The sequence below is a fragment of the Oryzibacillus soli genome (assembly GCF_051594765.1).
Classification (GTDB): domain Bacteria; phylum Bacillota; class Bacilli; order Paenibacillales; family NBRC-103111; genus Paenibacillus_AR.
Window position 1 is genome coordinate 57,672 of record NZ_JBPPGJ010000017.1, and the last position, 56,577, is coordinate 114,248.

At 57.4% G+C, this 56,577-nt stretch carries 59 protein-coding genes (1 of these 59 cut by a window edge); 50 read left to right on the forward strand and 9 right to left on the reverse strand.

Translation table 11 applies throughout. The annotated features are described in order from the left end of the window. Positions 1-115 precede the first annotated feature (115 nt). The 7 genes from ACSEXW_RS21205 (at position 116) to ACSEXW_RS21235 (ending at position 9,374) form a co-directional block, all read left to right on the forward strand. Positions 116-280: a cytochrome c oxidase subunit 2A gene (locus ACSEXW_RS21205; RefSeq protein ID WP_438448172.1), complete on the forward strand. Its 165-nt coding sequence runs from the start codon at positions 116-118 to the stop codon at positions 278-280. A gap of 42 nt (positions 281-322) precedes the next feature. After that, positions 323-796: a cytochrome c oxidase subunit II gene (locus tag ACSEXW_RS21210; protein ID WP_438448173.1), complete on the forward strand. Its 474-nt coding sequence runs from the start codon at positions 323-325 to the stop codon at positions 794-796. 27 nt (positions 797-823) lie between these two features. Continuing rightward, positions 824-2,479 carry a b(o/a)3-type cytochrome-c oxidase subunit 1 gene (locus ACSEXW_RS21215; RefSeq protein WP_438448174.1) on the forward strand — a complete coding sequence of 552 codons (1,656 nt, stop codon included), beginning with the start codon at positions 824-826 and terminating at the stop codon, positions 2,477-2,479. Positions 2,480-3,244: 765 nt separating this feature from the next. Beyond that, entirely contained in the window at positions 3,245-5,851 is a 2,607-nt protein-coding gene (gene adhE, locus ACSEXW_RS21220; protein WP_438448175.1) for a bifunctional acetaldehyde-CoA/alcohol dehydrogenase, read from the forward strand. 148 nt (positions 5,852-5,999) lie between these two features. Then, positions 6,000-8,270: a formate C-acetyltransferase gene (gene pflB / locus ACSEXW_RS21225; RefSeq protein WP_438448176.1), complete on the forward strand. Its 2,271-nt coding sequence runs from the start codon at positions 6,000-6,002 to the stop codon at positions 8,268-8,270. A 28-nt stretch (positions 8,271-8,298) separates the two neighbouring features. After that, entirely contained in the window at positions 8,299-9,129 is an 831-nt protein-coding gene (pflA, locus tag ACSEXW_RS21230; RefSeq protein ID WP_438448177.1) for a pyruvate formate-lyase-activating protein, read from the forward strand. Between the two features lie 53 nt (positions 9,130-9,182). Further along, on the forward strand, positions 9,183-9,374 hold the full coding sequence (locus ACSEXW_RS21235; RefSeq protein WP_438448178.1) for a hypothetical protein: 192 nt from the start codon (positions 9,183-9,185) through the stop codon (positions 9,372-9,374). Between the two features lie 50 nt (positions 9,375-9,424). Here the strand turns inward: ACSEXW_RS21235 and ACSEXW_RS21240 are convergent, their stop codons facing one another. The 5 genes from ACSEXW_RS21240 to ACSEXW_RS21260 form a co-directional block, all read right to left on the reverse strand. Further along, positions 9,425-10,288, reverse strand: a complete 864-nt coding sequence (locus tag ACSEXW_RS21240; RefSeq protein WP_438448179.1) for a serine/threonine protein kinase — start codon at positions 10,286-10,288, stop codon at positions 9,425-9,427. Positions 10,289-10,375: 87 nt separating this feature from the next. Further along, positions 10,376-11,107, reverse strand: a complete 732-nt coding sequence (locus ACSEXW_RS21245; protein ID WP_438448180.1) for a Crp/Fnr family transcriptional regulator — start codon at positions 11,105-11,107, stop codon at positions 10,376-10,378. Positions 11,108-11,326: 219 nt separating this feature from the next. Further along, positions 11,327-12,820 carry a recombinase family protein gene (locus ACSEXW_RS21250; RefSeq protein ID WP_438448181.1) on the reverse strand — a complete coding sequence of 498 codons (1,494 nt, stop codon included), beginning with the start codon at positions 12,818-12,820 and terminating at the stop codon, positions 11,327-11,329. Positions 12,821-12,984: 164 nt separating this feature from the next. Then, on the reverse strand, positions 12,985-13,662 hold the full coding sequence (locus ACSEXW_RS21255) for an ImmA/IrrE family metallo-endopeptidase (protein ID WP_438448182.1): 678 nt from the start codon (positions 13,660-13,662) through the stop codon (positions 12,985-12,987). Positions 13,663-13,676: 14 nt separating this feature from the next. After that, entirely contained in the window at positions 13,677-14,066 is a 390-nt protein-coding gene (locus tag ACSEXW_RS21260) for a helix-turn-helix domain-containing protein (RefSeq protein ID WP_438448183.1), read from the reverse strand. Between the two features lie 202 nt (positions 14,067-14,268). On the opposite strand from ACSEXW_RS21260, the gene ACSEXW_RS21265 reads away from it, so the two are divergent. The 20 genes from ACSEXW_RS21265 to ACSEXW_RS21360 all read left to right on the forward strand — a co-directional run bounded on the left by ACSEXW_RS21265 (position 14,269) and on the right by ACSEXW_RS21360 (position 29,869). After that, complete coding sequence (locus ACSEXW_RS21265) at positions 14,269-14,460, forward strand: hypothetical protein (RefSeq protein ID WP_438448184.1); 192 nt, start codon at positions 14,269-14,271, stop codon at positions 14,458-14,460. Between the two features lie 85 nt (positions 14,461-14,545). Next, the gene (locus ACSEXW_RS21270; protein ID WP_438448185.1) at positions 14,546-14,917 is read left to right on the forward strand and encodes a hypothetical protein; all 372 of its coding nucleotides are present in this window, start codon (positions 14,546-14,548) and stop codon (positions 14,915-14,917) included. A gap of 407 nt (positions 14,918-15,324) precedes the next feature. Continuing rightward, a complete protein-coding gene (locus ACSEXW_RS21275; protein WP_438448186.1) occupies positions 15,325-15,708 on the forward strand; it encodes an HK97 gp10 family phage protein in 384 nt (127 codons plus the stop codon). A 2-nt stretch (positions 15,709-15,710) separates the two neighbouring features. Beyond that, a complete protein-coding gene (locus ACSEXW_RS21280) occupies positions 15,711-16,136 on the forward strand; it encodes a phage tail terminator family protein (RefSeq protein ID WP_438448187.1) in 426 nt (141 codons plus the stop codon). Further along, a complete protein-coding gene (locus tag ACSEXW_RS21285; protein ID WP_438448188.1) occupies positions 16,126-16,299 on the forward strand; it encodes a hypothetical protein in 174 nt (57 codons plus the stop codon). Before ACSEXW_RS21280 ends, ACSEXW_RS21285 begins: the two co-directional genes overlap by 11 nt. Before the next feature lie 18 nt (positions 16,300-16,317). After that, a complete protein-coding gene (locus tag ACSEXW_RS21290; protein WP_438448189.1) occupies positions 16,318-17,616 on the forward strand; it encodes a phage tail sheath family protein in 1,299 nt (432 codons plus the stop codon). 24 nt (positions 17,617-17,640) lie between these two features. Next, positions 17,641-18,105, forward strand: a complete 465-nt coding sequence (locus tag ACSEXW_RS21295; protein WP_438448259.1) for a phage tail tube protein — start codon at positions 17,641-17,643, stop codon at positions 18,103-18,105. Between the two features lie 20 nt (positions 18,106-18,125). After that, the gene (locus ACSEXW_RS21300; protein ID WP_438448190.1) at positions 18,126-18,560 is read left to right on the forward strand and encodes a phage tail assembly chaperone; all 435 of its coding nucleotides are present in this window, start codon (positions 18,126-18,128) and stop codon (positions 18,558-18,560) included. Then, positions 18,560-18,724, forward strand: a complete 165-nt coding sequence (locus ACSEXW_RS21305) for a hypothetical protein (protein WP_438448191.1) — start codon at positions 18,560-18,562, stop codon at positions 18,722-18,724. Before ACSEXW_RS21300 ends, ACSEXW_RS21305 begins: the two co-directional genes overlap by 1 nt. Before the next feature lie 18 nt (positions 18,725-18,742). After that, positions 18,743-20,836 (forward strand): hypothetical protein, encoded by a 2,094-nt coding sequence (locus ACSEXW_RS21310; RefSeq protein ID WP_438448192.1) that lies wholly within the window; start codon positions 18,743-18,745, stop codon positions 20,834-20,836. Next, positions 20,836-21,519 (forward strand): LysM peptidoglycan-binding domain-containing protein, encoded by a 684-nt coding sequence (locus ACSEXW_RS21315; RefSeq protein WP_438448193.1) that lies wholly within the window; start codon positions 20,836-20,838, stop codon positions 21,517-21,519. Before ACSEXW_RS21310 ends, ACSEXW_RS21315 begins: the two co-directional genes overlap by 1 nt. Then, positions 21,519-22,490, forward strand: coding sequence for an XkdQ/YqbQ family protein (locus ACSEXW_RS21320; RefSeq protein WP_438448194.1), 972 nt, complete (start codon positions 21,519-21,521; stop codon positions 22,488-22,490). The genes ACSEXW_RS21315 and ACSEXW_RS21320 overlap by 1 nt, the downstream gene beginning before the upstream one ends. Then, on the forward strand, positions 22,487-22,762 hold the full coding sequence (locus ACSEXW_RS21325; RefSeq protein WP_438448195.1) for a DUF2577 domain-containing protein: 276 nt from the start codon (positions 22,487-22,489) through the stop codon (positions 22,760-22,762). Before ACSEXW_RS21320 ends, ACSEXW_RS21325 begins: the two co-directional genes overlap by 4 nt. Further along, positions 22,759-23,163, forward strand: coding sequence for a DUF2634 domain-containing protein (locus ACSEXW_RS21330; RefSeq protein ID WP_438448196.1), 405 nt, complete (start codon positions 22,759-22,761; stop codon positions 23,161-23,163). Before ACSEXW_RS21325 ends, ACSEXW_RS21330 begins: the two co-directional genes overlap by 4 nt. Continuing rightward, positions 23,156-24,163, forward strand: coding sequence for a baseplate J/gp47 family protein (locus tag ACSEXW_RS21335; RefSeq protein ID WP_438448197.1), 1,008 nt, complete (start codon positions 23,156-23,158; stop codon positions 24,161-24,163). Before ACSEXW_RS21330 ends, ACSEXW_RS21335 begins: the two co-directional genes overlap by 8 nt. Further along, positions 24,160-24,702: a YmfQ family protein gene (locus ACSEXW_RS21340; RefSeq protein ID WP_438448198.1), complete on the forward strand. Its 543-nt coding sequence runs from the start codon at positions 24,160-24,162 to the stop codon at positions 24,700-24,702. Before ACSEXW_RS21335 ends, ACSEXW_RS21340 begins: the two co-directional genes overlap by 4 nt. 24 nt (positions 24,703-24,726) lie before the next feature. Beyond that, entirely contained in the window at positions 24,727-27,975 is a 3,249-nt protein-coding gene (locus tag ACSEXW_RS21345) for a hypothetical protein (RefSeq protein WP_438448199.1), read from the forward strand. A 16-nt stretch (positions 27,976-27,991) separates the two neighbouring features. Beyond that, positions 27,992-28,552: an XkdW family protein gene (locus ACSEXW_RS21350; protein WP_438448200.1), complete on the forward strand. Its 561-nt coding sequence runs from the start codon at positions 27,992-27,994 to the stop codon at positions 28,550-28,552. A 71-nt stretch (positions 28,553-28,623) separates the two neighbouring features. Then, positions 28,624-29,106 carry a phage holin family protein gene (locus ACSEXW_RS21355; RefSeq protein ID WP_438448201.1) on the forward strand — a complete coding sequence of 161 codons (483 nt, stop codon included), beginning with the start codon at positions 28,624-28,626 and terminating at the stop codon, positions 29,104-29,106. Then, a complete protein-coding gene (locus ACSEXW_RS21360) occupies positions 29,087-29,869 on the forward strand; it encodes a DUF1906 domain-containing protein (protein WP_438448202.1) in 783 nt (260 codons plus the stop codon). Before ACSEXW_RS21355 ends, ACSEXW_RS21360 begins: the two co-directional genes overlap by 20 nt. Positions 29,870-29,891: 22 nt before the next feature. Here the strand turns inward: ACSEXW_RS21360 and ACSEXW_RS21365 are convergent, their stop codons facing one another. After that, complete coding sequence (locus ACSEXW_RS21365) at positions 29,892-30,359, reverse strand: hypothetical protein (RefSeq protein ID WP_438448203.1); 468 nt, start codon at positions 30,357-30,359, stop codon at positions 29,892-29,894. 190 nt (positions 30,360-30,549) lie between these two features. Between ACSEXW_RS21365 and ACSEXW_RS21370 the strand changes: the two genes are divergently transcribed. The 5 genes from ACSEXW_RS21370 to ACSEXW_RS21390 all read left to right on the forward strand — a co-directional run bounded on the left by ACSEXW_RS21370 (position 30,550) and on the right by ACSEXW_RS21390 (position 34,302). Further along, positions 30,550-30,984, forward strand: coding sequence for a NucA/NucB deoxyribonuclease domain-containing protein (locus ACSEXW_RS21370; protein WP_438448204.1), 435 nt, complete (start codon positions 30,550-30,552; stop codon positions 30,982-30,984). A gap of 229 nt (positions 30,985-31,213) precedes the next feature. Further along, positions 31,214-32,785 (forward strand): copper resistance CopC/CopD family protein, encoded by a 1,572-nt coding sequence (locus ACSEXW_RS21375; protein ID WP_438448205.1) that lies wholly within the window; start codon positions 31,214-31,216, stop codon positions 32,783-32,785. Between the two features lie 28 nt (positions 32,786-32,813). Continuing rightward, entirely contained in the window at positions 32,814-33,431 is a 618-nt protein-coding gene (locus ACSEXW_RS21380; protein ID WP_438448206.1) for a YcnI family copper-binding membrane protein, read from the forward strand. 131 nt (positions 33,432-33,562) lie between these two features. Then, on the forward strand, positions 33,563-34,012 hold the full coding sequence (locus ACSEXW_RS21385) for a hypothetical protein (protein WP_438448207.1): 450 nt from the start codon (positions 33,563-33,565) through the stop codon (positions 34,010-34,012). Further along, complete coding sequence (locus tag ACSEXW_RS21390) at positions 34,009-34,302, forward strand: hypothetical protein (protein WP_438448208.1); 294 nt, start codon at positions 34,009-34,011, stop codon at positions 34,300-34,302. The genes ACSEXW_RS21385 and ACSEXW_RS21390 overlap by 4 nt, the downstream gene beginning before the upstream one ends. Here ACSEXW_RS21390 and ACSEXW_RS21395 read toward each other — a convergent pair. Next, positions 34,280-35,335: a YheC/YheD family endospore coat-associated protein gene (locus ACSEXW_RS21395; protein WP_438448209.1), complete on the reverse strand. Its 1,056-nt coding sequence runs from the start codon at positions 35,333-35,335 to the stop codon at positions 34,280-34,282. The two genes, ACSEXW_RS21390 and ACSEXW_RS21395, sit on opposite strands and share 23 nt — an antisense overlap. Before the next feature lie 160 nt (positions 35,336-35,495). On the opposite strand from ACSEXW_RS21395, the gene ACSEXW_RS21400 reads away from it, so the two are divergent. The 18 genes from ACSEXW_RS21400 to ACSEXW_RS21485 all read left to right on the forward strand — a co-directional run bounded on the left by ACSEXW_RS21400 (position 35,496) and on the right by ACSEXW_RS21485 (position 55,533). After that, on the forward strand, positions 35,496-36,647 hold the full coding sequence (locus ACSEXW_RS21400; RefSeq protein WP_438448210.1) for a glycosyltransferase family 4 protein: 1,152 nt from the start codon (positions 35,496-35,498) through the stop codon (positions 36,645-36,647). Positions 36,648-36,754: 107 nt separating this feature from the next. Then, positions 36,755-41,563 (forward strand): WIAG-tail domain, encoded by a 4,809-nt coding sequence (locus tag ACSEXW_RS21405; protein ID WP_438448211.1) that lies wholly within the window; start codon positions 36,755-36,757, stop codon positions 41,561-41,563. 179 nt (positions 41,564-41,742) lie between these two features. Beyond that, a complete protein-coding gene (locus ACSEXW_RS21410; protein ID WP_438448212.1) occupies positions 41,743-42,612 on the forward strand; it encodes a glycosyltransferase family 2 protein in 870 nt (289 codons plus the stop codon). After that, positions 42,588-43,493 carry a glycosyltransferase family 2 protein gene (locus tag ACSEXW_RS21415; protein WP_438448213.1) on the forward strand — a complete coding sequence of 302 codons (906 nt, stop codon included), beginning with the start codon at positions 42,588-42,590 and terminating at the stop codon, positions 43,491-43,493. Before ACSEXW_RS21410 ends, ACSEXW_RS21415 begins: the two co-directional genes overlap by 25 nt. After that, entirely contained in the window at positions 43,490-44,233 is a 744-nt protein-coding gene (locus ACSEXW_RS21420; protein WP_438448214.1) for a glycosyltransferase family 2 protein, read from the forward strand. Before ACSEXW_RS21415 ends, ACSEXW_RS21420 begins: the two co-directional genes overlap by 4 nt. Positions 44,234-44,248: 15 nt before the next feature. After that, positions 44,249-44,971, forward strand: a complete 723-nt coding sequence (locus tag ACSEXW_RS21425) for a sugar phosphate nucleotidyltransferase (RefSeq protein WP_438448215.1) — start codon at positions 44,249-44,251, stop codon at positions 44,969-44,971. Positions 44,972-44,983: 12 nt separating this feature from the next. Then, positions 44,984-46,069 carry a CgeB family protein gene (locus tag ACSEXW_RS21430; protein ID WP_438448216.1) on the forward strand — a complete coding sequence of 362 codons (1,086 nt, stop codon included), beginning with the start codon at positions 44,984-44,986 and terminating at the stop codon, positions 46,067-46,069. A gap of 29 nt (positions 46,070-46,098) precedes the next feature. Beyond that, positions 46,099-47,229 (forward strand): CgeB family protein, encoded by a 1,131-nt coding sequence (locus ACSEXW_RS21435; protein WP_438448217.1) that lies wholly within the window; start codon positions 46,099-46,101, stop codon positions 47,227-47,229. Between the two features lie 17 nt (positions 47,230-47,246). Beyond that, positions 47,247-47,555 carry a hypothetical protein gene (locus ACSEXW_RS21440; RefSeq protein WP_438448218.1) on the forward strand — a complete coding sequence of 103 codons (309 nt, stop codon included), beginning with the start codon at positions 47,247-47,249 and terminating at the stop codon, positions 47,553-47,555. A 34-nt stretch (positions 47,556-47,589) separates the two neighbouring features. Continuing rightward, complete coding sequence (locus ACSEXW_RS21445) at positions 47,590-48,993, forward strand: glycosyltransferase family 4 protein (RefSeq protein ID WP_438448219.1); 1,404 nt, start codon at positions 47,590-47,592, stop codon at positions 48,991-48,993. A gap of 30 nt (positions 48,994-49,023) precedes the next feature. Continuing rightward, positions 49,024-50,115 (forward strand): non-hydrolyzing UDP-N-acetylglucosamine 2-epimerase, encoded by a 1,092-nt coding sequence (wecB, locus tag ACSEXW_RS21450; RefSeq protein ID WP_438448220.1) that lies wholly within the window; start codon positions 49,024-49,026, stop codon positions 50,113-50,115. Positions 50,116-50,149: 34 nt separating this feature from the next. Next, on the forward strand, positions 50,150-51,136 hold the full coding sequence (locus ACSEXW_RS21455; RefSeq protein ID WP_438448221.1) for a polysaccharide biosynthesis protein: 987 nt from the start codon (positions 50,150-50,152) through the stop codon (positions 51,134-51,136). After that, positions 51,133-51,960 (forward strand): dTDP-4-dehydrorhamnose reductase family protein, encoded by an 828-nt coding sequence (locus ACSEXW_RS21460; RefSeq protein ID WP_438448222.1) that lies wholly within the window; start codon positions 51,133-51,135, stop codon positions 51,958-51,960. Before ACSEXW_RS21455 ends, ACSEXW_RS21460 begins: the two co-directional genes overlap by 4 nt. Beyond that, on the forward strand, positions 51,942-52,943 hold the full coding sequence (locus ACSEXW_RS21465) for an NAD-dependent epimerase/dehydratase family protein (protein WP_438448223.1): 1,002 nt from the start codon (positions 51,942-51,944) through the stop codon (positions 52,941-52,943). Before ACSEXW_RS21460 ends, ACSEXW_RS21465 begins: the two co-directional genes overlap by 19 nt. Next, complete coding sequence (locus ACSEXW_RS21470) at positions 52,940-53,662, forward strand: glycosyltransferase (RefSeq protein ID WP_438448224.1); 723 nt, start codon at positions 52,940-52,942, stop codon at positions 53,660-53,662. The genes ACSEXW_RS21465 and ACSEXW_RS21470 overlap by 4 nt, the downstream gene beginning before the upstream one ends. A 3-nt stretch (positions 53,663-53,665) precedes the next feature. After that, on the forward strand, positions 53,666-54,250 hold the full coding sequence (locus ACSEXW_RS21475; protein ID WP_438448225.1) for a hypothetical protein: 585 nt from the start codon (positions 53,666-53,668) through the stop codon (positions 54,248-54,250). A 28-nt stretch (positions 54,251-54,278) separates the two neighbouring features. Further along, positions 54,279-55,364, forward strand: a complete 1,086-nt coding sequence (locus ACSEXW_RS21480) for a glycosyltransferase family 4 protein (protein WP_438448226.1) — start codon at positions 54,279-54,281, stop codon at positions 55,362-55,364. A gap of 22 nt (positions 55,365-55,386) precedes the next feature. Continuing rightward, complete coding sequence (locus ACSEXW_RS21485) at positions 55,387-55,533, forward strand: hypothetical protein (protein WP_438448227.1); 147 nt, start codon at positions 55,387-55,389, stop codon at positions 55,531-55,533. Positions 55,534-55,749: 216 nt separating this feature from the next. Here ACSEXW_RS21485 and ACSEXW_RS21490 read toward each other — a convergent pair whose 3' ends face one another. Continuing rightward, the gene (locus ACSEXW_RS21490) at positions 55,750-56,421 is read right to left on the reverse strand and encodes a helix-turn-helix domain-containing protein (RefSeq protein WP_438448228.1); all 672 of its coding nucleotides are present in this window, start codon (positions 56,419-56,421) and stop codon (positions 55,750-55,752) included. Between the two features lie 121 nt (positions 56,422-56,542). Then, positions 56,543-56,577, reverse strand: the final stretch of a protein-coding gene (locus ACSEXW_RS21495) for a glycosyltransferase family 4 protein (RefSeq protein WP_438448229.1). It continues 1,003 nt past the right edge of the window; only the last 35 of its 1,038 coding nucleotides appear in the window; its start codon lies beyond the right edge, outside the window; it ends in the stop codon at positions 56,543-56,545.

Sequence of the window (56,577 nt, forward strand, 5' to 3'; positions counted from 1 at the left end):
CCTATGTATAGAATGTAGCCATAACGTGTCTTTTGAGAAAGATTCTTATTTGCGAGTCTTTTTTCTCTTGAAACACCTATCTGACCAACCAGATCCGAGAGGAGGCTTTTGTAAAATGGCTGATTCCATACGGAAAGCAGAACCGAAAGAACTGAAAAACGGGAACGATAAGCATGAAGAAGAATCCCTGAAGGGCACTTTCGTGGCCGTGCTGCTGCTGGGCGGGTTCCTGGCTCTGACGTGGCTTGCCGTGTTTGTCCTGTTCATCGCCCGCAGTTAACCTCGACCTTCCGGTCCTGAAGAAAAGAAAGGGGATCCATCCATGCATATCCATCGCTTAGAGAAAATCTGGCTGACCATCGGCATCAGCATGCTGATCGTCTTCCTGGCCGTATTGGGTGTCGGCGCATTCGCCATGGGCTTCTCTACTCCGGACAGCCACGGCTACGGCGCCGTCGACCCGACGACGGTCGCCCAGCAGGAGCCGTTCAACAAGCCCGGTCTGCTCAAGATCGGGGACAATGAATACAACGCCTATATGCTGTCCTTCGCCTTCGGCTATTCCCCGGCTAACATGGAGATTCCGAAGGGTGCGACGGTTCATTTTTATGTGACCAGCACCGACGTGGTACACGGCTTCAACATCATCGGCACCACCGTGAACATCATGGCCGTTCCGGGTGAAGTCAACCACATTACCCATACCTTCGACAAGACGGGGGAATTCCTCCTTCTATGCAACGAATATTGCGGTCTGGCCCATGAGCAGATGGCCACCAAGATCATCGTCAAGTAAATATCAGAGAGAGGGTGCAACACAACCATGGTATCGACCGCCCAAAAAGGCTCCATCGACCGCAGGGATGCGGCGATCGTCATAGCCCACTTGATCGTCGCCTTTACCGCCCTTCTGATCGGCGGCGTTGCAGGCTTGCTGCAAGGCTTGGTCCGCGGGGGGAACTTCAAGCTGCCGTTCGGCATCGGCTATTACCAGCTGTTGACGGCGCACGGTGTCCTGATGGCGATCATCTTCACCACCTATTTCATCATCGGGTTCATCATCGGGGGCTCCTCCAAAACCATGGGAGGCAAGCTGCTTCCGATCACCCGTTCCTTAACCTGGGCGGGCTTCCTCCTCATGACTGTCGGCACCGCCGTCGGCACCGTGCTGATCCTCCTGAACAAAGCAACTGTCCTGTACACCTTCTATGCACCGATGGCGGCCAGCCCTTGGTTCTATGTGGCCCTGACCCTGATTGTGGTCGGCAGCTGGCTCTCCGGCTTCGGGCTCTTCTATAATCTCCGGTATTGGAAGAAGAAGCATCCGGGGCAGATGTCCCCGCTGTTCACCTTTATGGGCGTCATCACCATGCTGCTGTGGCTGGTGGCGACGCTGGGCGTGGCAGCAGAGGTGCTTGTTCAGCTGATTCCGTGGTCCTTCGGCTGGGTGGACCGCATTAACGTCCTCTTGAGCCGGACATTGTTCTGGTACTTCGGACACCCGCTGGTTTACTTCTGGCTGCTGCCGGCTTACATCTGCTGGTATGTGGTCATTCCGAAGGTCATCGGCGGCAAGTACTTCAGCGATGCGCTGGCCCGCTTGTCCTTCCTCTTGTTCCTGCTGTTCTCCATTCCGGTCGGCTTCCACCATCAGTTGATGGAGCCGGGGATCACGCCGTTCTGGAAGTACCTGCAGGTTGTCCTGACCTTCATGGTCGTCATCCCTTCCCTGATGACCGCCTTCTCCATGTTCGCCACCTTCGAGATTCGCGGCAGAGAGCTGGGTGCCAAGGGCTTGTTCGGCTGGGTGAAGAAAATGCCTTGGGGCGACGTTCGTTTCTTCGCTCCCTTCATGGGCATGCTGATCTTCATTCCGGCGGGTGCAGGCGGCATTATCAACGCCTCCAACCAGATGAACGCCGTCGTACACAACACGCTGTGGGTAACCGGACACTTCCATCTGACCGTCGCATCCACCGTTGCACTGACCTTCTTCGGCGTCACCTACTGGCTGATTCCTTCCGTATTGGGACGCCAGCTGACTCCCCGCATGCATAAGCTCGGGATCACCCAGACCATCCTGTGGATGGTCGGCATGTTCTTCATGTCAGGCTCCATGCACACCGTAGGCTTGTTCGGTTCGCCGCGCCGTACCGCGTACACCACATACCAAGACCATCCGGACGCCGTGCTGTGGATGCCGTACCACGTGGTGATGGCCATCGGCGGCACCATCCTGTTCGTCGCTGTACTCCTGATGATCTTCAATGTCATCGCCCTCTTGACCGCACCGAAGGGCGAGACCGAATTCCCCATCGCCGAAGCCATCGATGCGGCCGCACCTACACCGCGTCTGTTCGAGCGCTGGGGCGTATGGATCGGCATCCTGGTGGTCCTGATCCTGATCGCGTACACCATCCCGACGATGGATATGATCAACAATCCGGTCCCCGGCTCCCCGCCGATCGTTACGTACTAAGATAAGAAGCTTCCGCCTACTCCGGCGGGAGCTTTTTTTTCGTCATAACAGGCTCTTCATCTGCGGCAACAGCCGGATAAGACAACCGGCCAGGGGAAGATGAAACGGGATGGCCTACATCGGAAAATGGGAAGCTGAAAGATGTAGCAGGACAGCAATTTACAGTAGTACAGAAAGGAATATGGAACGGACAGTCAGACAAAGAACACGGCATCTTGACGTAATTTTCGGCTTGTTGTAGAACATGGTAACAGAGGTGTGTATTTCTATGATACAGATTGGGGCGATTGGTCTTGTCAGAGGAGAAACTATGAAAATGGAACAGCATAGTTCCCTTTGAAAAACAACTGGAAAAGTTGTTCACCATTTAGACAACGTTCGCTTTTTCACGCTTGATTTGAGGATTGGCATGGAATAAACTAGAAGAAACCGGCATTGATGGTAGACCATATGCGGCATATCCTGCGAATGTTCGTAGTTGCAATCACACTTTCGTCATATTTTATTTAACCAGGATTATGTAAACGCAATCAATTGTCTAAATAGAGTCTTTTTAATGTAAGCGTTTGTAAGCTCTTTACGAATGATACAGAATTAGCTATAATCAGAATCAATAAGGCGGTTGTGAAATAATTCACGTAAAAACGAGAAATACTTCACAGTCCGCGGGGAGAAAATAAGCTAGTTGGTGTGATCTAAGTCATAGGTGTTGGGATTTGGCAAGCATTACTATTATTTTAGAAAAGTTCCTAGGAGGCGGAAATCATGGCGGTTAAAGAAACCAAACTGAAAGAGCAAATGACGGCCCAAGAGCAAGTGGATCTTCTGGTACAGCGCGCGAAGCAAGCTTACCAAGAATATATGAAGCTTGATCAGGAGCAGATCGACAAGATTGTTCAGGAGATGGCACTGGCCGGCCTGGATCAGCACATGGTACTGGCTAAGATGGCCGTAGAAGAAACCGGCCGCGGCGTTTATGAAGACAAGATCACCAAGAATATTTTCGCTACCGAATATATTTACCACAGCATCAAGTATGAGAAAACCGTCGGCGTCATCGAGGAAAACCCTTATGAAAACTTCAAGAAGGTAGCGGAGCCGGTAGGCGTCATCGCAGGTGTAACTCCGGTAACCAACCCGACCTCCACCGCTATGTTCAAATCCTTGATCGCTGCCAAGACCCGTAACCCGATCATCTTCGCCTTCCACCCATCGGCACAGAAGTGCTCCTCGGCAGCCGTGAAGGTTCTGCTGGAAGCAGCCAAGGCTAACGGTGCTCCTGAGTTCGCCATCCAATGGATCGAGACTCCTTCCATCGAAGCGACCAACATCCTTATGAATCACCCGGGCATCTCCTTGATCCTTGCAACAGGCGGCCCCGGCATGGTTAAGGCAGCATACAGCAGCGGCAAGCCTGCACTGGGTGTCGGCGCCGGTAACGTGCCTGCATTCATCGACAAAACTGCCAACATCAAGCAAGCCGTTAACGATATCATCCTGTCCAAGTCCTTCGACAACGGCATGATCTGTGCTTCCGAGCAGGCGGTTATCATCGAAGAGGCCATCTACGAGGAAACCAAGAAAGTATTCGCCGACCAAGGCTGTTACTTCCTGAATGCTCAAGAGATCGAGCAGCTGACCAAGATGGCCATCAACCTGGAGAAATGTGCCGTCAACCCTGTAATCGTAGGCCAACCGGCTACCAAGATTGCAGAGATGGCCGGATTGACCGTACCTGCCAACACCAAGATCCTGATCGCAGAGATCAATGGCGTAGGTACGAAGTTCCCGCTGTCCGCTGAGAAGCTGTCCCCGATCCTGGCCTGCTACAAAGTGAAGAACGCAGAGCAAGGCATCGAGCGCGCGGCAGAGATCGTAGCCTTCGGCGGCATGGGCCACAGCTCGGCGATCCACTCCAACGATCAAGACACCATCACCGCCTTCGCCAACCGTCTGCAAACCGGCCGCGTCATTGTTAACTCGCCTTCGACGCACGGCGCAATCGGCGATATCTATAACACAAACCTGCCTTCCTTGACCTTGGGCTGTGGTTCCTACGGCGGCAACTCCACCGCTTCGAACGTTACTGCAGTGAACCTGATCAACGTGAAAAGGGTGGCATACCGTACCGTGAATATGCAATGGTTCAAAATTCCGCCGAAGATCTACTTCGAAAAAGGTGCTACTCAGTACCTGGCCAAAATGCCGGACATCAGCCGGATTGCAATCGTAACGGACCCGATGATGGTTAAATTCGGGTATGTGGAGAAGGTCGAATACTACCTCCGCAAGCGTCAGAACCCGGTTTACATTGAAGTATTCTCCGAAGTCGAGCCGGATCCGTCCGTTGAGACCGTTGAACGCGGCCGCACCATGATGGAACGCTTCCAGCCGGACTGCGTCATCGCCCTCGGCGGCGGCTCGGCCATGGACGCTGCAAAAGCCATGTGGTTGTTCTACGAATATCCGGATACCGACTTCACCGCCATCAAGCAGAAGTTCATGGACATCCGGAAGCGGATCTACAAGTATCCTCGTCTGGGCAAGAAGGCGAAATTCGTCGCCATCCCGACTACCTCGGGTACCGGCTCGGAGGTTACCAGCTTCGCGGTTATCACCGATAAGAACCAAGGCAACACCAAATATCCGTTGGCTGACTATGAGCTGACTCCGGACGTTGCGATCATCGACCCGGAATACGTGCTGACCCTGCCGAAGGGCCTGGTTGCCGACACCGGTATGGACGTCCTGACTCACGCCATCGAGGCTTATGTATCGATCATGGCTAACGATTATACCGACGGTCTGGCAATGAAAGCCATTCAGCTGGTATTCGAAAACATCGAGAAATCCTACAACGGTGACCCGATTGCCCGCGAGAAGATGCATAATGCTTCGACCATCGCCGGTATGGCCTTCTCGAACGCCTTCCTGGGCATCAACCACAGCTTGGCTCACAAGTGGGGCGCGGAATTCCATACGCCGCACGGCCGCACCAACGCCATCCTGATGCCGCACGTTATTCGTTACAACGCTCAGAAGCCGACCAAGTTCGCTTCGTTCCCGAAATACGATCACTTCATCGCCGATCAACGCTATGCCGAGATCGCTCGTGTCCTTGGACTGCCGGCCCGCACCACCGAAGAAGCCGTGAACAGCCTGATCAAGGCCATCCAAGAGCTGAACAAGAAGCTGAACCTGCCGAGCACATTCCTGGAAGCCGGCATCAACGCCAAAGAGTTCGAAGCTAAGGTTGACTACCTGGCCGACCGCGCTTTCGAGGACCAATGTACCACCGCGAACCCGCGGATGCCGCTGGTCACCGAGCTTGCTGAAATTTACCGCAAAGCCTTCTACGGTAAATCGGAATAAGAGAAGGGCCGCATTACGCATCATGATAATGCAGCACCAATAAGACAATGGGGATTGGTTGATGCCATCCCCATTGTTTTGATATATAAACGAGAATTAGTGTTAATAGAGAATTATAGCTAATTATCCAGTGTTGGAGGTGCTGAAGATGTCCGTGAAAGAGCCCATTGCAGCAAATGAACAAGGAGATCTTAGCCCGTGGAGATCCTTCCGCAGCGGCAAGTGGATGAAGCAGGTGGATGTGCCCAACTTCCTCGAGACGAATCTGACCCCCTATACGGGGAATGAGGATTTTCTGGCCGGACCTACGGAGAACACCCAGTCGCTCTGGGCAACAATCCAAGACCTGTCCAAGCGGGAGCGGGAAAACGGAGGCGTTCTCGATGTGGACGTGAACACCATCTCGACCATCATCTCTCATGGTCCCGGGTATCTGGATAAGGGGCGGGAGAAAATCGTCGGACTTCAGACGGATGAACCGTTCAAGCGGAGCGTACAGCCCTTCGGCGGGATCCGTATGGTCATCGACTCCTGCGAGGCATACGGCTTCAAGCTTCCGGAGGAGACCGTGAAGATGTTCACCGAGGTGCGCAAGACCCATAACCAAGGGGTCTTCGACGCGTATACCAGCGATATGCGCGCGGCTCGTAAAGCGGGCATTATCACCGGTTTGCCGGATGCGTACGGCCGCGGACGGATCATCGGCGATTACCGCCGCGTGGCGCTGTACGGCATCGATGCACTGGTGGCTTACAAGCAGAAGGACCTCATGAATCTGGAAGTCGATGAGATGAACGACGACGTCATCCGCGCCCGGGAGGAGCTCTCTGAGCAGCTCCGTGCCTTGGGCGAGCTGAAGAAGATGGCCAAAGCCTACGGCTATGACATCTCCAAGCCGGCCGGTACGGCGGCGGAAGCCATCCAGTGGACCTACTTCGGCTATCTGGCGGCCATCAAGGAGCAGAACGGCGCTGCCATGAGCATCGGCCGCGTATCCAGCTTCCTGGACATCTACATCGAGCGGGATATGCAGGAAGGAACGCTGACGGAGGAAGAGGCGCAGGAGCTGGTGGATCACTTCATCATGAAGCTCCGGATCGTCAAGTTCCTGCGTACCCCGGAATACAACGAGCTGTTCAGCGGGGACCCGACCTGGGTGACGGAGGCTATCGGTGGCATGTCCATGAACGGGCAGACCCGAGTGACCAAGAATTCCTTCCGCTTCCTGCATACGCTGTACAACCTGGGACCGGCTCCGGAGCCGAACCTGACCGTACTCTGGTCTACCCAGCTGCCCCAAGCGTTCAAGAATTACTGTGCCAAGGTCTCCATCGAGACCAGCTCCATCCAGTATGAGAACGACGATCTGATGCGGCCCCATTATGGGGATGATTATGGGATCGCCTGCTGCGTATCTGCCATGCGGATCGGCAAGCAGATGCAGTTCTTCGGCGCGCGGGCCAATCTGGCCAAAGCTCTCCTGTACGCTATCAATGGCGGTGTGGATGAGAAGCTGGGTATGCAAATTGCTCCGCATTTCGCTCCGATTACAGCGGAGACGCTGGATTATGCCGAGGTGATGCAGCGGTATGACCAGGTGCTGGAATGGCTGGCCCGTCTGTACATGAACACCCTGAATGTCATACACTATATGCATGACCGCTACAGCTATGAGCGGATCGAGATGGCTCTTCACGATAAGGATATTCTTCGCACCATGGCCTGCGGCATGGCCGGATTGTCCGTCGTGGCCGACTCCCTCTCCGCCATCAAGTACGCCAAGGTCAAGCCTGTCCGCAACGAGAAGGGCATTGCAATCGACTTCGTGATCGACGGTGAGTATCCGCAGTACGGCAACAACGACGAGCGGGTGGACAGCTTGGCGGTGGAGATCGTGGAGCTATTCATGAGCAAGATCCGCAAGCATAAGGCATACCGCGGCGCGCTGCCGACCATGTCTGTTCTGACCATTACCTCCAACGTCGTCTACGGCAAAAAAACCGGCGCGACCCCAGACGGCCGCAAGGCCGGAGAACCCTTCGCCCCGGGCGCCAACCCGATGCACGGCCGCGATCGGAAGGGCGCGCTGGCGTCGCTTAATAGCGTCTCGAAGCTGCCGTACGAGCATGCGCTGGACGGCATCTCCAACACGTTCTCCATCGTGCCGAAGGCGCTGGGCCGGGAGCCGGAGGACCGGACCCGCAACCTGGTGGCGCTGATGGACGGCTATTTCGGCAAATCCGGCCACCACTTAAATGTCAACGTCTTCGACCGGGAGCAGCTCCTGGACGCTATGGAGCATCCGGAGAACTATCCGCAGCTGACGATCCGCGTGTCCGGCTATGCGGTCAACTTCATCAAGCTGACCCGTGAACAACAGCTGGATGTTATCAACCGGACTTTCCACGCCAAAGTATAAGTCACACTAATAAATAAGGGGGAGAGCTATGCACAGCGTCCAAACGTCAGACCCCCGGACGGTAACAGGCCGAATTCATTCGTTAGAAACCTTCGGTACGGTGGATGGACCGGGCATCCGGTTCGTCCTCTTCATGCAGGGGTGTGCCCTGCAGTGTATGTACTGCCACAATCCGGACTCCTGGGATCCCTCTGCGGGGAAACCGATGACCGTCGAACAGGTCCTGGAGGAAATCGAGCCGTATCTTACGTATTATGAAGGCTCGGGAGGCGGGTTGACCGTGACGGGAGGGGAGCCTTCCCTCCAGCCGCATTTTGTGGCCAAGCTGTTCCAGGAGGTTCATAAGCGGTGGAAGCTGCATACCGCCCTGGACTCCTCCGGCTTCAACGATCCCGATCACATCCAGGAGCTGCTGTATGAGGCTGACCTGGTGCTGCTGGATCTGAAGCAGATCAACCGGGAGAAGCACATGATCCTGACCGGGCAGCCCAATGACCGTATCCTGAAGTTCGCCCAATGGCTGTCGTCCCATGGCCGCAAGATGTGGATCCGGCACGTGCTGGTGCCGGAGGTGAATGATGTGTACGAGGATCTGGTGGGGCTGGGCCGGTTCATCGGTACCCTGGAGGGTGTGGAGAAGGTAGAGGTGCTCCCGTACCACCGGATGGGCGTCTATAAGTGGGAGCAGTTGGGGAAAGTATATCCGTTGGAGGGTATCCGTACCCCAAGCGACAAGGAAGTGGAGCGCGCCTACCGGTTGATTGAGCAGGGACGGTCGGAATCCGCCGCTTCCGGGTCGAAGGCTCAGATTGCTTCCGCCGAGGAAGAGGGGGAAGCGGGACGCCCGCAGGAAGATTGACGAAACCAACGGCAGCACGACCTCGTAGTAAGGAATAGGAGGTGGTGCATGCCATGTCGATCATCCGCAAGCTGCTCAGCAGACTGCTGCATGAGAAAACAAGCCGCCATGTCGGAAGCCCCCCTTATCATCCCCATGCAAGCAGCAATGATTATCCTAAACGGCCCATGGGGCACGGATCGCACAATCAATACGGCCACAGCTATTATAAGAAGAAAAAAAGCTCCAGCTATTACAGCAGCTGACTCACACGAAATAAGCACCGTCCCTTCGGTTATCGAAGGACGGTGCTTTTCTATTGGTGCCGCGGCCGGCGGAGGCGCTCCAGATCCGCTTGAAGCTCCGGCACGCCGGAATAGGCTTCCTCCGTCAGCAGCAGACGGCGAAGGAGCTGCCGGGTGCCCTCGGTAAGCGTCAGCTCCTCTTCCCAGCCGGAAGGCGCACGGTACTTGTCGGAGGGGCCATCGGCTTCGTCCCCGGGGTTGTAAGTGCTGTACAGGAGGAAAAGCAGCAGGTGCCCGAGCGCATAGAGGTCCGCGGCGGGATGGAGTTGACGCTTCAACCGGGTGAAGCTGGGCCAATCCGGCTCCAGGTCGTCGGGAGTCTGGCCGAAGGTAGTGTCCGTTGGGAATGGCCGGGCCAGGCCGAAATCGATGAGCCGGACCTGATCCCCAACCAGCATAACATTGGCGATGCTGATGTCCCGATGGACCCACCCGGTGGCATGTACGGTCCCGATGATGGGGAGCAGTCTTCCCGCCAAATCGAGTGTCTCCTCTTCCGTGAACCGCCGGCCCTCCCGGAAGAGCAGCGCGTCTAGACTGTCGCCTTCTACAAGCTCCATAGTGAAGCAGGGCGTGCCTCCGCAGTCGAAGAGATCGTACAGCTTCGGTATGCCGGGGTGGTCGAGCTGGCTTAAGGCTTCCGTCTCCCAACGCCGGACGGATACGGCCTTTGCCCGGCCGCCGCGGGTTGGGGCGGAGGCCTTCAGAACGGCCCGCCGGCCCTCCTGCAGATCCTCGCAGAGGTAGGCGAACCCGTAGGTGCCGGCCCCCAGCGGGCCTAGTATCCGGTACCGGTTGTGAAGGGTTCGTCCGGTACGAAATCGCCGGCTGAACAGAAGCCGCTGCCCCCATCTGTGGATCGAATGCTGTCCCATGATTTCGATGCGCCCCCTTCCATCGTGACGGGTTCAATAAAAAACCGGACCTGGCAGGGGTCCGGATGAATGTTGTATGAGAGAGAATCAAATACGGCAAATCTCCGGCGGGCAATTGGGACAGTTGACGATCCCCTTCAGATAATCCAGATCGTGAATGATGATCTGCCCCTGCTCGTAGCTGATGACGCCCTCGTCCTTGTAGGTGGAGAGCAGCCGGTTCACGCTCTCGCGGGTCGTGCCGATCATGTTGGCCAGGTCGGTATTGGTGAGCTTGATTCCAAGCTTGATGCTGCCGTCTTCCAAGGGTTCACCGCAGGTATTGGTCAACCGGATGAGTGTGGAGGCCAATGCACCGGTCTTACCGAAGAGCATCAGATCGCGGAACTTGGACTGGGTGGTGCGCTGCATCAATCCCATCCACTTGATGAATTCGACGGCGAAATCACCGTGCTGGTAGATCAGAATCTCCAGGTCCTTCTGCTGAACGACCCCGATGACGCTGTCCTTGATCGCTTCCCCGTTATAGCCGTAATGCATGTCGCCGTATCCTCCGAATTCTCCGAAGAAATCGCCCTTCTGAAGAATATAGAGGATCAGTTCTTTGCCGTCTTCCGTAGATTTGGTTATCTTCACTTGGCCTTTGCGTACAAAAAACAGCTTCTCGGCCTTGTCACCCTCCCAGAAAACATGAGATCCCTCCGGAGCGTTCTGGGGATACATGATGTTCTCAAGGCGGGAGAAGTTATCTTTGGAAAGAAAGTGTGCAATTTGGTAGCTATTGAAGCCTTTTTCCAAAGGCACTCCGTTTGGATTCATCGGACCCTAGCCCTCCTTTTGGGATGTTGGGAAACGGTTTTTTCTGGGCGATAGTGACTTTTTTCATATCTTCATTGTACACTAAATCATTTCCATTAGAAATGAATTTATTATGGCGATTTCCCCCCGTTCGACAAGAAATGCGCATACGCCATCGGATTCCGGTAGGTCGCCATCCATTCCTCCTGCATGCCTGCCTCGCGGAAGCTGTACCGTTGGTCACGTCCGTTGGCTTCCCTTAATGTCCGGGTGGGATAGCCTTTTGAAGACCAGACTGACCTCGCTGCCGTTCTCGATATGGATCTTGTGGAGGATCGTGGCGAGCGCCTGTTTGGCCTTCACCCGGTCCATGGAGAGGATGTCGTCCAGCCGGTCCTTGATGACCGAATGGGTGCCGATCTGCTCCGCGGCCTCGTGGAGCTCGTTCAGGGCTTGGAGGGATTGATGGAGCTCCATACGCTCCTTGTCGATCCGCTCCCGAGCCTTCTTCAGATCCTCGATGGAGATGGCGTCCCGTTCGTAGGCCTCGATCTGCTTTTGCATCCGTGTATCCAATTTGGCCAATTTGCTCATAATAAGATCCTTCTCGGATAACTGCTGCACCGGCTCGGTCAGGACCAGCTGGAGCTTCTCCGGCTTCTGCCGCGCGATCTCCTGCAAGGAGGAGAGGACGAAGTTCTCTAAGTCATCGCGGTTGATGAAGTGGAAATGGCAGACGCCCCGCTTGCTGTAGCCGGAGCAGGAATAGATCATCTCGAACCGGGTGTCCATGGTCTTGCGGGGCCGCGTCCGCTGGCGGCCGTGCATTTTGTGGCCGCAGTGGCCGCAGTACACTAGCCCGCTGAGCAAATACCGGTCGTGGCCATGGAAGCCGTGCCTATCCCGCCTGCGGGACTGCACGATCTCCTGGACCCGGTCATAGGTCTCCTGGTCGATAATGGCAGGGTGATGATCCTCCGTGACGATCCATTCCTCCTGCGGGCGCCTGGATACCTTAGCTGTGGAGCTGTCCCTGCCCGTCCGGTTATAGACGAAGTGGCCGATGTACGTCTCCGAGGTGAGCATCCGCCGGATCTGCTTCTCCTCCCACTGGGCTCCCTGCTTGGTGGCCACGCCCAATTGGTTCAGCTTCTTGGCAATGGAGAGGGGCCCCATCCCATCCAGCGTCCACTGGAAGATCTGCTTGACGATGAGACTCTCCTCGATGTTGATCTCATAGTCGCCGTCCACATTGTCGTACCCGTAGGCCGGCTTGCCGATCATCTTGCCCTGACGGGCGAGGGAGAGATGGTTCTCCCGCACACGCTCCCGGATCCGCTGCCGTTCGAACTCCGCCACCGACCCCAGAATCTGCAGGGTCATCATGCCGACCGGGGTGGAGGTATCGAAAGATTCCGTGGCCGAATTATAGTGGCAATCGTACTTTTTCATGTAATCGATTACGTTCAACAGGTCCAGAAGCCGCCGCGACAAGCGGTCGATCTTGGTCGTCAGGACCATATCGTACTTCCGCAGCTTCACGTCCTCCAGAAGCCTCGTAATCGCCGGCCGGTTCAAGTCCTTAGCCGAATACCCGTCATCCTCGTACACGACCGGAGGGTCCCAGCCCATGGCCTTGCAATAAGTGGGGAGCCGCTCCGCCTGTTCCGTTAAGGAGTTCCCCTTGGTCGCCTGCTCATCCGTGGAGACACGGATGTAAATGGCTACGCGCATGTGTGGTCACCGCCTGGAAATCGGCTGCAAAAAAGACCGTCACCTCATGGGGGCGGTCTATTGTTTACATATATGAAACCGGAAGAGGAGAAATTCATTAATATTGAAGAGTGGAATGGAGGCGAATTGTTGCGGAGAAGACAGGGTCCTCGCGGATATAGTGATTACTCATACCCATATATCCTGCGGTACCGGTCCAACGTATCCTCATTCTGTCTCCTAACCGATTCATACCGGGAGTCTAATGGGGGCAGCGGGGAGCGATAAGGTTCAGCCGTTTCTGCCGGCTGGACCACTTTGTATGGGCTTCGGGGCTCCGCAGCCGCCATATACTCTTCCGCGGCATAGTAGTACTCGCTGCGCATGAACTCGGCTTCCACTACACGGATCCCGAACTCGATGCATCGGATGGCCACGGAGATCGGGGACACACGAAGCCAGTTGGCCATGGCCTTGATGGTGATGCTCTCTTGATGCACATGGAAAAAAAGCTCGTCCGGCATCAATAGCGATGAGGCGAACCTGTTGGCTTGGACTTCTTCGTACCGGTTCTCATCGTTTAACCGAGACACCTCCGAATCATGTCCAAGGAAGTAATGCCCGATCTCATGAGCTAAGGAAAACCGGCGGCGGGTGTAGGAATGCTCCTCGTTAATGAAGATGAAGTTTCCCTCCCTGCTGCGAAGCATCATTCCGCAAGTATTGGGGCTTAATTGGATCTTCCTGTACTTCAGGCCCAGATAGTCGCACACGTTCTTCAGGGATATCGGGGAAGTCGGATATCCGGTATGAAGCTCAATAGCCGATAGGCGAAGCAGATCCTTGGTATAGGTGGAATACATAGGCGGATTCCTTCTTAAGAGGGATTTTCTTTCTCGGACTTGATATGCTTCAGCACCTTCAACACATCCTCCAAGGTCTCCTTCGACATGCCGGAGGCGGTCCTTAGAATGGCGGTTGCTTCGAGCTCCAATCCAAGCTCCAGGATTTGGTCATATAAATGAACCCATTCCGTGGGCATATGGGCAGGCTTGCCGATGGGTGATGGGTCATCGGTTCTACCGAGAAGATAGTCGACATTGGTTTCGAACAGGTTGGCCAATTTGTCGACGGTTTTGAGATCCGGCTCCCGCTTTCCACTTTCGTAGTTCGAATAGGTAGGGCGGGCGACGCCGATCCGGGTTGCCACTTCCTCATGGGTAAGGCCTCTTTTTAACCGCAATTGTTCGATTCGCTTATGAATCACGATCATTCACCACCTGTCTTATCATTATAGCGTGTCATCATCAACCATGCTGAGAACGATTCAATACGAAACGGAAGGTATTGACATGTTTCATATCGAAACATATAATTAGTATATACCGTTTCGTAACGAAACTCAATAGGAACGCTATCCTTTGTGGAACCCATGTAAATCGCCTCCCATATGCTGTCAGGGGAAGGTGATGAGTGTGAGACCCAAGTCCAAGACAAGATCCAAGGAAAGACCTAAGCTGATACTCAAAGGCACTTACTACGAGGATAACGGTGTTCTGATTCCGATGGACCCCTTGAAGGATGAGGCAATCCGGAAGGCCATAGCGTTGGCTGTCGCACAGATGATCACCGGCCAGCCGCATCGGCTGGCTGACGAGTAACTCCTGGTGGCTCATGGCCACTGCCGATGGACAAGCTTTTGCTTACGATGAGATTGAATAATGAATGGGGTGTTGTAATTTGTTCATGGATAACCAAACGGATCTGTTCCCAAAAGTGACCGAGCTGGAGATCAAAGCGGCCAAGAACCTTCTTGCAAGCTACAAATCGATGCGGGGGGTGGTCGATGCCCTGCAGGCCCAGAGTACGGAGAGCCTGACGCCCAAGCAGAGGGAATCTCTTGATAAATATAAGCCGCTTGTCGAAGGAGTGGAGAAGGCCGTCTCCTTAATCCAGGATGACGACGTCAAACGGATTATTGATAGACGGTATATCAAGGGAAGCCGGTGGAAGGATACCGTGATGTATTTTAGCAGCTACCATGAATCCACGGTCGTCAGGAAGCTGAACAAAGGGATTGGGTCTGTGGCAGAGACGTTGAAGCTGTGGAATTGGTAGCCTTCAAGTGTGAAATGCGTGTAAGTCGCGGGAAAGTCGATAGGCGAACGAGTGTTCTTATTGGGTATAGTTAATTCACAGGGCAAGGTTGCCCGGGTGAACGCCAACTGTACCCTTATCACATGTGGCACTCGATCACGCTGTGGGCTCCCGGGCCTTAGACGCCAGTCGTCATGGGTGTGATGTGAGGAAGGGTTAGATGCCCTATGCTAAATATTTCCATTATTTCGTACAAGCTCTCTGCTGCCAAATGGTGCAGACGGGCTTTTTTTGTTGCCCTGCCAGATGGCGTTAAACTGGGCCGGTACCGGCCGGAACCGGAGTCAGATAGAAGATTAGGCAAGGAGGTGGATCCATATGAATGACAGGAACGAAGACAATCCCATGCTGGGCAAGGAGGGAAGGACGTGAGCTCTTTCGGTCGTTTTGATCTCGAGGAGTGGCGGGGGCTGGAGAAGCGTATGGGGCAGGTTGTTCGGGCATACCCCTCATTCGCAGAGGGGTGTATCAAGGAGCTGGCGGCGCGGCTGTTGGCGAAGATCAAAGCAAGAACCCCGGCAGACTCCGGCAATCTCCGCGATGGTTGGAAGCTCGGCCGCTTGGTCCGGACTTCAGAAGGAATTCAGGTGGAGATCCGTCATTCCATGGTGAAGAATGAAGATTCATCCGAGGATGGAGAGGATCAACGGCAGCAGATCCTGAAGATCTCGATGGAGGAGCTGAATCGGGAGCTCCCAGGCATCATGGATAAGAAATTCGAGCATTTCTTAAAGCAAGGGTTGAGGTGGTAGCGTTGGAAGTCATTAAGCGCGCGATAATGAAACGTCTGGCCGAGGTGTATCCCGATATGCCGGTCTATGTGGAGCAGGTGGAGCCGAGCTTCACCAGGCCCTGCTGGTTCGTTCTCGAGCAGTCGGGCAGTCAAGCGAAAGAGCTCGGAAACCGTTACAAGCGTACGGCCCTGTTTGAAATTCAATTCTTCCCTGCGCTGGACAGCTTGGTTCCCCGCACGCAATGCAACGGGGTGGCGGACCAGCTGTACGGAGCCCTGGAAGTGACGGAATGGGAAGGGCGCATGTACCGAGGCAGCGGACTAAGACATGAGGTAATGGATGGGGTGCTGCACTTTTTCATCACGTACCAGATTCCTTTTTTGGCGGAGAAGCCGCCGGGCATGAAGATGCAATCCCTTAATCAGGAGGTACAACATGGCACTTGAACAAGAAGCACCCGCATTTACGAAGGAGCAGCTGCTTGAATCCGCTCAATTCGGTTCCTTGCAGAAGGACATCCTTCGTGCTCTACTGTCCGACACAATGAGCTATACGATCGGACAAGTCCATCGAATGATCGATGAATTCCAAGAAAAGGTGGTTGACTAAATGGCAGGCGGAACTTTTATGAGTCAGAATAAGGCACGTCCCGGAGTGTATATCAACACCATCAATGATTCGGCGATCCTCGGAAGTGCCGGGGAACGCGGGGTAGCGGCGCTGCCGCTCTCGCTCAGCTGGGGGACGTCCAAGAAGATCATCTCTCTAACGGCAGCGGATGATTTCAAAACCGTTCTGGGGTACGATTTGACGGCACCGCAGCTTCTGTTGGTGAAGGAGGCCTTGAAGCGGGCCCATACGCTTTTGGTGTACCGGCTTAATACCGGCACCAAAGCAAAGGCTACGGTCGGGACGCTCACGGCCACAGCCAAACATGGAGGTGTTCGGGGTAACGATCTGAAGGTGGTCGTCCAAGTCAATGTGGATGATTCAGCGAAGTTTGATGTGAAGACTCTCGTCGGAAACAATCAAGTGGAGGTACAAACCGTATCCGCCATCGAAGGCCTGATCCCCAACGGCTGGGTGGACTTCAGCGGCACGGGCGCATTGACCGCGACGGCAGGGGCCCCCCTGACCGGCGGGGCGGACGGCACCGTGACCAACTCGGACTACACCGACTTTTTGTCGGCCTTGGAGCTGTTTGAATTCGATACCGTGGGTCTATGCACGACGGATAATACGTTGAAATCGGTGTTCACCGCCTTCGTACGCCGACTGCGAGAGGAAGAAGGCCGCAAGATCCAAGCCGTCCTGGAAAATTATCCTGCGGCAGATTACGAAGGGATCATCAGCGTGAAGAACGGGGTCCTTCTCTCCGACGGTACAACGCTCGGGGCGGCACAAGCGGTGGCATGGGTAACCGGGGCTACGGCCGCAGCTGCTGTGGATGAGTCCTTGACCTACACCGCGTATGAGGATGCCATTGACGTCAATCCCCGCTACACCAACAGCCAGATCATCAATGCGCTGCGCAACGGGGAGCTGCTCTTTACCTTGAACGACGGACGTGCCGTTGTCGAGCAGGATATCAACTCGTTGAAGAGCTTCACCCCGGCGAAGGGGAAGACTTTTGCCAAAAACCGGACGCTTCGGGTATTGGACGGAATCTCGAAGGATTTGAAGAGAACCTACGAGCGCTATTTCATCGGCAAGGTGGATAACAACGAAGACGGCCGGAATCTCTTCCGGAAGGAATGTATCACCTATATGGAAGGGCTGCAGAATCGGGGAGCCATTCAGAACTTCGATGCCCAGAAGGACGTTACCGTAAGCCAAGGGGTGGATTCGGATGCCGTATTCGCAGAAGCTTATGCGCAGCCCGTCGACTCCATCGAGAAAATCTACATGAACATTAAAGTCCAATAAGGGAAGGATGACGCTGGAATGAGTATGGGATATCTTCAGGCAAGGGACACGATCAGCGGCAAGGAAGGCCGTGCTTATGCTACGATTGGCGGGAATCAAGAGGAAATGTTCTATGTGAAGAAGCTGAAGGCCACAGCGGAGAAGAAGAAGAAGGAGATCAATACCCTCGGCAAGCGCGCTACGCAGCATAAGGCCAACGGCTGGACCGGCAAAGGGGAGATGAGCATCTACTATGTGACCTCCCGCTTCCGCCAGATCATGCTGGATTACATCAAGACCGGCAAGGACATCTACTTCGATATTGCGATTGTCAACGAAGATCCGACCAGCTCCATCGGGAAACAAACGGTTGTCGTGAGGAACGTGAACCTGGATAACGTGGTGATGGCGGCCTTGGACACGGAGATGGAAGTCATGGAAGAGGACGTTCCGTTCACTTTTGACGGTGTGGATATTCTGGATCAATTCGGTGGGCCGGTTCTCGGCTGAATCTGGGAGGAGATGGAACAATGAGTGTTGTTGCGAAGGATTTAAGCGCCTTTTTCATGGAGGCTGTGCCGGTACAAGCGACGGAGGAGTTCGTGGTATCGGACCGATTCCGGGATAAGGAAGGCAAGCCCATCCCCTGGGAGCTGCGCAGTCTGACGGAGGAAGAGAATGAGGAGCTCCGGAAGGCCTCCACCAAGCGGGTGCGGGTCAAGGGCGGCCAATACATGAATGAGACCAATCAGGACGAGTACATCTACCGGATCGCATCCGCCTGCGTGGTCTACCCGAATCTGAAGGATGCTGCCCTGCAGAGCTCGTATGGAGTCATCGGTGCGGAAGCGCTGCTCAAAAAAATGCTCCGTCCCGGCGAATGTACGGCTCTCATTCAGAAGATCCAGGAGCTGAACGGCTTCGACAAGTCGATGAATGAGCTGATGGACGAAGTAAAAAACTGATGGAGGAGGGCGATCCGGGCGCGAATTATGCCTACTATGCCCTCCATGAATTGAATATTCTCCCCCATGATCTGGAGCGTATGGGCCGCCGTGAGAAGGCGGCCATATACGCCATGATCGACGTAAGGGTGAAGAAGGAACAAGCCCAAAGACAGAAAGGATAAGAAGGCGGTGAAGAAACGATGGCTACGGTGGCCGCCAGTTTAAGGCTATACGATCAGTTCTCGTCTACGATGCTGAAGGCTCAGCAGTCCATGCGGTCGGTCATGCAGACGACGTCGCAGTTCAAGCAGACGCTTCAGAGCAAGTTGTCGGTAAAAGTAGATCTCTCGCATTTGGTACAGCAAATGAGCCGGATGCGGCAGCAAACCCAATCCGCAGCTCAAGCTGTTCAGCAGTACACCCAAAGGCTCCATGCCGTCGCGGCCGCCCAACAGCAAGTGGCTCGCAATGCCTCGAAAATCAATAGTGCATCCTCGAATTCGGGCGGCACCTCCATGCTTCAAAAAATGCTGCAAGCTGCCCACCAGTTAAAGCTGACGCTGAATACGAAGTTTACGGTGAATCTCAATATCTCCCAAGCCTCGAAGCAGCTTGCACAGATCCAACAGCAGACGGCTTCAGTAGGACAAGGGAAAGCAAAAGGGGGAGGACTCCTCGGGGCATTCAAGAGCTTCGAATCTCCGGTAAGCGGCTCGGATCTCGCGAAGAAGGCCGTGTCCGCATCTATCGGGGGATATGCCCAAGAGCGGCAAATCAAGGATACGTTCATCGCCCGAACAGGGAACGAAGCGGTTGGATCTGCGATGTTCGATAAATTTAAGAAGGATGCCTTAAGCGCGGGGCAGGATGTGAAGTCGTCCCTGGAGGGCACCTTGTCCCTGCTACCGATCACGCAAAACGCAGACCAGCTGACGAAGCTGAACGGCATCGCGCAGAAGCTGGCTGTATTCGATCCTTCCGGGAAAGGGCCCGGTGAAGCGGTAACCTCCATCAAGGAAGCGATGGGTGGGGATACGGCGTCCCTGGCGAAGAAATATAATATTAATGCGGGAATCATGAAAAAATCCAAGCTGGAGGAGTTCGGTAAAGCTGGCAATATCCCGCAGTTCATCGCGGCCTTCAACAAGGTGCTGGAGCAGTCGAATATGGGGGAGAAGGCCTTCCAGCGCATGATGGACAGCCCCATTAAGAAGGCGGAGACGCTGCGCAATCATCTGAAGTCTGCCATGGCGGACACCGGCGAAAGGGCGACTCAGGCACTGACCCCGGTCATGGATACCTTGAACCAAGCCTTCCAAGGGGGGAAGTTCCAATTCTTCTTTGACAGCATTCAAGCCGGGATGACCTTATTGGCTCGAGTGACTGCTGCTGCGGTTGGCTTCATCATGGATCATCTGGGTTTGATTCAGAATATCTTGGTCGTCGTGGGTATCGCGGTCAGCATCCTTGCGGCGGTATGGCTGGTAAACTGGATGATCGCAGCTTTTCCGGTGATTGCGCTTGTGGGTGCTCTTGTTCTGCTCCTTTCGGTATTCAATCTTTTCGGGGTGTCCACCGGAGAGATTCTTGGGTTTGTAGCAGGAGTATTTTTCGCCTTGTTCGCGGGAATCCATAATGGCATCGCCTATATATGGAATATTCTGCTGGCGTTTGCAGAATTCTTCATCAACGTCTTTAACGATCCGGTTTACGCCATCGAAAAGCTGTTCTACGATCTCCTATCCAACATCGTAGGCTACATGTCCAGCATGGTGAACGGCCTGCTGAGCGGCGTCAACTTTTTAATCCGGCAATTGAACAAGATCGGCGTTGATCTTCCCGAAATTGAAGCCCGGATGGACAGCCATTGGGGCGATTCGCTCAAGCCGAAAGCCACCCGCGATGTAGTGGACTTATCCAAATACCGCATGGAGCATACGGATCTCGCCGATGCCTTCCAAAGCGGCAAGGAAATGACGGGCAAGGTCTTCAACGGGCTCCCCAAAACTTCGGGTGCCTTTGATTTCGGGCAGTGGAACAAGAGCGCCGATATTAACCGCGTGAATGCCATCGGGAAGATCGAGGACAAAGTGGATATCTCCAGCGAGGACTTGAAGATGATGCGGGAGCTTGCGGAAATCAACGCCGTACAGAATTTTGTCACGTTAACTCCGACGGTCCAAGTGCAGACAGGTGACATTAACCACGGTGCCGATATGGACAGTGTGATCTCGCGGATTACCCAGCATCTGGAGGAGGAATTCGTCTCTTCCGCACAGGGGGTGTATGGCTGATGGTCGAATTTGCCATTCTGCTGAGCTTCAACAACTACGAAGAGTCCTTCGTGCTTCCGGTGAATCCCGAATCCTTCTCTATCCGTTCGCAAGGCGAGGGCAAAACTCACACCGTGTCCGGACTCGGCTCCATCAACATCATTCAGGATCCGAAGCTCATGGAGGTGAGCCTATCCGGCTTCTTCCCCGCTTCGTATGGGCCTTACGTCATCGTGAAGGAAGAGAGCTGGCTATCCCCCGGCGAATACGTGGGCTATATTGAGAAATGGAAAGACTCGAAGCGGCCCATCCGGTTCCATGCCGTCAGCTCGACGTATGCGCTGAATATGCCGGTCAGCATCGAATCCTTCGATTGGGAGGAGAAGCCGGGGGCCCCGGGTGAGATCGAGTACCGGCTCTCGCTGAAGAAGTACGTCTTCTACAGCGCCAAGAAAGTCACCGTCGTCGATTCCACTCCCCAGGGGATGGAGGTCAAGGTTAGCGAGCCGGTCCGGGCAGATGAGCGGCAGACTCCCGGAGCGTATAAGCTGGTCAGCGGGGACAACCTATGGGCGGTAGCCAAAAGATTCCTCGGCGACGGCTCCCGGTGCCGGGAGCTTCAAGAGCTGAACGGCATCGACGACGCCCAGGTCAGGTCGCTGCCTATCGGGCTGGAAATCAAGATTCCGGGAGGGAAGTCTTGATGCTCAAGGTGATGATCGATAACAAGAACGGGAATGTGTGGGATATCTCTGATCTGGTCGAGTCGGCTTCTTGGGTCACCGGGCGGATCGGGAAAGCGGGCAAGCTGGATTTTACGTATGTAAAGGGAGGCCTCTATCAGAGCGCCTCCTTTGTCGTTCAGATGGGGGATATCGTAAGGGTCAGCAAGGATGGGGTCAACGTGTTTTACGGATACGTGTTTACGGTGAGCAGCGATATGTCGGAGAGTGTCCGGGTCGTGGCCTACGACCAGCTCCGCTATCTGATGACCAACGACTCGTATTACTTCCAGAATGAGACCGCCAGCGACATCATCCGCCGCATCGCCCAGGATTCCGGATTGAAGCTCGGTTCGATCGCCGAGACGGATTATCGGATTCCCTCGCAAATGGAGGATGGGAAGAAGCTTTTTGACATGATCTGTACGGCGTTGGATAAGACGCTTGTCGCTACCGGCAAGCTCTACGTGCTGTATGATGACTTCGGGTCGTTATGCTTGAGGGAATCCCAGAACATGATCGCACAGGTCATGATTGGGGATGGAAGTCTTATGACGGGATACGAGTACGAGGAGTCCATCGATCAGGATACGTACAATCGGATCAAGCTGGTCCGGGATAACAAGGAAACGAACAGGCGGGAAGTCTACATCGCCCAGGATTCCGGGAAGATGGCCGCATGGGGAAGACTTCAATATTTTGAGAAGGTGGACGAAGGTCTTCCGCAGGCGCAAATCGCGGAACGGCTGAATAACCTGCTCTTCCTGAAGAACCGGAAAACCAAGCAGCTGCGGATTCCCGCATTAGGGGACATTCAAGTGAGGGCCGGATGCTACGTCTACATCTCCATTGAAGAGTACGGCATTCAACAGTACTACTTGGTGGATGAGTGTACGCACCGGTTCGATGGACAGGAGCATACCATGACATTGGAAGTGAAGGTGGTCGAATGAGCTTAAGGGAAACCATTGCAAGAATCGGCCTCGGTGCCGTTGAGTCGACGGATCCGGTGTCCGTTCTATTCGGAACGGTGACCCAGACCGAGCCGCTGGAAGTGAACCTGGATCAACGCATAAACCTGCCATCCGCCGTACTGATCGTGCCGGAGAGTCTGGCGCAGCCCGCCTTGAATCGCAGGCCGCTGGAGCCCGGGGATTCGGTCATCCTCCTTCGGCTGCCGGGCGGACAGCGATATATCGTCCTGGATCGGGTGGTGTCCCCGTGATTCCACAAGGAGGCTCGATCGGCAGCAGGCCGATCATGAGGGTGACGCAGCCCAGCCGGACGTATGCCCTGAATCCGGAGAACGGAAGGATTGAGGGAAGGACGGATGGCCTGGAGGCCGTCCGTCAGGCGGTAATGAAGATATTGGGCACCGAACGGTACCAGTACGTCATTTATTCTCCCGACTACGGAGTGGAACTGCAAACGGTCGGAGTTGACCGCCGCTTTCTGGCTTCGGAATGGAAGAGACGCATTCAGGAAGCGCTGCTGCAGGATGACCGGATCCGGTCGGTGGGGGAGATGAAGATGGATTATGCCGATGATACGGCTCATATCGAATTTACCGTTCATTCGGTATTCGGAATGATTCAGTTAAGAGAGGAGCTGGGAGGCCTTGTATGAATCCCATACGTATGAAACCATTCTGGGGCGGATGCTGAACCGGATCCCCGACGACCTGGACAAGCGGGAAGGCAGTGTGATCTTCGATGCCCTAGCCCCGGCGGCGGCTGAGCTAGCGGGGGCATATATCGAGCTCGATCGAACCCTGCGGCTCGGCTTCGCCGGCACATCCAGCGGGGAATTTTTGGACCGGAAGGCCGCAGAGCAGGGATTGGTCCGCCGTCAGGCAACCAAAGCGATTCGAGGCGGTTCTTTTAACGTGCCAGTGGCCGTCGGGGAACGGTTCTATAAGGAGGGGCTCTATTATGCGGCCAAGACGTCGGGGACTTCCGCCACGTTGGAGTGCGAATCCCCCGGTGCCGTAGGGAATGCTCCAGGGGGGACGCTGCAGCCGGTGAACCACATCGAAGGGTTAACGGCGGCTGTATTGGGTCCGGTTCTTGTGCCCGGTACCGACACGGAAAGTGACAGCGCCTTGTACGTCCGTTACCGCGAGAAGGTGACCCGGCCGGCAACCAGCGGGAATGCGGCTCAGTACAAACAGTGGGCCCTGGAGGTGCCGGGTGTCGGAGACGCCAAGGTGTTCTCGTTATGGAACGGACCGCTTACGGTCAAGGTGGTGCTGCTGGGTCCGGATCAGCGGGCGCCATCCGCACAGGTGGTCGCCGATGCGGCTGCCTATATCGAGTCCCAGCGTCCCATAGGAGCGGTGGTTACGGTTGTGGCGGCGGAGGAGATTCCCGTTCACATGACCGTGGATGTGACGCTGTCCGGTGGGACGCAGGCTCAGGCCAAGGCTGGAATAGAGCAGGAGGCGGGGGCTTATCTGAAGAGCCTGGCCTTCAAGGACCCGATCGTCCGCTATGTACGGTTGGCGAATGTGGTGCTGGAAGCCCCGGGTGTCCAAGATTATACCGGGTTCCTCTTGAACGGCGGCTCGGCGAACCTGACCATTCCGGACGGCGCGGTTGCGGTGCTGGGGACGGTGACGGTGACTTGACGGAGCTCATGCGATATTTGCCCCCGTATTACCGGGATTATCTGGACATGAGGGCCCTTACAGGATCGGAAGAGGAGGAGTTCCGGCTTCTTACCGAGTCGATGGACAGTGTGCTGGACCAGTTTTTCGTGGATTCTGCGACCTACTCCCTGGACCAATGGGAAGCGGAATTGGGGATCCCGACGGATCCCGCCAAATCCGACGCCGACCGGAGGTCGGTTATCAAGTCCAAGCTTCGCGGCAGCGGCACGGTCACGGTATCGCTGCTCGCCAATGTGGCGTCCGCCTACGACCGCGGACAGATTGAAGTTACGGAGCAGCCGGATCAATACCGGTTTACGATCCGATTTGTCGATACGCTCGGAGCACCGCCGAATATCGACGATCTCAAGGCAGCCATTGAAGCCATTAAGCCTGCCCACCTGACGGTGGAGTACGCCTATAAATACCTGCTGATCCATCAGGTTGATGGATCCATGACGATTCGAGAGATGGAGCGGCACAAGCTGACGGATTTCGCCCCGTTCGTGCCGGTATAAGATCAAGGAGGGAGAAGATCGGACATGCCAAGCTATACACCCAACCTGGGGTTATATAAGAAGGATCCGGCAACCGACGGCAACGATGCTTTTAATCTGACTCAAATGCTGAATGATCCGCTGGATGTGATAGACGAAAAATTGGGGAGCCAGATCATTCCCAAAGCCGACACGGGGGTCACGATCCAGCCGGGCCTTCAGGTCATCCATGCGGCCCGACAATCCCGGCTTAAGGTGCAGGGGATTACGGGGCGGACGCTGGTGAACTGGTTAGGACGAACCGGCAGCGGGGAAAGCTTGACTGGCTGGTCCGTTGCAAACACCGTAACGGTATCCACTACCCAAAAGCGTAGCGGGGATTCATCGTTCAAGGTAGATTTAGCGAGCAATACCGGGTATATCCACCAGCAAGTAAACGCCCCTCTGGCGGGTAAGCAGTACCTAGTTGGTATGTGGGTATTCATAGCGGCTTATATTAGTGGAGTTACCCCAAGACTAGTTATCTATGACAAGGGCGACATAAATACATCCCGCTACCAGGCGGCGGCAGACAGCACAATAATCGGTCAATGGCAGTTCATCTACACAAAGATTCCCGTAAATGGCGGTAGTATTACCACACCCGCAGGATTTACCTTGCTTGCTGGGGTTGGCGGCGTTGGAACCTGTACCGCGTATATGGATGAGATTCGGGTCTACGAGATGACAGCAGCCGAGGCTGCTGTCATTGACTCCCTGACCGCGGACCAGGTAGCAGCAAAATATCCTTACGTAGAGGACGTAAAACCTGTAGACCGAGTGTATGTGACGCGCTTCGGGAAAAACCTGCTGCCGCCAGTTACAGAGTGGGACAGTATACATGCGAATGCGGTCATACTGGGTCCGTACAAACTAACCTTATCGGCTACAGCAGCAGGGCAAGACAACTGGGTCGATTTAGACGTAGTGCCCGGTCAAGTCTATAGCTTCAGTGTTGCGAACCCCTTACAAGCAGGTTCTGTAGTCAAGATTTTTTCCATGAATGACGACGGTTCACTCGGGACTATATATGGGAGCTGGACCTTTACTGCCACCACCAACAAGTTGCGAGTGTACTTTGGTCCGACTAGAGCTGGCACATATACGCTGGATCGTCCCATGCTTGCCATGGGAAACGCTGCCGCAACTTTTGAACCGCGTGAAGATCATAATCTCTACTTGCCTGATCTGAAGCTTCATTCAAACGTAGATGGTAGTATAGCGGATCAGCTTTTTCATGATGGAAAGGAACTGCGGAAGCTGAAATGGTTTAGAGAAGTGACGTTGGACGGCACCCTATCCTGGACGTTCGGTACAGACGCAGTGGGATACAAAAACGTCATGATCGCCAATTTTGCAGGGTCCACGTTTCCTGACAGCTTCGTCCAGATTGCCGTGAAGTATGATGGGAAGATCCTGACCAAGAATGATGGAGTATCCGATGGTTCAGCAATTTACACCAACGGGACACTTCACATCACCGTTTCGGATGCGGACACCGGTTGGGGAGAAGCCTGGAACTCAGGGTCCGTAACAGTGGATTATATCAAAGCTTACTTTAACGGCTGGAAGTACGTCGGTTCCCCAAGTGGCCAAGAATGGAAAGCTATTGGCGGAACTATAACCGCTGGCTTATCGATAGCGTCTACACTAAGGGCGCCGGGATTCACCCCTTACAACCTGATCTACCAAATGTCTGTACCGATAAATGAGCCGGTACGCCGGGAGGGCGGCATAACTCTTCAAGAAGGCCCAAACCAGGTTGAAATGGGTACCGGCATCGTCGTTAGGGAGAAGGCGAACCCAGTACAGGTCGGAGGCCATGTGTACAGGATTAATTCCGTCGGTTGGAATACCCCTCTAAAGTACCGCCTAGCTAAATTTATAGACGCATACCGAAACAAAGTAAAAGACAAAACGTGGTACTTCGTAAGCAACATGGTATCTAATGACGGATACGGCGTTGGATTCCTCCAGAACGAACCGCATAACTATAACCCTTCCGCAGCATACGAGGTCACCTATCAGGCGTTGGATACTTACAAGCTGGGAACCGCCCCGATGACCATTTCAGCAGCGTATAGCGGAAACATGAAAGAAGCCCTTGATGATCTGGAACTGGAAGCAGCCCGCACCAGCACGGCTACGGACGTTGCACTGAACAAATTGAGCGGTTTGCTACCGGTGGCTATCACGAAGTCCACAAAGTCGGTCAACTATTACGTGGATGCCGCAAGCGGGAATGACGCAAATGACGGCCTGTCTACTGCTTATGCTTTCAGGACTATACAGGCGGCTGTAAACTCGCTGCCGAAGGTTCTTGATCATAATATCTACATCGTTATCCAGCCTGGAACGTATGCTGAGGACGTCACTGCCGGAGGGTTCTCCGGCAAGGGTTCACTGTATATCGGCAGCTTGTTGGGAGCTTCAACGGTGAGTATTAGCAGCATAGCCCTTATATCCATCACGTGCGCTGTGACGCTTGCGGCTATAACGCTGACGTCTACGACGTTGCCAGCGTTAACTATAAACCGCTGCGCCGGGGCGTATATCACGTCCGTTATATCCTCAAGCGCGTATAATAGCTCTGGTATCGATATCGGATGGAGTAGAGTATTTCTGCTGTCATGCCAAATATCCAACAAGGGGCACGCCGTGTATGTTGGCCACGTATCCCAAGTGCGGATTTCGGCATGTTCGGGGACCGGGAATACGAACGCCCTCTATGCAGAAAATGGTGCGGTCGTGACGAGGGATGGCATACAGCCGACTGGGAATATAGGTTCTGGGAATGGGGCTGTGATCGACCCCTGGGGGGACAACACACGTCTCGCAAAAACGGGCGTCTATGTTAACGCAAATGCTGACCAGTCAGTAGCCGCAACCACAGGCACAAAGGTTCTATTCGGTGCCAAACAATGGGACTACCTAAATGAGTACGCAACGGCTTCGTCCCGGTTTACGGCGGCAAAGGCGGGTACGTACCTATTCGACGTAGGCTTGAGGGTTGTCAATAACACGACTGGAACTCTGCTATATGCCTATATTTACAAGAACGGCGTCCTGGAGAAGAACCTGCTGCTCACCGTTCTGTCAAGCAGCGGCACCCATTATCAGTTCCAGCTGACGAATATCCTGACAATGGCCGCCGGTGATTATGCGGAAATTTACATTTACGCTTCAAATGCGGTCACGGTAAGAGGTTCTGAACTGGGTGCATCGGTCTATCAGAACATTACGCGAATCAGCTAAAGGAGGAGGATCATCTATGAACATTGCACAAGCGGTTATGTATCTGTTCGAAGGGCTTCAACCAATGGTGGACTTCGAAGTGAGAGACGATAGCGATGGTAACGGGCCTTATATTGCCGTATGGAACGTCCTGGACAGCGATGGTCAGCCTGTTCCACAACCTGCGGAAGAAGAACTGCTAGCGGCCTGGAGAGAGTTGAACCGCTTTGATCTCGACTCGTATAAACTTGAGAAAAAAGCGGAACTGCAGACTTTGTTCGAACGCGAGCTTAACAGCACCTTCACCTCAACCGCTCTTGGTGATCCGATCGACTTCAACTATGACCGTTCCGCGCAAGAGCGGTTCGCCAAGAAAACAGCCCTTCTCGCATTGAACCCGGAGGATGGCGAGCCCGTCACGTGGCCCTCCCGTTCCGGGTTCGTGACCATGACCCGAGAACAGTACACCGATGTAGTGAAGGACGCTGCGAAGCACGAGTCGGATAAGGCGTTTAAGCTTCTTTACGCCGAAGCTTATGTCGATGCGGCCAGCACGATGGAAGAGGTGGATGCCGTAATAAAGATGGGATTGGTATAAGTGAAGATCTGTTATGATACGGTGGGCTGCCGGCTCACCGTATTTTTTACGGGGGAAGGGGGAGCAATGATATGGACAAACATAAAGCACTTTGGTCTATGGCCGGCGCGGTATGCATGCCGGTCTTTGATTTTTTCTACGGATCCGGAGAGGTGGTGATCTATTCCATCCTAGCCTTAATCTTCTTTCTGGGAATGGACTGGATTGCTGGGAGCCGGGCTTCCAAAAAAGACAGGTCATATGCAAGCAAGTACGGCATAGATGGGATATTCCGAACCTTCTTCATGCTGCTGCTGCCGGCAGGTGGTCATTTTCTGGATATGGTATTCCGAATCCCATCCGTTTTCTTCGGTCTGCTGGTTGCCGGGCTGCTGTACCATACCATCCAATCGGCGACGGCGAACGCGATCCGAGCCGGGTGGGGGCAATGGATTCCGGATTGGTTGTTGAACGCGCTATTATCCTGGGTTAAAAGCGAGATTGAGAGCAAGCTCTCTAGAGCTCAGAGCCGACTTAAAGCAAAGGAGGAAACGAATGATGACAAAAGGCTTTGATTGCGCAGCACCGCTGACGGCGGAAGTGGCGCGCTCATTCGCGGCAGACGGCATGGAGTTCGTCTGCCGCTATCTGGTGCCTTCGGGGTGGAAGAGACTGACCCGGGATGAAGCCGAAGTGATTACCGCAGCCGGCTTGAAGATCGGGTCCGTCTGGGAAACGACGGCAGACCGGGCGCTGGGCGGATATGCGGCAGGGGTGACAGATGGTCGGAAAGCGGCGGAAGTGGCGGAGGCCGTCGGCCAGCCGAAGGGAAGCTGCATCTACTTCGCGGTGGACTTCGACGCGACAGCGGCCCAAATGCCTACGGTGCTGGATTATATTCGAGGAGCCAGCGAGGCGACACCAGAGTATTACACAGGGGTCTACGGCTCTTACGCTGTCATAGAGGCAGCGAGGGCGGCCGGGGTCTGCTCCCGTTATTGGCAGACCTATGCTTGGAGCAGAGGCTGTAGGTCAAATCCGATTCACATTCATCAGTACAATAACGGCCCGAATGGGCTGGGTCTTACTATGAACGGCATCCCGGTGGATCTGAATGAATCCTTCGGAGACGAGGGATTTTGGAGCCTCGGCCAAGCGATGCCCGCAGCGGAGGTGGAATCCGAGGCGGAGCAACCGGCCATCGATCCGACCGCCGCCCAGAAAGTGATCGATACCTTGGGCTCGTTATACCGGGCATCGGCGGATCCGGATGTTCAAGCGGCTGCTCACTTTGCAGCAGATGAGCTGCGAAGGGTGACTGGAACTCCTAACAGGTAAACCCATAACAGCTTAGCGGCAGTCAACGCCCTCTCCGAATGAATCTAAGATGCCAAGGCAAGAGATACGCATATGCCAAAAAGTGAACGGGCAAGGAATATAGCGTGTTATAGGTTTTGAGCGTCATCAACCCGACTTGGACGGTCAGCCATTCCAAAAGGAATGATCCGATGAAAAAAGGAATAGCAAGCTTCCATTTGTGGTCCGGCTTATAAAAATTTAAGTAGATGACAGACAAACACGGCGGGATCACACCATAAAGCAAAAGCTCGGGCAAGCCTTGTTTACCTTGGGACCCGATGTCAAAGATGTCGAAGGGGATAGCCAGATTGATATCGACAAACCAGACCACATATCCAATAACTGCAATGGTTGCATAGATTTCATGTAACTTAAGCCTTTTCGGCATAAAAATAACGATAGGGATCAATATGGAAGCGAGCAGGGCTGCATACCACCACCCTTTGGCCAAATCGTAATCGGGCTGCATGAAGGAAGCGCACCTCTTCTGGGAGTTAAGTTTTTACCATTGTGGATCAAAAATAGAAATTTTATACACACTCTAGGGCGTACATAACTTAGGCAATCGCTGCATGATGCGGCAGACCAATATCATGGAGATATGCTATAGTTAACAGCAGGAGATTACGTCTCCAAACTATTGAAGGAGCCGATTCCCTTTGAAACGAAACAATCGCCTCATTCTCAGTATCGTCGTGCTCCTCGTGTTGATTGGAGCCTCCTGGTATTATTATTCGATGCAAAAAGATCCGGCAGCTCCTACAGCAGCCGACATCGTTAAGCTAGAGTTCCCTACCGCCAAGTATCCGGAGACAGCCGCGCACATCAAGGAGGCGATCCAATCGGGAGAATCCGCCATATGCACGATTGACCGCGAACACGCCGATGAGCATCGGAAGCTGTCCTTACGGGACATTCCCACGAAGAAAGGGTATGACCGGGATGAGTGGCCCATGGCCATGTGTGCGGAAGGCGGGGCGGGGGCGGATATCGAATATATCACGCCCTCGGATAACCGCGGAGCCGGCAGCTGGGTAAGCAATGCGTTGGAAAAATATCCGAACGGTACCCATGTGCAGTTTGTCATTCCCTAACCATTTTTGAAGCGGCAGTCTTGGACTTGATGTCCGGGGCTGCCGTTTTTTGCGTTGAAAAACCCCCTTTGGGAAATAGTGTAAGAGATGAACAGAGTGTGAACTTTCTGTGATAATTGTCACTAATGGCCCTTTCGAGTCATTTGAAAATGACGTCATTCAAGTATAGTAATTACTAATAAATAATCGATTAAAGCGGCAGTGATCCTAAATGAACGGGAGTTAATCCATGGGCAGAAGATACGACGTCATCATGATCCTACTAAGACCTTTGCTCTGTATGCTCATCATCGTCTCCGGGTTGCTGCCGGGCGGCATCCATGCAAGTGCCCATGCAGAGCTGACCCGAGCCGTCCCGGCACCGAACAGCTCTTTAACGGAAGGGCCCACAGAGATTCGGCTTACCTTCAACGAACGGTTGGAAAAGGAGCAGTTCCGCATACGGCTCTTCGATCATCAAGGTAAGCCGATTCCGGAGTCCGAAACGGAGATGTCCGCGGATCAACGCGAACTGATCCTGAAGCTTCCTGCCGGCTTAGAGCACGGGAGTTATACGGTCACCTATCATGTGATTTCATCCGACGGGCATCCGATTTCGGATTCCTACGTGTGGGGCTTGGGACTTGCGAATGGAGAACAGCCCAGCGCAGGCCCGGCGATAAGCCAGCAGGAGGAAGGAACGAACTATATCTATCTGTTGTTCCGGATCTTGTACTACTCCTTTTTCCTGGTGCTGACCGGGTGGGTCTTCTGGGGCTGGGTCCTGCCGCTTAAGACCGGATCGGCGGCCACCATCTATAGGAGCCGGTTGTCTTTACTCCTTGCGTTCAATCTGCTGTTCACGACGATCTTCCTCCTGTCGCAGCTGCTCATCGTGATGGAGGATCTCTCGTTAGCCTCGATGGCAGGCGTGCTCACGGGAACCGTAGCAGGGCGGTCCTGGGCTTGCAGCTGGCTGCTTTCGATTCTCGGCTATGTCCTTCTACGGGGCCCGGGACCGGTTCAAGCCGTTTGGGTGCTGCTCGTGCTCGGTGTGAAGGCCTTCTCGGGACATGCCTACGCGCTCTCCACATACCCGGTGCTCGCCCTTCCGCTGGATGTGCTGCACTTGGCAGGGGCGGCCGTTTGGGCGGCCGGGGTCCTGTTGATCTCCGCCCTCTGGGGCGAGCATCGTCAGGAGATCCTTTCCTATCTGCCGAAAATTTCCCGGTATGCGCTCATCAGCCTTGTGCTGGTAGCGGGGACGGGGCTTCTCCTGTCCGGTCAGCTCCTGCAGAAGCTGGAGCATGTCCCATACACCGCCTGGGGGCGGATGCTGCTCCTTAAGGTAGGGATGACGCTGGGGGTTGTGGGGGTTGCCGCGTGGCTTCGGAAGCACCTGCGGGACCAAGCTTACGTCAAGTTCCGTTCCAAGCTCAGATGGGACATCTCGCTGATGCTTGGGATCGTGGCCGTTGCCGCGGTGTTCACCTTCTACTCGCCGGTCCCCCGGAACAAGCCGCTGGAGTGGAGCTTCCCCATGGGGAAGCTGCAGATTACACCCAATGCCCCCGGGAGTAATGAGTTTACTGTCTTGCTGCCGGAGGAGCTTGCGGATGTCCGGAAAATCGGGCTGGTGCTGAAGCCGGAAGCACCCTCGGATATCGCACCTATGGAGGTGCCGCTTGAGCGGATTGACACGACGCACTGGAAGGCTTCGGGCCTGTATCTCTCCCTCCCGGGAGCTTGGAAGATCCAGGTCCGCCTGACCGACCGGCAAGCCGACGAGCACGTGTACCAGAGGAAGATGAGAATTTTCTAATCGATAATAGAGAGGCAGAGTGTAGAAGATGAAGATGCTGCGTAAGGTTATTCCTTTGATGTTCCTGAGTATGGTATGGTTTGCGGGCCTGGCAAGCGCTCACGTGGTGGTGTATCCCAAGGAAACGACCCAAGGGACCTATGAGATGTTCACCTTGCGGGTTCCGACCGAAAAAGAGGTGCCTACCACCAAGGTGGAAGTCATCATTCCGGCGGACGTTACCGTGTCCCGGTTCGAGCCGAAGCCGGGCTGGCAGTATGAGCTGACCAAGGATGCCTCGGGCAAGATCACGAATGTCAGGTGGACCGCAACCGGAGAAGGCTTATCCTCCACGGAATTCGGCGATTTCCACATGCAGGGTAAGGTCGGGGACAAGGCAACCCAGCTTGTCTGGAAGGCGATCCAGACTTACAAGGACGGCAGCACTGTGGAGTGGACCGGAGCGGCGGATGCCAAGACCCCCGCGTCGGTGACGACCGTCAAGCCTGGGACAGCGGGTGGAACAGACAGCCATGGGCAGACAGCCGCGGCACCTGCCGCCGGTGATTCTAAGGAGGAGTCGAAGACACCGCTATACCTTTCCATCGCCGCCTTGGCGCTGGGCGTGGTCGCGGTCCTGCTGGCTTTATTCCGAAGAGCGAAGTAGCTTCCCCGACCAGTGGGCGGCCGTCACGGACAGGAGGATGTCTGTGACGGCCGCTTTTTGGTTTATGGAGGGTTTTTCCAGAACCGTAAATCTGTTAGAATAACGTCATCTGATGAAACGGAGGCGGGAAGATGCGGCTTAGGCTCCAATCCTATTATCTCACCTGCATAGGGCTAAGCATCCTGTCTCTACCTGCGGAAATCAAGAAGAGCAGCCATCAATTGGAGATGGGGAAACTGGTTCCTCCTGAAGCGGATCAGGTAGCGGCTGCGGGAATCGGCTTGTTCATCTATCCGGGACTGGTGATGATGCTGCACCTTTTTCTGTTTACAAGCTTAAGAAATCTCTTATCCCGTCAATCGGAATCTGCGGCTATCGAAATTCATAGGGGGTGGCTGCGGAGAACATCCACGATGATCATGGCGGCCATCCTGGTGGCAATCAATATGAACTACCATTGGAAGCATCATTATCCCTTCTGGATCCATGTGGTCTATACCTTAGTCTACCTGGCTTATGGAATCGGCCTTGCCGAAATCTTAACCAGGCGAAGGGCAGCGAATAAGGAGGCGGGGCGATGAGAAGTATCTTGGAAATCTTGCGGGTCATGGTGCTTCTCTTCCTGTTCCTCTGGATCTTGGATGGATTGGAGAGCTTCCTGATCCGTCGGATCATGGGCGAAACGCAAGAGTACACCTCGATTCTCCTCTTCTTCAGCAACCTACTTCTGTTTCTGGTCCTGTACCGAAACAAGCTGCAATTCAGCGGGTGGGATCCGTCGTATATCCGCAAAAAGAAGCTGTCTCCCCGAAGGACGGCGTCAGCGCTTATTGCTTCAGCCCTCCTCTTCATAGTGGCTTTCCTCCTCTAAATGCACCAAACGGTATCGTCCCGGGCGATACCGTTTTTTTATTCTCCACCCGGACCTTACCTTCAATAAATACCGGGAACCCGTGATCGGTGATTCCAATGTCGAGCCCGAGATCCGCCAGATCCGGCAGATGCATGCTCAGGTGCTTCGCGATGCGGAGCGACAGGTCTGCGATCCGGTCACGGATCTCCTCCGGCTTCAGCTCGGGATAGGCGGCCAGAAGCTCCTCCAGCGTGCGGACCCGTCCCCCCTGGGCTACATTGGTCACGTATGAGCCCCGGCGAGCCACCTTGCCGACCATTCCGGTAATCTGCCACTCCCCATCCTCTCCCCGCTGTACCGAAACCCGGATATCGAAAGGGTTGTCGCCGATCCTGGCCAGGGGCAGCTCCTGCTGTACCAGATAAGAGCGCTTCCCGATCCTTCGGCGGATCAGTGCGGGAATCCCCTTGACGAACCGGAGCTCTGATGGCTTGCTGCGGTGACGCGATTGGTACCGGAGCATCCAGCCTCCCTCCTCCGTCATCCGCATGTGCATGATTCCTAGTCCGATACTGCCGCTGTTCGGCTTCAGGAACAGGGAAGGAAAGCTGGCTTTCATATGCCGGATGTTGTCTGGGGTGGCTTGCAGGGTCTCTGGAAGATGGGGACGGATCGACTCGTCCAACATGAGCAGCCGGTGAATGTGAAGCTTGTCGTAGCGGTTGCGGCGGTTGAAAATGCGGAGTCCGGATCGGACCAGCTCCTCGATGCGCCGTGCGGCGCCGGGACCGGCATAGATGGCCCGGTTATGAATGATGGCCGGGGTGGGGACGGTGACCAGCCGGTAGCGTCCTCCGATTTTGACATAGGCTTGCGTTCTGCTTCGGCCCGGCTTCAGGGAGCTCAAGAGCATATAGCAGGGGGTCATGCCCCATGCGGCTGCAGCCCGCTCATAAAAGTCCAATCGCTCATAGCCCGTTCGCCCACGGGGAATCCGGTCAAATAAGTCCCGGTTGACCAATATTCCAATGTATCGTTGTTCCGACTGCATGGGTGCCGGCTCCTCCTTCCGTTCGTCTCCTACAGGTTATGTCCGCCCTGCGGAATTCGTATGGACGGATGCCGCCGGGATGAATAGGATAGTACATCGCAGCCTTCGGCATTCGAAATAGGCTCGAGGCTTAGCAAGTCGGGTTAAGGAGGATATGGAGATGGAAAGGGTCAAAGCGGCCTTCGTCACCCCCGGTTCGTTCCCCGTCCCGTCGCCACACAGCAGCTCGGTGGAGCATGTGGTGGCGGAGCTGTCAGGCCGTCTGGCCGGCCAGGCAGACTGCACGGTGCTGGGGATTCAGGCCAAAGGATATCCCGCTTACGAATGGAGGGAGGGAGTCCGCTACATTCGGCCGTCCGGGAGGAAGGGCTATCTGGGGGCGGTCATCCGGGAACTCAAGAACGGAGGCTACCAGATCATCCAGGTGGAGAACAGGCCCAGGCTGGCCCAGAGTCTGAAGAAGGCATTTCTGGGCAAGCCCGTGTGGCTGTCGCTGCACTCCTTGACCTTCGTTCACCCGAGACGGATCTCCTCGAGGGAGCTGGAAGCGGTCTTTCGGAGGGTCGACCGGATTGTGGCGAACAGTCATTTTCTGCAGGAAGAGCTGGCGAAGCGGGTCCCCTCCTGCAGGAGCAAGATCGTGGTAAACCACCTGGGGGTCAGAACCGATCAATTCCAGCCCCGATGGACCGAGGAAGGGGAGCGGCTGCGTACCGCCAAGCTGCAGGAAATCGGACTCGCCGGCAAAAAAGTCGTGCTCTACGTGGGACGGCTGGTGGAGCTAAAAGGCGTTCACCATCTGCTGCGGGCATTCGCCCAAGTGGTGGAGCGGGAGCCGGAGGCGGTACTGGTGGTGGTGGGCAGCGCTTTTTACGGCTCGAAGCGGCTGACGCCTTATGTCAGGAGACTCCATCTTCTGGGGAATAAGCTGCCGGCCAATGTGCTTTTTGTGCCTTATGTGCCTCATGACCGGATACAGGATTGGTTCCGTCTGGCGGATGTAGCCGTGGTGCCGTCTCCGAGGAAGGAGGCCTTCGGCCTCGTGAACATAGAGGCGATGGCAACGGGGGTTCCGGTAGTGGCGGCGGAAGCGGGGGGACTGAAGGAAATCGTCGTCCACGGAACAACCGGCTTCTTGGCTCCCGTGTCGAGGTTGGAGGAGACCATAGCCGGACATCTGCTGGCGCTGCTCGGCGACGAGCCGCTCCGCCGGGCGCTGGGGCAGGCGGGTGCGGCACGGGTGCAGGAGCATTTTACTTGGGAAGCGGCGGCGGGGCGCTGGTTGGAGCTGGTGCGATCTTCCGGCATCTAGGCGAATGCCAATTTCTGGTCCGCTAGTGTCCCGAGGGCGGATGTCCCGCATACGATAATCCAAACGGATGAAGGATTCGGTAGGCTCACATCAGAAGGGAGAGCATTATGAGGAACAGAAAAAAGTCGTCCGGCGGCAGCAGCCGGAAAACCAAGGGCATTGTGATCGATTCGACCATATCGGAGCTGAGTTTTCTGAATGATCCGCCGCGGGTGGAGAAAAAATCGAAGCCGTTCGTAGCGGAGGCGGCTCTACGCAGGGAGGCCGAGATCGATGACACGCCGGAGGCGGTTGACGAACCGGAGGACATGGATCCTATAGAGCCGGAAGAAGAGGAACCGGAAGCAGCTGCGGATCTCGATACGGAATCAAGTATGGAAGAGGACGTTCCGGAAGAGAAGGCTGAGGTGGCTCAAAGCGCTGTAGCGATGTCGAAGAAGAAGCCTGCGGTTCTCCCAGAGCTGCCCAATGCCTTCGCACCGGTTCTCCCCCGTCCGGCGGAGCTCCTCCTGGGCCAGCGTAAGCCTGCTCCGAACCAAGCGCCGGTAGTGTTCACGGATGATCTGGCGGACCGGTCCGTTACAGCCGATAAGCTTGCCGATTACGCGGTCACCCGGGATAAGCTGGACCGGGACAGCGTAAGGACGGAAGCGCTGGAGGATCAAGCGGTGACGAACGACAAGCTGGCGGATGGGGCTGTCACCTTCCTGAAGCTGGCGGAGAACACCGTAGGCGAGGGACAGCTGTTGAATGGCGCCGTCGGCACGGAGAAGCTGCGAGACGGCGCGGTCACCGGGGCGAAGCTGGCCGCAGGGTCTGTCACGGCCGACAAGCTGGCTGATCAGGTCTTCGACGGCATAAAGCTGGCTGCAGGTGCCGTGAAGGGCAAGCATCTCGCGCCGGGCGCCGTAGGGCCGGAACACTTCCGGGATGAAGCGATTGGTCCGGAAAAGCTGGCTTCCGCGGCGGTAGAGGTCCGGCACCTCGGCAATGGCTCGGTGCATACGGCGAAGCTGGCAGAAGGTGCCGTTACCGAAGAGAAGCTCCGGGACGGAGCGGTGACGTCGTTGAAGATCGGGGCCGGCCAGGTCGGCTCCAGCCAATTGGCGGAGCGGGCGGTTCGTCCGGAGCATCTGGCAGACGGGGCCGTAACGGGACGCATTCTTCGGGAAAGCAGTGTGGCATCGGGGCATTTGGCTCCGGAGGCAGTGTTGGGCGAACATATCCGCGAGGACGAGATCCTGTCCCACCATCTGGCGGACGGTTCTGTGGTATATGGAAAGCTGGCCGGCGACAGTGTCGGCGAGGAACAGCTTCGGGATGCCTCGGTGACGGGCGTGAAGCTGGCACCCGGATCGGTTGGCGCGGGGCATCTGGAGGATGCTGCGGTCACCTACGGCAAGCTATCGCGGGATAGCGTGGGGACCCGAGAAATTCGGGACGGAGCGGTGACCGGCGGCAAGCTGGCTGTGGAATCCGTCGATACGGAGCATCTGGCGGACGGCGCGGTAACCGGCGGCAAGCTGTCGCGGGACAGTGTGGGGACCGTGGAGCTTCGGGATGGGGCGGTGACCGGCGGCAAGCTGGCCCAAGAGTCCGTCGGCGCGGGGCATCTGGTGGACGGCGCGGTCACCTACGGCAAGCTGACACGGGACAGTGTAGGGACCGGAGAACTTCGGGACCGGGCGGTGACCGGCGGCAAGCTGGCCCCTGGATCGGTCGGCACGGAGCACGTGGCGGATGCCACGATCACCTACGGCAAGCTGTCGCGAGACAGTGTAGGGACCGGAGAACTTCGGGACGGAGCCGTATCCGGCGGCAAGCTGGCCCCGGAGTCGGTTGGCACGGGGCATCTGGCGGATGGCGCCGTCGTCTACGGCAAGCTATCAAGGGACAGCGTAGGCACGGAGCAGCTTCGCGACGGCGCGGTGACCGGCGGTAAGCTGGCGCCTGAATCCGTCGGCAGCTCGCATCTGGCGGAGGGAGCCGTGTCCGGTAAGCAGTTGGCTAAGGAGTCCGTGGATACGTTCAAGCTGGCGCCACATGCCGTGACGTCGGACCGTTTGGGGAAAGCTTCCGTCGGTCAGGAGCATCTTCAATCCGGCGCGGTGGGCAAAGATGCGCTGGCCGCAGAAGCCGTCACCGGGGAGAAGCTGGCTGTGCGGAGCGTAACGGGCGATAAGCTGGCGCCGGAGCAGATTGACGGGACTCATCTGAAGCCGGAGTCGATACGCGGTTACCACCTGTCCAAGGGCTCCGTCCTGTCCTACCACCTGGATACGGGCTCCGTCACATCCGACAAGCTGGCGGATGAAGCCGTCTTTGGCAGCAAGCTGCGCAAGGGTGCCGTTACCTCCAAGCAGCTGGCCGATAGTGCGGTGGACGGCTCGAAGCTGGCGAAGGAATCGGTTGGCCCCGACCATCTGACGGCCTCCTCCGTCAGGGAAGAGCACTTGTGCTCCGAATCCGTGGGAGGCCAACACTTGAAGGATCTCGCCGTATCGGGTCCGAAGCTTCAGGATGGCGCCGTAACGGCGGAGAAGCTGGGGAACGGTGCCGTGGGGCCGGAGCACCTGTCACTGGAGAGCGTGTCCGGCAAGCATCTGCGGCCCGGTGCGGTTCATGGCTTCCACTTGCAGCCGGAATCCGTCAGCGGGATGCATCTGGAGAAGGGGTCCATCCGTCTGGAGCACTTCGGCGAGGGGGCCATCGACGCGGGGCTCATCATCAATTTGCAGGTGGAGAGCGAGCAGCTGGCCGACGGTGCGGTTACGGAGCAGAAGCTGGCCGACGGCGCCATAACTGCCTCTAAGCTTGCCGATGGTACCGTGAAGGCGAACCATCTGCAGACGGATGTTGTAGAACGGAGCCATATCCAAGATGGGGCGGTATCGTCGGAGAAGCTGGCTGACGGTGCCGTGACGGCGGAGAAGCTGGCAGGTGGCGCCGTGAACTCGGTCCATCTGCAGCCGGAAGCCGTGGAAGGCCGCCATATTCGCGCCGGTGCCGTGAATGCGGAGCATCTCGCACCCGGCTCGGTGAAGACGGAGCATCTGGATGGGGTGGAGCTGGATGCATCCCGGGTATTGAACCTGGTGGTGGATGAAGCGAAGCTGGCTAACGGTGCCGTGACAGCGGAGAAGCTGGCGGGTGGCGCCGTGAACTCGGTCCATCTCAAGCCGGAAGCCGTGGAAGGGAGCCATATCCGTGCCGGTGCCGTGAACGGGGAGCATCTCGCACCCGGCTCGGTGCGGACGGAGCATCTGGACGGGGTGGAGCTGGATGCGTCCCGGGTATTGAACCTGGTGGTGGACGAAGCAAAGCTGGCCGACGGTGCTGTGACGGCTGAGAAGCTGGCGAGCGGCACCGTAAGCCCCCGTCACCTGCAGCCGGAATCGGTGCTGAGCCGTCATATTCGCGCCGGTGCCGTGAACGGGGAGCATCTCGCACCCGGCTCGGTGCGGACAGAGCATCTGGACGGGGTGGAGCTGGATGCGTCCCGGGTATTAAACCTGGTGGTGGACGAAGCGAAGCTGGCCGACGGTGCCGTGACAGCAGAGAAAGTGGCGAGCGGCACTGTATACTCCCGGCATCTGCAGCCGGAAGCCGTGGAAGGGCGCCATATTCGCGCCGGTGCCGTGAACGGGGAGCATCTCGCTCCCGGCTCGGTGCACACGGAGCACCTGGGATCCATTGAACTGGATGCGGCGTGCATCGTGAATCTGGCGGTGGACAGCGACCAGTTGGCGGATGAAGCGGTCACCTCTTCAAAAATTGCCCTCGGATCTGTCCGGAGCGAGCATCTGGATAATGAGACGGTCCAATCCGAGCATCTGGCCCTGGCATCGGTGCAGGAGGAGCATCTGGATTCGGACGTCGTCTCATCCGACAAATTGCAGGATGGCGCCGTGACGGCGAAGAAACTGCTTGCCGGTTCCGTCGGGACCGCGCACCTGCAGGATGGCGCTGTCATCTCGAATAAGCTTGCTGAAGGCTCGGTGGGAACGGTTCACCTGCAGTACGGCTCGGTTACCGCTTCGAAGTTAGTAGCGGAATCGGTGGGAGCCGTACACCTTCAAGAAGGTGCGGTGACCGCCTCGAAGCTGAGCGAAGGCTCCGTGGGAGCCGAGCACCTGCAGGACGGCGCAGTAACTGCTTCGAAGCTGAGCGAAGGCTCCGTGGGGGCCGCGAACTTGCAGGATGGTGCGGTGAGCGCCTCGAAGCTGAGCGAAGGCTCCGTGGGAGCCGAGCACCTGCAGGACGGAGCAGTGACTGCCTCGAAGCTGAGTGAGAGCTCCGTGGGAGCCGAGCACCTGCAGGACGGTGCGGTGACCGCCTCGAAGCTGAGTGAGAGCTCCGTGGGAGCCGAGCACCTGCAGGACGGCGCAGTGACCGCCTCGAAGCTTGGAGACGGTGCCGTAGGAAGCGCCCAACTGCAATCGGCCTCGGTCACCTCCTCCAAGCTGGGAGCGGAGTCGGTCAGCCCTGTACACCTGCAGGAGGGAGCCGTGACGAAGACGAAGCTGGCGGATGGCGCGGTCTGCGCCTCGAAGCTGGCCGAGGGCTCCGTCGGTCAGTCGCATCTGCAGCCGGGCATCGTCAGCGGCGCGCATATCGCCGGCGGCAGCATCGGGGAGGAGCATCTCTCGGCCGAGGTCCGCGCCAAGCTGCTGACCCGTACCTTCATGGGGGCCGTGCCGTTCCGGTTCCAAGCCCAGGATGAAACCTGCCTCGTGGAGATCCCCTTCCCGGAGGCCTTCTCCGGAACGGACTATGTGGTGGTGGCCATGACCAACCATCCGGCATGCTACGCCGTCCTGAAAGAACGCCATGCCGATAGGGCCGTGGTGGAGGCCGTCAAGGTCAAGATCAGCACGGACATCCAAGGCCTCCTGAGCTGGATCGCATTCGGATAAGATCAGCCCGATTGTCCCGGGGGATTCAGCCCCCGTACGCAAGCCCATGCCATGCGGAACCCCCGCACGGCATGGGCTTATTGCTGTTGTGGCTGGAAGCGGGCGATCGAGGATGGACAGGTGCCGTTGCCGCAAGGGAGCCGCAACATAGTATGACAAGGAGACCAAGATAACCGGAGGTGATTCAATTGGGCAAGAAAGCAAGCCCCTCCGTGAAGCGGAGGCGCAGCAAGAGCCCGGCACGTCCCAGGCCTCCGTCCCGTCACGGTCCGCCGATCCGCAACTCGGAGGAGCCTGTCGTGTCCGTCATCGTGCCGGCCATGAATGAGAGAACCACCATCGGTGCCGTGATCCGGGAATGCCGGAAGGTGCACCCGGACACGGAGGTGCTGGTCGTCGCCAACGGCTCGACGGACGGTACCCGTGAGATTGCGGAGGCGGTGGGCGCTCGGGTCATCGCCGTGCCGGAGCCGCTGGGCCACGATGTGGGACGGAGCATCGGCGCTCTTCACGCCCGAGGGAAATATCTGTTGTTCACGGACGCGGACATCGTCATTCCGGGTGCCCGACTGAAGCCCTTCATCCAAGCGCTGGAGCGGGGCGCCGACATCGCGTTGAACCGTTATGAAGGACCGAAGGATCGGAATCACGTGCATTCCGTGGTGCTGGCGAAACATGCGCTGAACGCCTTCCTGTCCGCACCGGGCTTGGGCGGGGTGTCCATGACGGCCGTTCCCCACGCCATCAACCGGCGTGCCTTGGAGGTGATCGGTCCCGAGTTCTTGTCGGTTCCGCCCAAGGCCCATGCGATCGCGGTGTTCCTGGGGCTCCGGGTGGAGCCGGTCCGGTACGTCGAGGTAGGCCGCAGCAACCCCTCCAAGCGCAGGCGCAAGGTTCTTGGGAAGGATCCCTTGGAGCATCTGATAGTCGGCGATCATCTGGAGGCCTTGGAATGGCTCCTGAAACGGACAGGACCCCGGGCGCTTCGGACGGATCTGGGACGCAAGAGGGAGGTGGTGTCCCCATGGACCGCGCGCCGGGAAGAGTGAAACGAGCCGCAGGCTCCCGCCTCCAAGCGAATCGCAGGAAGCAGGGCATCGGGAAGAAAAAGCGCAAATCCGGCCCGATTCCGAAGAAGTCCCGCCTTCCATCATGGGGCGCGAATCCTTTCGGTACCCGCCTCGGCGTGTCGGCGGTGGTTACAGCCATGAACGAAGCAGGGAGGATCGGCAGCGTGCTCGACCAGCTGATGAAGCTTCCCTTCCAGGAGATCGTCGTGGTCGTCAATGGCTCGACGGACGCCACCTGGGAGCAGGTCAGACGCCATCCGTCCGGACCGCTGATGCTTCATTACCCGGAGGCGCTGGGCCATGACGTGGTCCGGGCGGCCGGGGCCCGGGTGGCACGAGGGGACATCGTGCTGTTCCTTGATGGAGACATCGTCCTGCCGGCCAAGCGGCTCTTGCCCTTCATCCGCGCCATCGCCCGCGGGCAGGATGTGGCGCTCAATGACCTGACCCCGTTCCTGGGCAGCTTCCGCAAGCGGGATACCGTAACCATCGCCAAGGAATTCCTGAACCGGGCCTTGGGCCGTCCGGACCTGATGGCCAACTCCATGACGGCAGTGCCCCACGCTCTGTCCCGCAGAGCCATCGGGATCATCGGACCGGAACGGCTGGCCGTCCCTCCGTTAGCCCAGGCTTACGCCCTCATGCAGGGGTTGAAGATCTGCGCTCCCGCCGGATGCAATGTGTTCGCCTCCAATGCGAAGCGAAGCACCAACACGGGAAGGATGAATCCTGTCTCCGAGCTCATTATGGGGGATCACCTGGAGGCGCTCCACGCGGTGATGGCTGCAAGGGGAGGCCGGCTGGCTTATCCTGATGGAATCCGCAACAGGTCGGCTGTCCGGGAGGGGAGTGCGACATGAGGAAAACGAGCATTGTGATACCGACCTACAACGGTCTTCCGCTGTTGTCAGAGTGCGTCGAGGCCATCCGGGCCCATACGGATGCTCCGTATGAGATCATCGTCGTGGACAACGGCTCGACGGACGGCACGCTGGAGTACTGCATCCGCGAAAGGCTGGTCTTCGCCTCCTTCGCCCGCAATATGGGCTTCCCCGTCGCCTGCAACCTGGGCCTGAAGATGGGGGGAGGGGAGGCGCTGCTCCTGATGAACAATGACGTGCTGGTGTCCAAAGGCTGGCTGCCCAACATGCTGGCTTGCCTGGACAGTTCGCAGGAGATCGGCATTGTCGGGCCCTACACCAACTACGCCAGCGGCGTGCAGATGAAGGCCCCCTCATATGAGGGAGCTCCGCAATTTTTCGGCTCCGCCGAGGCCCAGAACGTGCCGGATCCCGCTTCATGGCGCGAGGTGAATCGGCTGGTCGGACTCTGCTTCCTCTTTAAGAGGGAGCTGATGGACCGGATCGGGTTCTTGGACGAGAGATTCTCGCCCGGGCATTACGAAGACGACGATTACTGCTACCGGGCCCGGTTGGCAGGCTACAAGCTGATGCTGGCCGGCGACACATACGTCCACCATCACGGCAGTGCCAGCTTCAAGAAGCGGATGCCGGAGGAGGTCTTCCAGCTAGTCACGGACAACCACAGGAAATTCATGGAGAAATGGGGCATCGATCCCCAGCAATTCATCGAAGGGTAGAGGAGGCAGAGAAGTGTGAAAGGGATACTGATAGCCGGCGGCAAGGGAACCCGGCTGGATCCGTTGACCCGTTACATCAACAAGCACCTGCTCCCCGTCGGCCGGCTTCCGATGATCCTGCACAACGTGCGGAAGCTGGAACGAGCGGGGATTCGGGATATCCGCATCATTACGGGCCGGGCATCCGCCGGACTGTTCATGCAGCTCCTGGGGAGCGGCAGCGAATGGAACGTTCGTCTCACCTACGGCATTCAGGACGATGCCGGCGGGATCGCTCAAGCCCTGGGCCTAGCGGAGGATTTCATCCGGCCGGGAGAGGCCTGTGTGGTGCTCTTGGGCGACAATCTGTTCGAGTCGGAGCTTGCGCCGTACATTCGTAAATTCCAAGCCTCTCCGGGCCATGCCATGGTTCTGTTGAAGGAGGTTCAGGATCCCCGGCGATACGGGGTGCCGGTCTTCGACGGAGAAGTGCTGAAGTGTATCGAGGAAAAGCCGGAGGCTCCCCGTTCCAGCTATGCCGTGACCGGTATATATCTCTACGACTATACCGTATTCGAAGCCGTCCGGCAGATTAAGCCCTCCGCCCGGGGCGAACTGGAGATCACGGATGTGAACAACCTGATGGCAGCGGCAAGCAAGCTGGACTATGACATGCTGGAGGGCTGGTGGAAGGATGCCGGTACCTTCGAATCCTTGCATGAGGCGTCGGAGCTGCTGCTCGGTGACCCGGATGATTAAGGAGGTGCAGCCATGACCGGCGCATATGAAGAAGGGCGGACGGACGGATTCACGGCGGGGTGGCGCCACGGGCTCCATGCCGGAAGGTGCCAGCGCATTCTGGCGGATACGTTCGAGCCCCCCGCCATTAAGTACGACATGCACGTGGCCTATGTGCAGGAGGGCCTCATCGGACTGAATGAGGGCATTCTTGATGCGCTGCAGGGTTTGGTGAGCCGGGTCACCCCAATCCCCCCCGAAGGGCTGCCGTTGGAGCGGTTTTTGGAGCTGGCTCCCGATCTGGTACTGGTGTTGAACGGCGTACACGCCTTTCCGCCGGAGATGGCGGCGGTACTCCGGCTGGCCGGCATACCGACGGCCGTATGGTTTGCGGACGATCCGTACTTCACGGATGTGACCCGATCCATCGCGCTACATTATGACTATGTGTTCACCCATGAGCTGTCCTGCGTTCCCTTCTACCAGAGCCTGGGCGTTCCGCGGGTGTACTACCTGCCCTTGGCGGCGGGAAGAAATGTGTTCTATCCCAGGCTGGTCGGATCGGAATACAAGCGGGACGTGGTGTTCATCGGCACCGCCTTCTGGAACCGGGTGGATTTCTTCGACCGCCTTCTGCCGCTCTTGAAGGGCAGATCGGTGTTCCTCTCCGGCGGGCTGTGGAACCGCCTTAAGGACTACCCCCATTGGGCGGAGCATATCCGTCTGGAAGGCACGCCGCTGGCCGACACCAGCAGCTACTACAACGGGGCCAAGATTGTGGTGAATCTGCACCGTTCCCCGGACAACGGAGAGCATAACCGGAATGCAGCCCTCTTGCCGGCCCTCTCCATCAATCCGAGAACCTACGAGATCAACGCCTGCGGCACTCTGCAGATGACGGATGTCCGGCCGGATCTGATCCGCTTCTACACCCCGGGCGAGGAGATCGAAACGTACGCAACCCCGGAGGAGCTGGCGGGCAAGATCCACTACTATCTGGAACATGAGGAACACCGCAGCGCCATTGCTCTCAAGGGGCTGGAGCGCACGCTTCGGGAGCACACCTACCGGGGACGGCTGGATACGCTCCTTCAGACTGTGCTGGAGGCTCGCGGATGATGAAGAAAACCATCGTGAGGAGGAATACCATGAAACGGAAAAAAGCTGCGGTCCGGGCCGTTCGCACCGCCCCAAGCGCCGGTTGGGTGGCCGGCCGGGAAGCGGGCTTCCAGACCGGCTTCGGCCACGGCTACTACCTGGGCCGCTGCCAGGCGATCGTGGCCCAGACCCCAGTGCTCCCCGGCCCGATCTGGGATATCCGGCTGTTGTTCGTCACCTCCGGCAAAGGATTGCCCTATTCCCCGCTGGACGCGGCCGTAGCGGAGGCATTCGCAGCCAATGTACGGGAATTCGTCTCGACCAGTCCGAAGACCAACGTGGTGGCTCTGGTCGATCAGGTGAAGCCGGACCTGGTAATCGCCATGGAGGGAATGGAATTTCAGCCGGACCAGGTCGCGGCGATCCGGGCCAGAGGGATCCGGACCGCCGTATGGTTCACCGATGATCCCTACTACACGGACGTGACCGACAAGCTGGCGCCGCATTACGACGACGTCTTTACACTGGAGTTGAACTGCGTCCCGTTCTATCAGTCGCTGGGCTGCCCCCGGGTTCACTATTTGCCCTTGGGCGTGCACCATACCGTCTTCCGGCCCCAGCACATCCATACCGGATACCGGAAGGATGTCAGCTTCATCGGCTCCGGCTACTGGAACCGGATCGCTTTTTTCGACCAGGTGGGCCCATCGCTGGCAGGGCGGAACCTGATGCTGTCCGGATTATGGTGGGATCGGCTGGGAACCTACCGGATGCTCGCCGACCATATACGTCTTGGGGTATGGTATCCGCCCGATGAGACCTCCAGGCACTACCACGGCTCTCGTATTGTCATCAATATGCATAGGTCCCATGATGACGATTCCTACAACATGAACAGCCGCAAGATATCCGCCGTTTCGGTTAATCCGCGGACCTTCGAGATTGCCGGCAGCGGCGCCTTCCAGCTGACGGACGAACGGCTGGACCTTCCTCAATGGTATGTGCCCGGTGTGGAGATCGTTACCTTCAACTCTCCGGGGGATTTCCTGGCCAAGGTTGAGTACTACCTGACCCATGAGGAGGAGCGGCGGGAGATTGCTCTCCGGGGCTTGCGTCGGACCCTGACCGACCATACGTACTTCCGGAGAGTTCATACCATGCTGGCTGCGATCTATTCCTGATAAGGAGGTGATGGAGAATGAAAGCCAAGAAATCCGGCTCTAAGCACAAGCGGCCCTCCGGCAAAACCCTGAAGGCCCGTGTCAAAGCCAAGTCCGGGAAAAACCGGCAGAAGAAGCTTCATTCGGCCAAGCGGCTGAAGCACCGCAAGACGGGACGGAGGCCGAAGCTCAAGCGCAAGTCGGGCGGCCGGACCGGAGCGGTCGTGGCGAGAAGAAAGCCGCCCGGCTATCAGGCGGAATACAACCGGGGCTATGATGAGGCCTACAATGAGGGGTTCAACGCGGGGTTCGCCCAGGGGGTCGCTGCCGGCAATGCGGCTGCGTAAACGTAAAGCGATTCGAAGGGGGGACCGGCGTACCGTGTCCAGAACAACTGCCATGCTGTTTGCCCACATATGCAACAGCAATCATATGACCGGAGCGGAGAAGCTCCTCCTGTTCCTGATCCGGGAGCTGTCGGCGAGCTTAGATTGCATCCTGGTGGTTCCGAATGAAGGCATGCTGGCCCGGGAGGCCCGGGGAAGCTGCCGCAGCGTGATCGTCCATCCGTATCCGTTGGCTTGGTCTCTCTGGTCCTGCGAGGCGGGAACGGCTGCCGAAGCGGCATCCCTGCTGCAATCGGAGCACATCGGCAGCGTGATGAATCTGATCCATATGCACCGGCCCCAGCTGGTGCTCTCCCATACCTGCGTCAATCTGGTGCCGGCTGCCGCTGCCAAGCGGCTGGGCGTACCGGTGCTGTGGACCGTGACGGAAACCATCTGCGAGACGGTCCATACGCCGGCCACCGTCGAGATCCTCCACCGGTATTCCGACTGGATCATGGGAATCTCCCATACGACACTGGGACCGTTCCATCGGCAGGGGCTGGCCCAGAAGCTCTACCTGTGTTATCCCTCCTGGCGTCAGGAGGAGCTGCAGCCGCACACATGGGCGGGGAATCGGCAGCACAAGCGGGCTCTGTACGGTCTCTCGGAGGAGGATGCGCTGGTCGGCTTCCTGGCCTCGGACCTGGTTCCGCACAAGGGGCTTGAGCATTTCATCTCCATGGCCGTCGGGGTATGCCAATCGCTGCCCCGGGTTCATTTTCTCATCGCCGGCAATCCGACGGAGCCTGACTTCTATGAACGGTGCGTACGTAACATCCATCTGTCCGGCTATGCCGCCCGGTTCATCCTGGAGCCCTTCGGGAGCCGGATCGAGACGCTGTATCCGGCATTGGACATCATGACCGTACCCAGCCTGATCCGGGAGGGCTTCGGCATGACGGCTCTCGAGGGCATGATCTTCGGCAAGCCGGTGGCGGCCTACAAGTCCGGTGCGCTGGGAGAAGTGCTGGGCAACATCGGCAAGTCCCACCTGCTGGCGGAGCCGGGGGATATATCCGGGCTGGCCTCCATCGTCCATTACCTGTCCCGGGATCTGAACAACTGCCGGGCGGAGGGAGCCTCCTGCCAGCTGGCCGTCCATGAGATGTTCGGCCTGGGGGCTTACCGGTCCCGGCTGGGGAACCTGCTGCAGGCCATGGAGCCCGGTCTGGTCTTCAAGGAGCAGGTCTATGCGGCGACCCGGTCCGGCTATCCGGAAGGGTCTCTCGTCAAGGGAACCGCAACTCCCGCCGTCTTCCTGATCCAGAACCGGACGAAGCGGCCCTTCGCCAACGAAGCGGGCTTCTACGGCAACGGGTTCGGCTGGCATCAGGTCCGTCATGTGGATGACGCGGAGCTGCAGGCTTTTCCGACGGGGGTACCGATCTATGGCTGAGACTACGAGCAGAAGAGGTGAAGAAACGGTATGAAAATCGTAACGGTACTGGGCACCAGGCCCGAGATCATCCGGCTGTCGCTCATCATCGCTCTGCTGGACCGCCATGCGGAGGAGCACACCCTCGTGCATACGGGCCAAAATTATGTGCCCTCGCTAAGCGGCATCTTCTTCTCCGAGCTGGGGATCCGCCAGCCGGATGTAGTGCTGAGCCAGGAGCAGCGCACCCTGGGGGAGCAGCTGTCGGTGATGTACAGCCAACTGGAGCGCATTCTTCAGGAGAAGCAGCCGGATAAGGTGCTGGTGCTGGGCGATACCAACAGTGCGCTGGCTGCCGTTCTGGCGGAGCGGATGGGCATTCCGGTGGTGCACATGGAAGCGGGCAACCGCTGCTTCGACTGGAAGGTGCCGGAGGAGAAGAATCGCCGGGTCATCGACCACATCTCCAGCATCAATATGCCCTACACGCCCCAGAGCAAGCAGAATCTGCTTCGCGAGGGAATTCCGGTCCAGCGGATCGTGCTGACCGGCAATCCGATCCACGAGGTGCTGACCCATTATTCGGAGCAGATTGGGGCCAGCCGGATCCACGAGCGCTTGGGCCTTACGAAGGGCAAGTACTTCCTAGTGACGGTCCACCGGGCCGAAAATGTGGATCATCCCGCCCATCTGCGGGAGATTCTGCAGGGGCTCAACCTGGTCGCCGAGCAGCATGGGCTGCCCTTGGTGGCAAGCCTTCACCCCAGGACCAAGTCCCGGATGGAGAAGCTGGGAGACTTCAAGCTCCATCCCCTGATCACCTTCCATGAACCCTTCGGCTTCTTCGACTTCGTGGCGCTGGAGAAGGACGCGTACTGCGTGCTGACCGACAGCGGAACGGTCCAGGAGGAATGCTGCCTGTTCCGGGTTCCGGCCGTAACCGTCCGGACCACCACGGAGCGCCCGGAAACGGTGGACTGCGGGAGCAATGTGGTGTCGGGGCTGGATGCGGAGCGTATTGCGGCGGCGGTCCGGACCATGACGGCGCTGCCGAGAGACTGGAGGTTCCCGGAAGGCTATACGGACACGGATGTGTCCAGGAAGGTCGTGAAATATTTGTGCGGCACCCTCTCATGGGGCTGATCCAACAAGCTGAAATCGATAAGGAGGCGGAATGATGTTTAAGGGCAAACGGATCTTGATTACAGGTGGAACCGGCTCCTGGGGCCATGAGCTGGTGAAGCAGCTGCTGGAGAAGGAACCGGAGGAAGTGGTGGTGTATTCCCGGAACGAGTCGGGCCAGGTGGCGATGAAGCGCCATTTTGACGACAAGCGGTTGAAGTTCGTCATCGGCGATATCCGGGATAAGGAAGCGCTGAAGGATGCCTGCGCCGGCATGCATTACGTCTATCATCTGGCAGCGCTGAAGCACGTGCCGGTCTGCGAGGAGCAGCCGCTCGAAGCGCTCAAGACCAATGTGACGGGCACCCAGAATGTCATCGAAGCGGCCATCGAAAATAAGGTGGAGAAGTGCATCTACATCTCCACGGACAAAGCGGCCAACCCGTCCAACTTCTATGGCATGACGAAGGCCATCGGCGAGAAGCTGATCGTGCAGGCGAACCAGCTGCGGACAGACACGAAGTTCATCACAGTGCGGGGCGGGAATGTGCTTGGAACCAACGGCAGCGTCATCCATCTCTTCGTCAAGCAGATCATGGAAAACCAGGAGATCGGCATTACGGATCTGGAGATGACGCGCTTCTTCCTGACGATCCAGGATGCCATTACGCTTCTCTTCAAGGCCTCCGAGGAAGCCGTGGGCGGCGAGATCTTCGTCATGGTGATGCCGACCTGCAAGATCATGGACCTGGCCGACGTGTTGGCCGAGGAGCTGGGCGCCAAGGATATCCGGGTGAAGGAGCTGGGCGTCCGGCCGGGGGAGAAGATCCACGAGATCCTCTATTCGGAGTACGAGAGCGCCAATACGGTCCAATACGACCATGAGTATCTGGTGATCCTGCCGACCATCGACATCCCGGGACTGAAGGAGGCCTATGCGAAGTATCCCAAGGTGACGAAGCCGCTCTACGTCTCGAGCGACGGCTTGATGTCCAAGGCGGAGATCCGGGAGCTTCTGGTCAAAGGACGGTTTTTGCCATGAGAATACTCATCTTAGGCGGGAATGGGATGGCCGGGCACGTCATGGTCCGCTACTTCCGGGAGCAGCCGGGCTTCGGGGTGTTCTATACCTCCCGGGACCGGAGCGATCCGAATGCGATCTACCTGGATGCCTCGCTGCCCGGGATGGCGGAGAGCATCATCGACGTGGTACGGCCGGACGTGGTTGTGAATGGCATCGGCATCCTGAACCAGGATGCCGTCAAGCGGGAGCGGGAGGCCGTGCAAATCAATGGCCTGCTTCCCCACCAGCTCCGGAAGAAGCTGGATGCCGTCGGAGGCAAGCTGGTGCACATCAGCACCGATTGCGTCTTCTCCGGCAGCAAAGGGGATTACACGGAGCAGGATCCGCCGGACGGGGATTCGGCATACGCCCGGACCAAGGCCATCGGCGAGGTGCGCAGCGACAACCATCTGACCGTGCGGACCTCCATCATCGGTCCGGAAATCCGGCCCAACGGCATGGGTTTATTCGATTGGTTCATGAAGCAGCAGGGCACCGTGCAGGGGTATACGGCGGCCATGTGGAACGGGGTGACGACCGTACAGCTGGCGCGGTCCGTTCACGAGCTGCTGAAGATGAACGTGACGGGGCTGATCCATCTGACCGCACCGGAGAAGATCAGCAAGCACGATCTCCTGCTCCTCTTCCAGGAGGTCTTCGGCAAGCATGACGTGACCGTGGAGCCGTACGACGGCTTCGTCCAGGACCGGACGCTGCGGAATACCCGGACGGACTTTCAGGTGGAGGTCCCGGGTTATCCGCAGATGATCCGGGAGATGCGGGATTGGATGGAGCGGGCATGACGGCCCCCTCCGTCCTGATCACCGGGGCCGGAGGCTTCACCGGTCTTCATGCCTGCCGGCACTTTCTCGGCATGGGCTACCGGGTGACGGCGGTGGTCCGCAAGGAGCCGGAGAGGCTGGCGGCCGTTCTTGCCCCGGAATTGACCGGAGGGGCGGGAAGGAGCGCGGGGACGGGGGTGGCGGAGGCGGACGCCATGAACCGTCTCCGGATCGAGGTCTGTGATCTGATGGATTATCCAGGCGTCAAGGCGCTCATGGAACGGGTGAAGCCGGATTCCATTCTTCACTTGGCCGGACGCAATTCGGTGCCGGAATCCAGACGCTTTCCCGCCGAATATTGGAACGCTAATGTGCAGGGCACGCTTCACGTGCTGGAGGCTTCCCGGGAAGCGGGAGTAACGGGCGGGATCCTGGTGGTGGGCTCCATGCTGAGCTTCACGCCGGGACCGTCTCCGGTACCGCCCCACCCTTATTCCTTGAGCAAGACGGTCCAAGTGCTGCTGGCCCGATCCTGGGCCCATCTCTTCGACCTGCGGGTCATGGCGGCGGAGCCCTCCAACCTGATCGGACCCGGACCGACCAACGGCATCTGCGGGCTGTTGGCCCGCAAGATCGTCCGGTGGGAGGCGGGGGCGGACCGGGACCCGTTCCGGCTGTCTTCGGTGATGGAGAAGCGGGATTACCTGGATGTCCGGGATGCCTGCGCCGCATACGGGGCCATTCTCGAGCAGGGTGCCCCCGGGGAGCTGTACCGCTTCGGCTCGGGCGTATACCGGACGCTGGGCGAGGTGCTGGAGACGTACCGCAGCATTACCGGCAGAGAGCTGCCGGTGGTGATCGGCGGAAGCGGCGGCGGACCCGAGCCGAAGCCGATTGCCATGCGTACGGTGCTGCGCCTGGGTTGGCGGCCGGTGATTCCCTTCGAGCAGTCGCTGCGGGATGTGCTGGAGTATTTCCGAAGAACAGGAGGAGAAGAAGAATGATACCCAAGGTTTCCATCATCATCCCTTTTTATTGCGACCCCTATGTCCCGAATGCCATTCAGAGCGCGTTGGACCAGACCTATCCCAACACGGAGATCATCATCGTGAGCGACGGCTCCCACAGCTACAATGAGCTTCTGATCCCGTATCTGAGCCATCCGAAGGTTCATTTCCTGGAGAAGGGCAACGGAGGAACGGCCAGCGCACTGAACGCCGGAATCCGGGCAGCTACAGGAGATTATGTGGCGTGGCTCAGCTCGGACGATATGTTCTATCCGTGGAAGCTGGCCCATCAGATGGCTTACATGATCCTGAACCGGGCGCGGATCTCCTTCTCCGATTATGACATCATGAACGAGCATGGCCAGGTGACGGGAAGCTGCGTGGGCTTGAAATTCCCGACGGCCATTGAGTTCTACCGGACGTTCTTGACGGGCAACCCGGTAAACGGCTGTACGGTGGTAGCCAGCCGCCATCTGATGCTGGAGCTGGGCCTGTTTGACGAAGGGCTGCCGTACACCCACGATTACGACCTGTGGTTCCGGGTGATCCTGTCCAAAGTGGATTTCCACTTTGTCAACGAGAACCTGATCAAATATAGGGTCCACAGCGGGATGGGGACCCATCGGCACCTTCCGACGATTATGGCGGAGGCGGAGCGGACCAAGGGGAAATGGGCATGGCAGATGATGCATCACATCAAGGAGTTGGGGGGATAAGGCGTGATCTACGAGACCAATGACCATGACCATATGGGCATGATGAAGCGGCTGATCGACCACCGCTCCGCGAGCATGCTGGATGTGGGAGCCGGGGTGTGCCGGATCTCGGGGGATTTTCAGGTGCCGCTTATCCTTGCGCTGGAGGCTCACCGGCCCTATCTGGAGAACCGGACCAACCGGTCCCCCCACATCATCCCGCTGCACATGGACGCCTTGAAGATGGAAAAGGTGCTGCTGCCGAAGACGGTATCCTCCGTGCTGATCGCCGATGTGATCGAGCACGTGACCAAGAAGGAAGGGCTGGAGCTGCTTCGGCAGGCCGAGGTCATTGCAGTTAACCGGGTGGTGGTGTTTACGCCGAGCGGGTATTTTCCCCAGGATGGCTATGACTATTACAACATGAACGGGGAGTATTACCAGACCCACCGCAGCGGCTGGACGCCGGAGGAATTCGATCGGATGGGGTATACGGTGATTGTGCTGAAGGGGCTTCACGGCCCGGAGAATCCCTCCTTCGTCAAAGCCTTCGGTGCCGAGCATCCCCGAACCGATGCCATCATCGCGTATAAGGAGTTTCCGGCTTGAGTCCGGCACCGGGGGGAGTGGAGCGGGAATGAAGCTCTTGTTCGTCTATTACACGCCGAGCGGCGGGATGGAGACGCTGAACCGGATGCGGTGCCAAGCTCTTCAGGCTGCAGGCGTCGAATGCCATCAGCTGTATCTTCAGAACGGGTTCGGGCTGGAGAATATCCGGAACATTCCGACCTATGTCACGGACCGGGATCAGGACGTGTCGGAGCTCTTGGCCCGCGAGGCGTATGACGCCATCGTGGTGACCTGCAACTATTACATCGTACCCAAGCTCCGTGGCTTCGGGTATGGGGGGCGGATCATCTTCGAGGCGCAGGGCTTCGGCTACGGGGCGAAGGAGAAGGCGCAGGAGGCGCTGGCCCATGCCATGGGTTATCTGAACGGCCGGATCGATGCGGTGTTCTACCCGCCGACGCCCCACCTGGCGGAATACTTCCGGATGTATTATCCGGGACTGCGGCATTACTGCTTCCATACGCCGTTGGATGTGAAGGTGTTCCGGCCCTTGGCGGTGGAGCCGCCTGCCCGTCCCATTCTCGGTTGGGTGGGCCGGCTGGAGGACAACAAGAACTGGCGGGAGCTGCTCGCCATCGGAGCCCGGCTGGTCCATGCGGGTCTGATCGGCGAGCTGTGGATGTTCGTGGACGACTCGCTGTCCGTGCCGGAGGACCGGGCGGCCTTCATGGAGCTGGTCCCGGCGCTGGGGCTGCAGCCTTATCTGACCATCCGCTCCAATGTGAAGCATGCGGAGATGCCGGAGGTGTACTCCCGCATCGGGCGGTCCGGCGGACTGCTGATCTCCACCTCGAAGATCGAGGCGGCGCCCTACGCCGTACTCGAAGCCATGAGCTGCCGCTGCCCGGTGCTGGCCACCGACTCTGACGGTGTCCGGATCTTCGTCACCCATAACGAGACGGGCAAGTTCTACCCCATCGGCAACGTGGAGGCCGCCGTATTCGAAGCGCGGATGCTTATGCACGACGCCGCTCTGCGGGAGAGCATCCTATCCCGTGCGCTCCGGAAGGTGCAGGAGGGCTTCACCCTGGAGCGGTACCGGGAGCACTTCCTGCGGATGCTGGCGGAGCTGGGCGTCGAGTACGGCGGCTGACGCCTGCCGGAAGCGCAGCCGGATGGTGCTGCGCGTCGTCGGAGCGTACCGGTGGAGCGTACCGGTGGAACGCGCCAATGGAGCGTGCCAGTGGAGCGTACCGGTGGAACGCGCCAATGGAGCGTGCCAATGGAGCGTGCCAGTGGACGGAGCTATGCACCTCGCCTGAATAAAGGAATAAGCGACGTTATTTCGCTCTATGAAGCCGCCAAATTGTGAAATAACGAAAAAAACTCCACTAATTTCGCACAATCATGGGGTCATGCCCCAAATGTGCCGGAATAGCGGAGTTTTTTCGTTTATCGGTCCGATCATCAGAGACACCGGCCCAAATAGCGGAGGTTTTTTCACTAAAATCACACCATTCCCATTCGGCGCCGGCCGTTTACGGGAAAACATCCGTAACGTTCACGACCAGCCGATAAGCGACCTTGCGTATGCCGCCGGTGCCGGTGACCGGTGTGAACCATCCTTTATCCCCCAGGCGCATCAACAACTGAGACGCCGACTTGCCGCTGATATCCAGGTGCTCCGCCAGATCGACAGGACGGATGGGGCGCGCCAGCGCACATGCGAAACGCAGAACCTCCTCCTCCGCCAGCAGCAGCCGGGAATTTGCGGATGGCCTGGGCCGGTATCGGCTTAGGACCATGCGAAGGAGAGTCATACAGAGCTCCGGCCTTTCCTTCACGTCATCATAAGCGAAGGAGATCACCTGGTATCCGATCCCGTGGAGGAAGGTTTCACGATTGAGCTCGTGGCAATATTTGTGCCGGTCCATATCCCGGACGTGGCTGGCATACCCCTTGATCTCCACCAGCAGCTTGACATAGCCGGGAAGCCAGGCGAAATCGGCATAATAGGAGCGTCCGCGCCAGTCCAAAACCTCATGCTCCGGATGCAGGTGATTCAGGTCTCCCACCAGTGGCCACCAAACCTGCTTCAAGAAAAGAGTCTCTGCGTGCAGATTCGCCTGCTGCAGGCGTCTTTTCCGTTCCCCGGTGCTCACCTCCGTGTGTTTCACAAGAAATGCCGTATGCGCTTCTTCAAATGACATGTTCCCAGAACGCCTCCCACAAAAAAATACGTCCCGGCGCTTCGCTGGAAGCCTCCGGGACGTTCTTCGTCATCGTATGGGGAAATTATACATGCCCTTCCGGCAAATGCCAAGAACCTTCTTACCCTACGATCTTCTTCAGGATCTGCTCCAGCC

Excerpts from the sequence above, each read along its gene's own strand:
- ACSEXW_RS21205 (WP_438448172.1), top strand. The coding sequence starts at position 116 with ATGGCTGATTCCATACGGAAAGCAGAACCGAAAGAACTGAAAAACGGG.
- ACSEXW_RS21210 (WP_438448173.1), top strand. The coding sequence starts at position 323 with ATGCATATCCATCGCTTAGAGAAAATCTGGCTGACCATCGGCATCAGC.
- ACSEXW_RS21215 (WP_438448174.1), top strand. The coding sequence starts at position 824 with ATGGTATCGACCGCCCAAAAAGGCTCCATCGACCGCAGGGATGCGGCG.
- adhE (WP_438448175.1), top strand. The coding sequence starts at position 3,245 with ATGGCGGTTAAAGAAACCAAACTGAAAGAGCAAATGACGGCCCAAGAG.
- pflB (WP_438448176.1), top strand. The coding sequence starts at position 6,000 with ATGTCCGTGAAAGAGCCCATTGCAGCAAATGAACAAGGAGATCTTAGC.
- pflA (WP_438448177.1), top strand. The coding sequence starts at position 8,299 with ATGCACAGCGTCCAAACGTCAGACCCCCGGACGGTAACAGGCCGAATT.
- ACSEXW_RS21235 (WP_438448178.1), top strand. The coding sequence starts at position 9,183 with ATGTCGATCATCCGCAAGCTGCTCAGCAGACTGCTGCATGAGAAAACA.
- ACSEXW_RS21240 (WP_438448179.1), bottom strand. The coding sequence starts at position 10,288 with ATGGGACAGCATTCGATCCACAGATGGGGGCAGCGGCTTCTGTTCAGC.
- ACSEXW_RS21245 (WP_438448180.1), bottom strand. The coding sequence starts at position 11,107 with ATGAATCCAAACGGAGTGCCTTTGGAAAAAGGCTTCAATAGCTACCAA.
- ACSEXW_RS21250 (WP_438448181.1), bottom strand. The coding sequence starts at position 12,820 with ATGCGCGTAGCCATTTACATCCGTGTCTCCACGGATGAGCAGGCGACC.
- ACSEXW_RS21255 (WP_438448182.1), bottom strand. The coding sequence starts at position 13,662 with ATGTATTCCACCTATACCAAGGATCTGCTTCGCCTATCGGCTATTGAG.
- ACSEXW_RS21265 (WP_438448184.1), top strand. The coding sequence starts at position 14,269 with ATGAGTGTGAGACCCAAGTCCAAGACAAGATCCAAGGAAAGACCTAAG.
- ACSEXW_RS21270 (WP_438448185.1), top strand. The coding sequence starts at position 14,546 with ATGGATAACCAAACGGATCTGTTCCCAAAAGTGACCGAGCTGGAGATC.
- ACSEXW_RS21285 (WP_438448188.1), top strand. The coding sequence starts at position 16,126 with ATGGCACTTGAACAAGAAGCACCCGCATTTACGAAGGAGCAGCTGCTT.
- ACSEXW_RS21290 (WP_438448189.1), top strand. The coding sequence starts at position 16,318 with ATGAGTCAGAATAAGGCACGTCCCGGAGTGTATATCAACACCATCAAT.
- ACSEXW_RS21295 (WP_438448259.1), top strand. The coding sequence starts at position 17,641 with ATGGGATATCTTCAGGCAAGGGACACGATCAGCGGCAAGGAAGGCCGT.
- ACSEXW_RS21300 (WP_438448190.1), top strand. The coding sequence starts at position 18,126 with ATGAGTGTTGTTGCGAAGGATTTAAGCGCCTTTTTCATGGAGGCTGTG.
- ACSEXW_RS21305 (WP_438448191.1), top strand. The coding sequence starts at position 18,560 with ATGGAGGAGGGCGATCCGGGCGCGAATTATGCCTACTATGCCCTCCAT.
- ACSEXW_RS21310 (WP_438448192.1), top strand. The coding sequence starts at position 18,743 with ATGGCTACGGTGGCCGCCAGTTTAAGGCTATACGATCAGTTCTCGTCT.
- ACSEXW_RS21315 (WP_438448193.1), top strand. The coding sequence starts at position 20,836 with ATGGTCGAATTTGCCATTCTGCTGAGCTTCAACAACTACGAAGAGTCC.
- ACSEXW_RS21320 (WP_438448194.1), top strand. The coding sequence starts at position 21,519 with ATGCTCAAGGTGATGATCGATAACAAGAACGGGAATGTGTGGGATATC.
- ACSEXW_RS21325 (WP_438448195.1), top strand. The coding sequence starts at position 22,487 with ATGAGCTTAAGGGAAACCATTGCAAGAATCGGCCTCGGTGCCGTTGAG.
- ACSEXW_RS21345 (WP_438448199.1), top strand. The coding sequence starts at position 24,727 with ATGCCAAGCTATACACCCAACCTGGGGTTATATAAGAAGGATCCGGCA.
- ACSEXW_RS21350 (WP_438448200.1), top strand. The coding sequence starts at position 27,992 with ATGAACATTGCACAAGCGGTTATGTATCTGTTCGAAGGGCTTCAACCA.
- ACSEXW_RS21355 (WP_438448201.1), top strand. The coding sequence starts at position 28,624 with ATGGACAAACATAAAGCACTTTGGTCTATGGCCGGCGCGGTATGCATG.
- ACSEXW_RS21360 (WP_438448202.1), top strand. The coding sequence starts at position 29,087 with ATGATGACAAAAGGCTTTGATTGCGCAGCACCGCTGACGGCGGAAGTG.
- ACSEXW_RS21365 (WP_438448203.1), bottom strand. The coding sequence starts at position 30,359 with ATGCAGCCCGATTACGATTTGGCCAAAGGGTGGTGGTATGCAGCCCTG.
- ACSEXW_RS21375 (WP_438448205.1), top strand. The coding sequence starts at position 31,214 with ATGGGCAGAAGATACGACGTCATCATGATCCTACTAAGACCTTTGCTC.
- ACSEXW_RS21380 (WP_438448206.1), top strand. The coding sequence starts at position 32,814 with ATGAAGATGCTGCGTAAGGTTATTCCTTTGATGTTCCTGAGTATGGTA.
- ACSEXW_RS21385 (WP_438448207.1), top strand. The coding sequence starts at position 33,563 with ATGCGGCTTAGGCTCCAATCCTATTATCTCACCTGCATAGGGCTAAGC.
- ACSEXW_RS21390 (WP_438448208.1), top strand. The coding sequence starts at position 34,009 with ATGAGAAGTATCTTGGAAATCTTGCGGGTCATGGTGCTTCTCTTCCTG.
- ACSEXW_RS21395 (WP_438448209.1), bottom strand. The coding sequence starts at position 35,335 with ATGCAGTCGGAACAACGATACATTGGAATATTGGTCAACCGGGACTTA.
- ACSEXW_RS21400 (WP_438448210.1), top strand. The coding sequence starts at position 35,496 with ATGGAAAGGGTCAAAGCGGCCTTCGTCACCCCCGGTTCGTTCCCCGTC.
- ACSEXW_RS21405 (WP_438448211.1), top strand. The coding sequence starts at position 36,755 with ATGAGGAACAGAAAAAAGTCGTCCGGCGGCAGCAGCCGGAAAACCAAG.
- ACSEXW_RS21415 (WP_438448213.1), top strand. The coding sequence starts at position 42,588 with ATGGACCGCGCGCCGGGAAGAGTGAAACGAGCCGCAGGCTCCCGCCTC.
- ACSEXW_RS21420 (WP_438448214.1), top strand. The coding sequence starts at position 43,490 with ATGAGGAAAACGAGCATTGTGATACCGACCTACAACGGTCTTCCGCTG.
- ACSEXW_RS21430 (WP_438448216.1), top strand. The coding sequence starts at position 44,984 with ATGACCGGCGCATATGAAGAAGGGCGGACGGACGGATTCACGGCGGGG.
- ACSEXW_RS21435 (WP_438448217.1), top strand. The coding sequence starts at position 46,099 with ATGAAACGGAAAAAAGCTGCGGTCCGGGCCGTTCGCACCGCCCCAAGC.
- ACSEXW_RS21440 (WP_438448218.1), top strand. The coding sequence starts at position 47,247 with ATGAAAGCCAAGAAATCCGGCTCTAAGCACAAGCGGCCCTCCGGCAAA.
- wecB (WP_438448220.1), top strand. The coding sequence starts at position 49,024 with ATGAAAATCGTAACGGTACTGGGCACCAGGCCCGAGATCATCCGGCTG.
- ACSEXW_RS21455 (WP_438448221.1), top strand. The coding sequence starts at position 50,150 with ATGTTTAAGGGCAAACGGATCTTGATTACAGGTGGAACCGGCTCCTGG.
- ACSEXW_RS21460 (WP_438448222.1), top strand. The coding sequence starts at position 51,133 with ATGAGAATACTCATCTTAGGCGGGAATGGGATGGCCGGGCACGTCATG.
- ACSEXW_RS21470 (WP_438448224.1), top strand. The coding sequence starts at position 52,940 with ATGATACCCAAGGTTTCCATCATCATCCCTTTTTATTGCGACCCCTAT.
- ACSEXW_RS21480 (WP_438448226.1), top strand. The coding sequence starts at position 54,279 with ATGAAGCTCTTGTTCGTCTATTACACGCCGAGCGGCGGGATGGAGACG.
- ACSEXW_RS21485 (WP_438448227.1), top strand. The coding sequence starts at position 55,387 with ATGGTGCTGCGCGTCGTCGGAGCGTACCGGTGGAGCGTACCGGTGGAA.
- ACSEXW_RS21490 (WP_438448228.1), bottom strand. The coding sequence starts at position 56,421 with ATGTCATTTGAAGAAGCGCATACGGCATTTCTTGTGAAACACACGGAG.